We start from the raw sequence: 57,671 nt of genomic DNA, 5'->3' as shown, positions 1-57,671 counted from the left end.
AGTGGGGCGAGCAGCTCGAGCTGCTGGTCGCCGTCCGCGAGAGCCTGGACAAGTTCACTCCGGACATCTTCGACCGTCCCGTTACCGACCTGATTTCCGCTACGGCCTCCTCGTCGTGGCGGCGTGAGCACGGGGTGGACATGAGTTCCATGACCCGTTCGCGGCTGCGCCGGGTGGCCAAGGAGTACATCCGCCCCGGCGTGCACATCGCAGACCTGCACACCTCCCTGGTACAGGTGCAGCAGCAGCGCGGCATCTGGACCCGCTACGCCACTACCCAGCGGCACCCCTCCGTTCCCACCGGACTCGCCGACCTGAACCGGACCTACCTTGGGGTCAAGGAGCAGCTGGATGAGCTGACCCGCATCCTGGCCGGAACCCCGGACAAACCGAACCTCGCAGACCAGTCGCTGGATGACCTGGAAAAGAAGCTGCGTGCCCTCGCCGGGGACAAGGAAACCCTGGAGACCCTTCCCGAGCGCACCCTCCTCGTGAACGAGATGCGCGGACAGGGCCTCGGCGAACTGCTCGATGACCTTGAAGCGCGGGAAGTGACGCCGCGGCAGGTGGGCTATGAGCTGGAACTGGCCTGGTGGCAGTCTGCCCTGGAAGCCATGATCAGCGGCGACGATTACCTGGCAATGTCCGACGGCGACAGCCTGCGCCGGCTGGAAGCCGAATACCGCCTGGCCGACAACGCGCACATCGCCTCTGGTGCTTCGCGGTTGCGCTGGGACCTTGCACGGCGCTGGCGCGAGGGGATCAAGTCCCGGCCCAAGGATGCCGCGAAGCTCCGCGACGTCATCAAGACCGGCCCCCTCACGGTGGATTCCCTCTCCGGGCAGTCCGATGAGCTGGTCTCCTCCCTGCTCCCGGTGTGGGCCGCAAGCCCCCTGCTGCTGCCGATGATGCTTCCGGGATCCCGGCGGTTCGACGCCGTGATCATCCTCGATGCCGAGTCCATGAGCCTGCAGGCCGCCGTGCCGGCGATCGCCCGCGCAGGGCAGGTGCTTGCCTTCGGTGACGGAAACCTGGGCGGACCCCGCCCGTTCACCATCAACATTGAGCAGCCTCAGGCGGGCTCCGGCGCGGACGAACTGCCCAGTGCCTTTGACGCCCTTGCCCGCATCCTCCCTGTCCGCAGCCTCTCTACGGTCTACCGCGGAACCGACAAGCACCTGCTCAAGCAGCTCTCCGAAGAGTTCTACGACGGACAGCTCGCCTGGGTGCCGCGCGGAGATGAAGTGGCCACAGGGGAACGGCCGCTCACGGTGGAGTACCTCGCGGACGGCACCGGCATGCCCAGCGCAGACCAGGAGGGCGTTGAGAGCGTCTCGGCCGAGGTCAACCGGGTTGTGGACCTGGTCTTCGAGCACGTACGGCGCCGGCCCAGCCAGTCCCTGGCAGTCATAACGGCCAGCCCGCGTCATGCCGTCCGGGTGGCGGAAGCTATCCGCGTGCAGATGGCGAACTTCCCGTGGGCAGCGGATTTCTTCGCTCCCGGAGCCGAATCATTCCGGGTGGTCCCGGCCGACCGCGCCGCCGGCCTGGTCCGGGACGCAGTGATCTTCTCGCTCGGTTTCGGAAGGACCCCGCACGGGCGGGCACTGCACAACTTCGGCCTGCTCTCCGAGCCCGGTGGACGAGGACGGTTCGTCAATGCGATGACCCGTGCCCGTTACCGGCTTCACGTGCTGACCTGTTTCCAGCCCTCGGACCTCGACGAATCGCGGCTGGGCCACGGAGCGCGAGACTTCTACCAGCTCCTGGTGCGTGAACTCGACGGCGGGCCAGTGCAGCCTGCCGCTGACCGCCCGGCCGGCAACTCAATCATGGCGGACGACCCGCTGGTGGCGGACCTGGTGGGAAGGCTGCGGTCGCGGGGCGCCGAGGTCTGGGACCACTACGACGACGTCATCGACATTGTGGCTACTGTCCGGCGTTCCGCGGATGCGGATCCAGCTGTTCCCATGGCCATCGAGTCTGACGGAACTGCCCGGTACCGGGGAATGAGCGTACGGGAGCGCAGCCGGCTGCGTCCCCAGCTGCTCGAACGGCTCGGCTGGCGCTACATGCCGCTGTGGACCATCGAAGTTTTTACCGATCCCGCCACCTGCGCGGACCTGGTGGGCCGCTACCTGGGCCTGCCGTCTCCGGCCCCCGAGCCTGAGCCCATCCGCGAAGTACACCCGGCAGCTGCGCAGGCAACCGTGGTGCCGCACGGCAGCACACGGATCCGCCCGCGTTCAGAGGAACAAACCAATCCGGCCATCCGGGCCGCGGCGGCAGCTGCGGCTGCGGCCGGCGGAATCGACAGGCAGCATGAACCAGGAACAGAACAGCCCTCCTGACGCGGGATCCGGCACTGGAGCGCAGGCGCACGGTGAAAGCCAGGGACAGGAGAAGGTGAATCGGCCTGCGGCCGCCGGGAGCAGCAAACGCCGGTCCCGGCGAAGCACCTCGGCGCCCACCAGGCTGAAGCAGGCGGCGCAGCTGTTACACACGGCACCTGCCGTCCCCCAGCCCGCGGTCGCCAAGCCATCCGGTGACGGATCCGCCACCGGCGCATCCGCACCCGCTGACGAAGCGGGGGCCCTGCCGCAGACCGCCGCAGAAGACGACCCCCGCGCTTGGGGGGACTCTCCCGAGGACGGTTCCGCCTGGCTTCTTGAACAGCGTCCGCCGCACTGGGGGTAACTGTGCCGGAGGATCCGGACCGCCACCGGCCAGGAATCCAGCCGGCCCCAGGCTAGGGGCCCGGACCCGGCACGCCCTTCGGGACGAAGTAGAGTCCGCCGCGGGCTGAGGCGACGGCCAGCTCAGGGGCGGCGGCTGCCGGGGCTGCGACCACAACGAGTTGTTCATCAGCTGCTGCGGTTGTCCCCGGCCATGACGTAGTCCCGCCGTCCGTGCCGGTAATCCACAGCACGGGCACGCCGGAGGCGAGGACAACCGGTGGGCCGGCGCCGTCGAACCCCTCTTCCGGAGTTGCCACCACGTCTACCAGGCTTCCAGGCGAGAGCAGCCGTGCCGCGGCCGGATCCGCCGGTCGAAGGGGAAGGGCAGCGGTTCCCGCCGGGGACCCGGTCAGCAGTCCGTCGCCGACCAGGACAGTTTCGCTGACCAGGCCGCCGCCGCGCACCGGCACCGCAAGTTGCCTGCCCACCGCCGTTTGAGCTTCATGGAAAGCCCCGGGCGGTACGGCTCGGGGCGGCAGGCTGATCATCCGAAGATCCCGCTGCGCGATGACATGGCCGGCGGGCAGGTCCCCTGCGGCTGCGGCAACGATTGCTGTCGCGGGGTCCGGGGGCAGCAGCGCCTCGACTGCTATGCCTGCAGCTGCAGCAGCCAGCAAACCAGCGAGAAGCCGCCGGCGCCGAACCAGGAACCGGCGAAACCTTCCCCTCGGGTGTCCGGTGCCGGGACGCAGGGGAGGAGTTTTGGAACCGGGCGCTCGGGGGCTGTCCCGCCTGCCGGGAACGCGGCCGAGCCGCCGTTTGCTGAACATGCGGCAACGCTAGGCGCGGCAGGGAACTCCGGAAAGCCGGGCGACTGGGGCCGGGTACAACAAAGGCGCCCCGGGCTCCTGTGGAGGAGCGGGACGCCTTCCTGCCGGGCCGCCGCGAACGGGAACCGGAAACGTGACTAACTGGCGGCGGGTGCCGCTGCAGATGATGCCGCAGCCGAAGATGCGGCCGGAGCAGCCTTGGGCGATTCCTTGGCCGTTTCCTTGGCGGGCACATCCTTGGAAGGGGCAGCCGGAACAGTGGATGCCGCATCGCGTGAATCCGTGCGGTAGAAGCCGGAGCCCTTGAAAACCACACCCACGCTGTTGAACTTCTTGCGCAGGTTGCCGCCGCACTCGGGGCAGACGGTCAGGCTGTCATCGGTGAAGGACTGCTGGATATCGAACGCGTGACCGCAATCCTTGCAGGCATAGGCATACGTGGGCACTCTTACTCCTCCTGAAGGGCGAAAGGAAGGCCTCAGCAGTGTCGCTGTCCGCCGAAGCGGCGGAAGGATTGGCACTCTGCGGCCTAGAGTGCTAAGTATACACCTCTCAGCGGGCTACCCGCGTATAACCGCCGGGGCGCAGGACCCCATCCACCGGTACGTCCAGGGCATCAGCGGGAAGGGTTCCCGCAGGGACGAACTCATGATCGTGGACCACGGCAACCACCGGTGCCGCGCCGCCGGCCGCCCGGTACCTGGTCAGGAAGCGGTCATAATAGCCACCGCCCTTGCCCATCCTTGTTCCGTCTTCGGAGACGGCCAGTGCCGGAATGAGCAGCAGGTTCAGTTCCATGATTTCGGGAAGGTCCCACCGGGGCCCGGCAGGTTCCGGAATCCCCGGAAAGAGGCCGGGAACCAGTGCTGCACCGGGAGTCCACGGACACCAGGACAGCTGGTGCCCCGGTTCACAGACCGGAACCACAACGGTGTGGCCGGCGTCCGCCAGCGCCCCGAGCAGTGCGGAAGTGTCCGGCTCGGTTCCCGCGGAGAGATAGCAGCTGACCATGGAGCCCGGTTCGAGGCCCTGGAGCAGGGGTGCCGCCGCGTCGGCAAGCTGCTGCGCAGACTCCCCGCCGCGCAGCTCCCGGCGCTTTTGCTTGAAACGGCTGCGGACCTGTTCCTTCATGTCGTCGGTCATTGACCTATTGTGCCTGCCGCGAGGGTACATTTGGCGCGCTGAGCGTTCACTTAGGTACTCTTACCGTCATGACCTCACGCCCTAAGATCACCAAAGCCGTAATTCCCGCCGCCGGCCTGGGTACGCGCTTCCTTCCGGCCACCAAGGCCATGCCGAAGGAAATGCTTCCGGTGGTGGACAAGCCGGCCATCCAGTACGTCGTAGAAGAGGCCGTCAACGCCGGCATGCCGGACATCCTGATGATCACCGGCCGCAACAAGCGTTCCCTCGAGGACCACTTCGACCGGGTTCCCTTCATCGAGCAGACCCTGAAGGACAAGGGCGACGACGAGAAGCTTGCCCTGGTCCGGGAGTCTTCCGAACTGGGCGAGATCCACTACCTGCGCCAGGGCGACCCGAAGGGCCTTGGCCACGCGGTATTGCGCGCCAAGCTGCATATCGGTGATGACCCGTTTGCCGTCCTGCTCGGTGACGACCTGATTGACGCCCGCGATCCGCTGCTGGAAACCATGGTGGAAGTCCAGGCCAAGACGGGCGGCTCCGTTGTCGCCCTCATCGAGGTTGAACCGGACCAGATCAGCGCTTACGGCTGCGCCGACATCTCCGTCATCGAGGGTGAAGACTACGTCCGCGTCAACAAGCTCGTGGAGAAGCCCGACGCCGCCGATGCGCCGTCGAACCTTGCCGTTATTGGCCGCTACGTCCTGCACCCCTCCGTTTTCGGCGTCCTGGAAGAAACCGGCCCCGGCCGGGGCGGCGAAATCCAGCTCACCGACGCTCTCCAGACCCTCGCGGGAACCGAAGGTGAAGGCGGCGGCGTGTACGGCGTCGTCTTCCGCGGCCGCCGCTACGACACCGGTGACAAGCTCAGCTACCTCAAGGCTGTTGTCACCCTTGCCTCCGAGCGCGAAGACCTCGGCCCGGACCTGCGCGCCTGGCTGAAGGACTTCAACACCTCCGACGAAGGCTAACTCCGTGCTGGGGTCGGCGATCTGGCCGGTGACGCTGGAAAGCGGCGACCTCGTCCTCCGGCCGATCCGCTACCGCGACCGCACCGAATGGAATTCGGTGCGGTCGCGCAATGCCCGCTGGATTGGGCCGTGGGAAGCCACGAATCCGCTGCCCGGCGGTGTCCTGCCGTCCTACGCAGGGATGGTCCGCAGCCTCAACCAGCAGGCGCGCCAGGACACAGCCCTGCCGTTCGTGATCACTGAACGCCAGGCCGGAGTGCGCAGGCCCCCGGCGATCGTGGGACAGCTGACGGTTTCCTCCATTCTCTGGGGCTCCGCCCGTATGGCGACGCTTGGCTACTGGGTGGACGAGGCACGTGCCGGCCGGGGTATCGCACCGACAGCGGTTGCGCTGGCCACCGACCACTGCTTCCGGGTCCTGGGGCTGCATCGGATGGAAATCAACATCCGTCCGGAAAACATGCCCAGCCGGCGCGTCGTCGAGAAACTTGGCTTCCGCGAAGAAGGCCTGCGGCGCCGCTACCTCCACATTGCGGGTCAGTGGGCTGACCACCTCAGTTTCGCCCTCACCGCGGAGGAAGTTCCGGAAGGGCTGCTTTCCCGTTTGCCTTCAGCCCGCTGACCTCGGGTTTTGCGCTGGATTTCCTCCTGACGTGATTCGACACACCCCTTTCCAATCCCGCGTCCGGTGAGGGTTTTCTTCTACGGTCGTAGTTGTGGACTTCCCTCTTAACAGCTCTTTGGTCCTGGCGGCAGCCGTCGGGCTCTGGATGCTGTGGGTCGCCCCTCAGTACCTGCACGGAAAGCAGGTGCCTGCACAGTCTTCCGGACGTGCCGGCACCGCCGAACGCGCGCCCAGCAGTGCCGCCACCGAACCGGACCCGAGTTCTCAGGGGAACACCATGTACAACACCAGCACCGGCGCCCAGCACACGCCGCACCTGAGAGCGGGCTCCGGCACCCCTGCCGAAGATCATCCGGCTGCTGCTCCCGGCCCCCTGAAGATCCGCTACGGACGGCTGTTCCTCGCCGTCGTGGGGCTGGTCTGCGTCTTCGCGGTGGTTGGCGGCGGCGCAGCCGCACTGTTCGGCGCCGTCTCCGGCTGGATCCCTGCCGGCGCTGCCCTCGGTGCGGCCGCCTCCGTGGTTTCGCTGCGCAGCCTCGCCGTCCGTGACAAGCGTGAACGCCGGGTCCGGCGTGCCGCCGCTGCCGCTGCCGCCACACAGGATGCCGCTCCGCAGGTTCCGCTGCGCAGCAACCCGAAGGCTGACACGGTGTTCGACGCCGCCGGCACTGACGCGGATCGCCCGGCTGATCTTCCCGCAGCTGCAGACACTGTCGTTCCCGCGGCTCCGCAGCCGAAGCCCGTTCCGCGGCTGACCGCACAGGAACTGCGCGCCGCGGCACTGGCCGAAGCGGCAAAGAGCGCCGAAGCGTCTTCCTGGGAGCCCGTGGCGGTTCCTAAACCGACCTATGTGGACGCTCCGGCGGCGCCCCGACCGGCACCGGCGCCGCTTGCTGTTCCCGCTTCACCGAAGCCCGTCCTGAAGACCCCCATCCGTCCGGTTGCCGCTCCGGCACCGGGCAGCACCGCGATCGACCCCCGGCCCGCCACCGGCATCCTGAATCTGGACGACGTCCTCCAGCGCCGCCGGGCCTAGCACCCGCGCAGTGTGCCCAGGTGGAGGCAGGCAGGCAGGCCGTCCATCCTCCGGCCGGAACCTGAGGCAGGTGCCCCCGCGGATACTGCTCGAAGGGGCTGGGCTGGCTGTTCCGCTGGCCGAACTCCTGGCTTCGCGGCGGCTTGTCCTGGACTCGTGGGTTCACGAGCGCACCTTTGACCGCCCCGGTGCCGGTGCGACGGCGCTCTACCAGGTGCGCGCCATCGACCCCGCGGGACTTCCGCTCACCCTCCACGCAGGAGCGACCACCTCTCCGGCTGCTGCTGCCGGGCCGGTGCTGCGGACCTCCCTCGACGGTGTTCGCCTGTTCCTCTGGCTGCACCCCAATGACCCATTACTCCCGGACCTGGCGTGGGCCCTTTCGGCGGCCGGAATGGCACGGAAGCTCTTCGGCTCCGCAGACGCGGATCGCGTGGAGCTGACGGTTATTGGCTACCGCCCCCTGCGGCGTGCGGTTGTCCACGCGGTGCTCGGGCGCAGGGAGGCATACGTCAAGGTGGTGCTGCCCACCCACGCCGAAGGCCTGCGGCACCGGCACCAGCTGCTGGCAGGGTCCGCGGTGCCCGCCGCCGCGCTGCTGGCTGGAGCCGAAGGCCGCAGCGCCGTCGTGCTTTCCCCGCTCCGGGGAAGGCCGCTGCTTTCCGGGCTGGCAGACGGCACCAGCACCATCACGGCAGCGGACCTTCTCCGCATCCTTGACTCCCTTCCCGCGACGGCGCTGGAACTGCAGCGCCGTCCGGCGTGGGCAGAGCGTGCACGGGCCTACGGGCGGGCCGCCACATCGGTCCTGCCACAGGACACACAGCGAATTCGCAGTATCTCCCGCGGCGTCGAATCGATGGTGGAAGGCCTCGATCCGGGACCCGTTGTCCCTGTGCACGGTGACTTCTACGAAGGAAATCTGCTGGCGGCGGACGGCAGGATCACCGGAGTCCTGGACGTAGACGGCATGGGGCCCGGACACCGCGTCGATGACCTGGCCTGTTTCCTGGGGCATCTGGAGGTGCTCGCCCGGCTGTCGCCGGAGTCATCCCTGCCGGGCAGGGTGGCGGAATACCGCCCGGGTTTCGAAGCCGCTGCGGAAGCGGCAGGCAGCTCTGCCGCGGCGCTCAATGCCCGGGCGGCCGGAGTGGCGCTCAGCCTTGTCCCCGGCGCCAGGGAAGGCCGGAAGCATGACAGGCAGTCCAACGCGGCGCTGCGGCTGGCCGCCGCCGAAGGACTGCTGGACCTGGCCCGCCGGAGCCACGGCGCCTGATCAGCCCCGTCCACTGCGTCAAATGGCCGCCCAATATCCGGTGAAGCACCTCACCTGCGTAGGCTAAAGGAATGCAATCGAGCACCAGCGCATCCAGCCCCAGCCCCGGCACGTCCATCACGGCGATCGGCCTCGACATTGGCGGCACCAAGACCCACGGAATCCGGCTGGAGGGACAGGCCGCAGTGGCAGAAGCGGTCAGTGGAAGCGCAAACGTCCAGAATGTTTCACGCGAGCAGGCGCGGTGCAATCTGGCGGAGATTTTTGCTGCGCTGGGCACCCACGGCATCACCCGCGTCATTGCGGGGTCCGGGGGAGTGGACACGGAGCAGGATGCGGCCGCACTCAGGGAACTGATCCTGGAACACGTCCCCGGAGCAGACGTGACCGTTGTCCATGACACCCGCCTGATCCTCGCCGCCGGAGAAGCTCCGGACGGGATCGGCCTCATAGCAGGAACCGGATCCGTTGCCTGGGGCATGGCACCGGACGGCACGCAGGCACGGTCCGGTGGCTGGGGCTACCTCCTCGGAGACGAAGGCAGTGCCTACTGGATTGGCCGGGAAGCCGTCCGCCACACGCTGCGCCTGCATGACCTGGGACAGGAACCGGACCGGTTGGCAGCAGAGCTGCTGCTCGCCGTCGGCGTCGAAGCCCCGGACGCGCTGATTGCACGGTTCCATGCGGACACCGGCCGCCGCTACTGGGCCTCCATGGCCCGGGTGGTCTTCGACGCGGCCCAGGAGGGCCACGCACCCAGCCGCAGCATCATTGCCACAGCCGCCCGCGACCTCGCGTCCCTGGTGGCCGACGTCGCAGCGAGGCTGGGCATCAGCGGCCCGGTGGTGGTGGGCGGCGGAATCGGGGTGCACCAGCCGCTGCTCCAGGAACTGCTTCTGGCCGGCCTGTCCGCCCGCGGACTGGGCGACATCCGCTTCCTCAGCCAGGACCCCGTATTCGGCGTGCGGTACCTCCTGCAGGGCGAAACAGCATGAGCGAGCGCGGTTTCGATGTCCGGGTTGGCGCCTATGCCGTAGTGGTCCGGGACGGGCAGATCCTGCTTGCGCACTGGAACCAGCACGGCAACTCCGCCTGGACGCTGCCCGGCGGCGGACTCGAATACGGAGAGGACGCTCCCACCGCTGCGGTACGCGAGGTCCTCGAAGAAACCGGCTTCACCGTGGAACTGCAGGACCTGCTGGGTGTGGACAGCCACTTTGTTCCCGCCGAGCGCCGGATGCGCGGTGAGGGACGGATGCTCCACGCGCTGCGGGTGATCTACCGGGCCCGGGTTACCGGAGGCAGCCTGGTGAACGAAGCGGCGGGCAGTACCGACGAGGCAGCCTGGTTCCCGCTTGCGGAAGTGACGGGTCTGGAAAGGGTGGGTTTGGTGGATGTGGCGCTGAAACTACTCGAAGCCGCGCCCGACGGCGGTACGGCGCCCCTAAGCTAGGGGCGTAAACCAAGCATCCGCTGGACTCAGGTGCCGGAAACCACATAGCTTAATTCCACGGCTTGTCAGCATACTGCCGTTTCTTGCCCGTATGCGAGACCGTCGCACCCAACCACGGAGGCAGCCATGTCCATTCCGGACGCCACAGAGGCTCGGCAGGATTCCGCCGAGCCCATGATCCGCTTCCGCGGCGTGACCAAGTCATACGGGGACACGGAGTCCGCCGCCGTGGAGAATCTCTCCCTGGACATCGCCAGGGGAGCCATCACCGTATTCGTGGGTCCTTCCGGCTGCGGCAAGACGACGTCCCTGCGCATGATCAACCGGATGGTTGAACCGACATCCGGCACCATCCATGTTGACGGCAAGGACGCAGCGGGGATCGCGCCTTCCGCGCTGCGCCGCTCCATGGGATACGTCATGCAGTCCTCGGGACTGCTCCCGCACCGCTCGGTCCTGGACAACATTGCCACCGTCCCCCGCCTCAACGGAGTCCCGCGGAAGCAGGCCCGTGAGCGGGCGGCGGAACTGCTCGACGTCGTGGGCCTGGACCCAGCCATGGGCAAGCGCTACCCCGCGCAGCTTTCCGGCGGCCAGCAGCAGCGCGTAGGTGTGGCCCGCGCCCTGGCTGCGGACCCTCCGGTGCTGCTGATGGATGAACCGTTCAGCGCCGTCGACCCCGTGGTCCGCAGCGAACTGCAGCAGGAGCTGCTGCGGCTGCAGCGGGACCTCGCCAAGACCATCGTGTTTGTCACCCATGACATAGATGAAGCGACAATCCTGGGCGACAAGGTCGCCGTCTTCGCCGTCGGCGGCCGCCTGGCCCAGTACGACAGCCCGGAAGGAATCCTGCGCGCTCCGGTTGACGACTTCGTCGCCGGCTTCGTGGGACGGGACCGCGGTTTCCGGCACCTGGGCTTCCAGCCCGGCGCAGGGGTTCCTGTGCATCCCGTCCAAACCCTGGACCCGGCTGAGCTGGCGGATCCCGCCGTTCCGGTTCAGGGCGGCTGGGCGCTGGCAGTTGACGACGGCGGACGGCCGCTGGGCTGGGTGCCGGCCAGCAGCCGGGAAACGGTCACCTCTCCGGGCCAGCTGGTGCCCGGCGGATCACTGCACCGCCGTGGCGAGAGCCTGCGCAGCGCCCTCGACGCGGCGCTGTCCTCCCCGTCGGGACTCGGCGTCGTCGTGGATGACAACGGAGCCGCCGTGGGCATTGTCCGCGCCGGAGAAATTTTTGAACTGATCGAGGCTGCCCGGCTGCGCCGCGGCAAGGCACTGCACGGTTCGGCGGTCTGAGCATGGACTGGTTCTGGTCCAACACGGAGATGATCTCCCGGCTGACCGCACTGCACCTGTTCCAGGCCGTGGTGCCGCTGCTGCTGGGCCTACTGATCGCCGTGCCGCTGGCACAGTTCGCCCGGCTGCACCGGTTTGCCGGGGGAGCGATCCTGGGGTCCTCGGCGATCCTCTACACGATTCCGTCCCTGGCCCTCTTCGTCCTGCTGCCGGTGATCCTCGGAACCCGGGTCCTGGACATCACCAACGTGGTGGTGGCACTCACGATCTACGCCGTCGCCCTGCTGGTGCGCTCCACCGTGGATGCGCTGAACTCGGTGGACGACGACGTCCGGCAGGCCGCCACGGCCATGGGCTACCGTCCGCTGCGGCGATTTTTCGCCGTGGACCTGCCGCTGTCCCTGCCCGTCCTCTTCGCCGGCCTGCGGGTGATCTCGGTGTCCAACATGTCCCTGGTGAGCGTGGGAGCGCTGCTGGGCATCGACAGCCTCGGCCGGCTGTTCATGGACGGCCTGTACCGGAACTTCCCCACCGAAATCGTGATCGGCATAGCACTGATCCTGCTCCTGGCCCTCGTGCTGGACCTGGTCCTGGTGCTGGCCCAGCGTCTCCTGACCCCCTGGAGCCGGGCCGTGAAGCGCGGCGGACCGAAGCTGCCGCTCAACACGGTTGAGGCACGGACGGCGGCCGGCTGATGGATTACTCATCTGACAACGTCCTGGTCCAGATGTTCGAGTGGCTGACCGCCGAGAGTTCCTGGACCGGCACCGGCAGCATTCCGCAGCGGATCCTGGAGCACCTTGGCTATACCGCGCTCGCCGTCGGAATCGCCGCCCTGATTGCCGTGCCGCTGGGACTGTACATCGGGCACACGGGCCGCGGGCGCGTCGTCGTCGTTTCCGGAGCGGGGATCCTGCGCGCCCTGCCAACGCTGGGGCTGGTTTTCCTCTTTGTGCTGCTGGCCGGGATCGGGCTGATGCCGCCCATCTGGGCGCTGGTGCTGCTGGCCATTCCGCCCCTGCTGGCAGGAGTCTATGCCGGGATCTCTTCCGTGGACCGCACCGTCGTGGACGCAGCGAGGGCCATGGGCATGACCGAGCTCCAGATCCTTTTCCGGGTTGAACTGCCCAACGGATTCAAGGTCCTCTTCGGCGGATTCCGCGCCGCCGTGCTGCAGGTGCTGGCCACTGTCTCGGTGGTCGCGTTCATCTCCCTGGGCGGGCTGGGCGTGTACCTGATCGAGGGAACCCAGCTGCGGGACAACGGGCGCCTCTTCGGAGGCGCGCTGCTGATCGCGCTGCTGGCCCTCGCCGTTGATTTGGTGCTGGCGGCCGTCCAGCGCCTCGCTCTTTCGCCGGGGCTGCGCAGCAGAACCCGGAAACCGGCCAACCACCGCCGCCGTCAGCCATCCCCTGCCGGCCTCGCAGAAGGAACAACAGCATGAGAACTCTTACCCGTCCGGGCACCCGGAAAACCCTCACCGGTGCCGCAGGCCTCACCACGGTCCTGATGCTCGCCGCATGCGGTGCCAATTCGGATCCGCAGAGCGTTGAGTCATCCTCCGCGCCCACCGGCATCGAAGACTCGGCGACCCTGATTGTGGGTTCGGCCGACTTCCCCGAATCCCAGATCATCGCCGAGATCTACGCCGGCGCCCTGAACGCCGAGGGCATCCAGGCCAGCACGCAGCCCGGCATCGGTTCACGCGAGATCTACTACCGTGCGCTGGAAGACGGATCCGTCCAGGTCATTCCGGACTACACCGGAAACCTGCTGCTCTTCGCGGACACCGAAGCCACTGCACAGTCCGCCGAAGAGATCATGGACGCGCTTCCGGATGCTCTGAAGGAAGAGTCGCCGGACATGAACATTGCGGTGCTGGACCCCGCCAAGGCTGAAAGCAAGGATGCCCTGGTAGTCACGCAGGCGACCGCCGAGAAGTACAGCCTGACCTCCCTGGAGGATCTGGCCAAGGTCTGCGGAGAAATCACCATCGGCGCACCCACCACCTTCCAGGAACGCGCCTACGGCCTGCCCGGCCTGAAGGAAAAGTACGGCTGCGAGCCGGCCGGCTTCGAAGCCATCAACGACGGCGGCGGCGAGGCCACCCTGCAGGCACTGTTGACCGATAAGGTCCAGGCAGCTGACATCTACACCACCACGCCCTCCATCGAGGAGAACTCCCTGGTAGTGCTCGAGGACCCGAAGAACAACTTCATCGCCCAGCAGGTTGTCCCGCTGGTCAACCTGGATGCCGTCAGCTCCGAAGCCCAGGACGTGCTCAACAGCATCTCCGCTGTGCTGACCACCGAAGACCTGATCTCCCTGAACCAGGCAGTCTCCGGGGACCAGAAGCAGGATCCCAAGGACGCAGCCAAGGCCTGGCTGGAAGAAAAGGGCCTCGCCTAGGGTTCTTCCGTCCCGGATAGGTCCCTCACTTCCATCGAGAGGCCAGTTACGGCTCCAATCGTCCGCGAAAGGAGCCGTGACTGGCCTCTCGGCGTAGTGGTTGGGGAGGGACGGAGGCGGTTATGGCATTCTGTGTAGATGGCCGAATTCACCCAGTCCCAAAAGCTCCATAACGTCCTCTATGACATCCGCGGGCCGCTCCTTGAGCACGCGCAGCGCATGGAGGCGGCGGGACAGCGAATCCTGAAGCTCAACATCGGCAACCCCGCCCCGTTCGGGTTCGAGGCGCCGGAAGCGATCCTGGTGGACATGATCCGCCACCTGCCCACAGCCCAGGGGTACAGCGATTCCCGCGGCATCTTCTCCGCACGCACAGCCGTTGTCCAGTACTACCAGGGCCGCGGCATCCAGAACATCGATGTCGATGACGTGTACCTGGGCAACGGCGTCAGCGAACTGATCACGATGTCCCTGCAGGCGCTGCTGGACACCGGCGACGAAATCCTGGTGCCAACCCCGGACTACCCGCTGTGGACCGCCTCGGTGTCCCTGGCCGGCGGCACCGCCGTGCACTACCTCTGCGACGAGGAGAACCACTGGTGGCCGGACATCGCCGACATGGAAGAGCGGATCACGCCGCGCACCAAGGGCATTGTGCTCATCAACCCGAACAACCCCACCGGTGCGGTGTACCCCGAACACGTGCTGCGCCAGATCGTGGACCTGGCCCGGAAGCACGGCCTGATCATCTTTGCCGATGAGATCTACGAAAAGATCCTGTACGACGGCGCGGTGCACATCAACGCGGCCTCCCTCACCGGGGACGACGTCCTTTGCCTGACTTTCAGCGGCCTGTCCAAGGCCTACCGGATTGCCGGGTTCCGCAGCGGCTGGATGACCATTTCCGGCCCGAAGCGTGCGGCCGCGGACTACATCGAGGGCATCAACCTGCTGGCCAACATGCGCCTGTGCGCCAACGTTCCGGCCCAGCACGCCATCCAGACCGCGCTTGGCGGCTACCAGAGCATCAACGACCTGATCCTGCCCGGCGGCCGGCTTAAGGCGCAGCGCGATCTTGCCTACAAGATGCTCAATGACATTCCGGGCGTCAGCGTCGAAAACGCCGAGGGTGCGCTGTACCTCTTCCCGAAGCTGGATCCCGAGGCCTACCCAATCGAATCGGACGAGATGTTCGCGCTGGACCTGCTCAAGCAGCAGAAGATCCTGGTCTCGCACGGCACGGCGTTCAACTGGATCCGGCCTGACCATTTCCGGATGGTGACGCTTCCGGCACTCGAGGACATCGAGGATGCCATCTCCCGCCTGGCGGAGTTCCTCAGCACCTACAAGCCCGGTACCTCCAAGCCGTAACCTTCGGTCCTGCTGCCGCCCGCGGCAGCAGGACGTCAGGCTTCGCGGGCTGCGCGGGCAGCCTCGAGGCGCTCCCGGGCGCCCTCGAGCCAGGACTCGCAGCGGGTGGCCAGCGCCTCACCCCGCTCCCAGAGAGCGAGTGACTCCTCGAGGCTCGCTCCGCCGGCCTCCAGCCGGGTTACCACGGCCACGAGCTCGTCGCGTGCCTGCTCGTAGCTCATGGCCTCGATGTCGGCCGGGAGTGCTGCTGTTTCATTCATGGTGTTCTCCTCCAATGGAAAGTCGGTTAGCGGTGTCCGGTGGCAACGGCGCCGAGCTCCCCGGCGGCCACGCGGATGCGCAGCTGGGCGTCGGTCTCAACTTCCGCGGCGTCCCGGACAACGGAGCCGTCTGCGAGCTGCACCACGGCATAGCCCCGGTCCAGGGTCTTCTGCGGTGAGAGTGAGCGGACCTGCGCGCGGAGGTAGCTGATCTTGTCTGCATCGCGCCGGACCTCGGACCGCATCGCCGAGAACGCGCGGTCCCGGAGCCGTGCCACGTCCTCGGCCCGGGAAGCGAGCATGGTTTCCGGAGCGGAGAGGACCGGGCGGGTCCGGATGTGGGCCAGCCGGTCTGTTTCCCGGCTGAGCATGAGCTCCATGATCCGGCGCAGCTGCGAGCGTGCCGTACCGATCCGCGAAAGCTCCTCGCCGACGTCGGGCACAACGCGCTTCGCCGCGTCCGTGGGAGTTGACGCGCGGAGGTCCGCTACCTCGTCCAGCAGCGGACGGTCAGCCTCGTGGCCGATGGCGCTGACCACTGGAGTCTGCGCAGCGGCAACCGCCCGGATCAGATCTTCATGGCTGAAGGGCAGCAGGTCCTCCAGGGACCCGCCGCCGCGCGCAATGACAATCACGTCCACTTCCGGCATGGCATCGAGGGAAGCGAGGGCCCGGGTCACTTCGGCAACGGCGTTCACGCCCTGGACCGCAACCTCCCGGACCTCGAATTCAACGGCGGGCCAGCGCAGTGCAGCGTTGCGCATGACGTCCTTCATGGCATCCGAGTTACGGCCCGTGATGAGCCCAATCCGGCCGGGGAGCAGCGGCAGCCGCTGCTTGCGGGCTGCCGCGAACAGGCCCTCGGCGGCGAGTGCCTGGCGAAGGCGTTCGATCCGGGCCAGCAGGTCTCCCAGGCCCACGGGCCGGATGTCCCTGGTCTGCATGGACAGCCGGCCGGTCTTCACGTAGAAGTCCGGCTTGATCAGTGCCACCACCCGGGCGCCGCGCTCCAGTGGAAGCTCCAGGCGGTTCATGACCGTGCTCCACACCGTCAGGGACAGGGACACCTCGGCATCGACGTCGCGCAGGGTAATGAAGGAGGCGTTCGAACGGCGGTTCAATTCAATGACCTGGCCCTCAACCCACGCCGCCGGTGCGCGGTCAATGTAGGCCTTCAGGTTCTTGGACAGCAGCGCCAGGGGCCACGGATTCTCCGGGGAGGTCAGGGCTGCCGTGGGCGCGAGGGCGTTTCCGGTATCCGTCTGGTCCGGATCCTGTGCTCCTGCGGCATTCTGCATGTTTCGAACTCCTGTTGGTCCAGCGCCAGGCCGGTCCTTTGCGGCGCCGGTCCTAAGGTTATTGTCTATCAGGTGCCTGGGACACATCGTGTCCGCTGCTCCCGGACCGTGGACAACGGTCTTCGGGTCAGGCCCTTGTGTCCCTGCCGGGCTGCCCGGCTCCGCGGAAAAGATTTGGGAAACTATGCGCACTTTCGGTTCGGCAATCCTGGTCCTTCTAGCACTCGTGCTCTCCGGGGCCGCAGTGGGCAGCGTCTGGCTGGCGCAGAACGTCGTATCCGCGCAGGGATTCGCCCAGCTTGCCCAGCCGCTGGGTGAAGACGAACCGTTCCAGGCCCAGCTGTCCACAGCGGTAGCGTCCCAGGCGAGTGCCGCGGTGACCGACGGCCTGCCGGACGGGCTGGTTTCCCTGGTCGAACCAATCATTGAGCGGGTGGTTTCCGGGTTCCAGGATGCGCCGGGCTACCCCGAGGCCTGGACCCAGACGCTGGAGCGTTCCCACACCGCTACATTCGATGCCGGGACGCCCACCCTGGACCTCGGCCCGCTCCTGACCCTCGTCAACGCTCAGATCGCCGGTGAAATCGGTACCGAACCGGCTGACGCAGGGGAGCGGCTGCTGACGGTTTCCGGCCAGGACCGCAGTGCAGAACTTGAAACCATGGTGCGCTTTGCCGATTCCTGGCCGCTGCTGGCCGCCGCTGCCGTGCTCGCCGCCCTGCTCGGCCTGCTTGTTGCACGACGCCGCTCCACGACGCTCGCGCTGACCGGTGCGGGCCTCGCTGTGCTCGCCGGAGTCCTGTGGCTGGCCTCGGGAGCGGCCGGACGGGTTGTGGAGGGACAGACGCCTGCGAACCCGGTAGCTTCGACGTTCGTGGACGGTTTGGTTCCTCTTGCGCAGGCGAGCTTCCAGTCCTGGCTGCTGGTGCTGCTGATCGGCGGGGGAGTGGCCTTTGTCCTGGGACTGGTGCTTCGCCTGACAGCCGGATCCCGCCGGGATGTGCGCTGACAGCGGACGTGCCAGTTCCGGCTCGGGGGTCCGTCCCCCTACCGGCTAGCATGGAGTCATGACCAGCACAGCCGTTTCCGTGCCGATGCCCACCGTGCCACGCCGTCGCCGCAGCCCCGAAGAGGTTGCTGCCGCTGCGCCGGTGTCCGGAGCGCGCCGGGTCCTGCTCGCGGCGCCGCGAGGCTACTGCGCCGGTGTCGACCGTGCCGTGATCGCCGTCGAAAAGGCACTGGAACACTACGGCCCGCCCGTCTATGTGCGCAAGCAGATCGTGCACAACCTGCACGTCGTCAGCACGCTGGAAGAACGCGGCGCCATCTTCGTCGATGAGACGGACGAGGTGCCGGAAGGCTCCCTGCTGATCTTCTCCGCCCACGGTGTCTCTCCCGCCGTCGTGCAGTCCGCGGAGGACCGCGGCCTGCGCACCATCGACGCCACCTGCCCGCTGGTGACCAAGGTCCACCGGGAAGCCGTGCGCTTTGCCCGGGACGACTTCGACATCCTGCTCATCGGACACGAGGGACACGAGGAAGTCGAAGGCACCTACGGTGAGGCGCCGGACCATATGCAGATCGTCAACGGACCCGAGGATGTGGACAAGATCGAGGTCCGGGACCCGGATAAGCTCATCTGGCTTTCGCAGACCACCCTGTCCGTGGACGAAACCATGACCACGGTGAAGCTGCTGCGGGAGAAGTTCCCGAACCTGCAGGATCCGCCCAGCGACGACATTTGCTACGCCACCTCCAACCGCCAGGCCGCGATCAAGAAGATTGCGCCGGATGCGGACCTGGTGATTGTGGTTGGTTCCGCCAACTCCTCGAACTCCGTGCGGCTGGTTGAGGTGGCGCTGGAATACGGTGCCAAGGCCTCCTACCGCGTTGACTTCGCCAACCAGGTGGACGAGTCATGGTTCGAAGGCGTCTCGACCGTGGGCGTCACATCCGGTGCTTCCGTTCCGGAGAACCTGGTCCAGGACGTGCTGAACCTGCTGGCCGAATACGGCTACGGGGACGTGGAGGAAGTGGTGACGGCGGAAGAGGACATCATCTTCTCCCTGCCCAAGGAAATCCGCGCCACGCTCAAGGCCATGGGGGACTCTTCCCGGGGCCTCGGCGGCCGCCGCTCCTAGCTCCGCCCGTTCCCCTCGCCATCCATATGACAGAAACTGCACGTATCGAAGCTGAAACGTGCAGTTTCTGCCATTTCGATGCGGGGGAGCCGCGGAAATCGCCCCGGTTCGGCTCAGCCGGGCTGCCCCGGTAAGATTTCTACCGTGGCTCTTACTATTGGCATCGTCGGCCTGCCCAACGTCGGCAAATCAACCCTGTTCAATGCGCTGACCCGCAACAACGTTCTGGCGGCGAACTACCCGTTCGCTACGATCGAGCCGAATGTCGGCGTCGTATCCCTGCCGGACCCGCGGCTCGCCAAGCTTGCCGAGATCTTCGGTTCAGCCCGCATCCTGCCCGCAACCGTGTCCTTTGTGGACATTGCCGGCATCGTGAAGGGTGCCTCCGAAGGTGAAGGCCTGGGCAACCAGTTCCTCGCCAACATCCGCGAAGCCGAGGCCATCGCCCAGGTTATCCGCGTCTTCGACGATCCCGATGTTGTCCATGTGGACGGCAAGGTTGATCCCCGCTCGGACATGGAGACCATCAACACCGAACTGATCCTCGCGGACCTCCAGACCCTGGAGAAGGCCATCCCGCGCGTGGAGAAGGAAGTCAAGATCAAGAAGCGCGACGCCGCGCAGCTGGCTGCCATGCAGGCCGCACAGGCTGTGCTTGAGCGCGGAGACACGATTTTCTCTTCCATTGAGAAGGACAAGCTGGACATGGACCAGTTGCGCGAACTGAGCCTGCTGACCGCCAAGCCGTTCATCTACGTCTTCAACGTTGACGACGCCGTGCTGTCCAACCCGGACCGCCAGGCTGAGCTGCGCGAACTCGTTGCCCCCGCCGACGCCATCTTCCTCGACGCGAAGCTTGAAGCCGACCTGGTGGAGCTTGACGAAGAAGAAGCCCGCGAAATGCTGGAGATGAGCGGACAGGAAGAGTCCGGCCTGGACAAGCTGGCCCGCGTTGGTTTCCACACCCTCGGCCTGCAGACCTACCTCACCGCCGGTCCCAAGGAAACCCGTGCCTGGACCATCCACCGCGGCGACACCGCCCCCCAGGCTGCCGGCGTCATCCATACCGACTTCCAGCGCGGCTTTATCAAGGCCGAAGTTGTCTCCTTCGACGATCTGGTTGAGGCCGGCTCTATGGCCGAGGCCAAGGCCCACGGCAAGGTCCGGATTGAAGGCAAGGACTATGTGATGGCCGACGGCGACGTGGTGGAGTTCCGTCACGGAATAACCTCTGCAAGCCAGGGTAAAAAGTAGCTGATCGCAGCTGCAACGCCCACGCCTCATATACGCTAGTCTGTCCGGGGCGTGCGGCCGTCACACAAGACAGTCGTCATGGGGCGACTACGTACTTTGAGTTTGACCAGAAATGGTCAAGTGGGGGATCGATGACTTCTTACGGCTATCGTGTTGGACTTTTTCATGTAACGGAGACGCGCCGCAACGACCCGCTTGACATGTCCTTCCTAATCGGAGGCCGACCGATTGGTGAACTAATCGCCGAAGAACTTAGGTCGATAGTTGGACTGGGCGAGCGCGACGAGAAGCGCTCCACCTATTTCTCACTGGACTCCTTGCGGCAAGCTGGATGGCTTTTCCGGATGTATGGGTCATCGGGCACCTTCGGGAGCGCGGCGCGCGTGGTCGACACGAACACGCACCAGCAGGTCGATGGCAAGGACATCGGTGAGGACGAGGCTGTATTGAGGGCAGCGCGCATTTTGGCGGTGGTGCCCCCCAGCGAGAAAGTTTTTTTGGCGGCCTTCGAGGTCCAGGGCAACGGCAGTTTGATGACACACTTTTTCAATGCGCTAGATAAGGGTCTACGCAAGTACATGCTCACGCTCCGAGGCGAACATGACATCGCCGATGGTGTTGGGTGGGAGAATTATCTGAGCCGGGATGACGTCGGTATTCAGGGTGTGGATCTAATACAGCACGGTGACGCAGTCGACGGGGCCCTGGTTGACCCGGCCGGCGTCCGCGGACTCAGGCTGTACCTGAACATTGATCCAGGAGGGCAGAAGGCAGGGCGGATATTGCGGGAACTCAAGACGCTCCTGTCAGGTCACCCCAGCATTGACCTGGCGCCTGTGCTGGGCGTCCACGCCGACGGCTTTGACGAACAGAAGATCGTCACGGTTAAGGACGGCAAGCAGCGAACGATCAACGTCACATCTGGTTGGCCACGCTTTGTCTACCCCATCGACGAGCAGAGGCGTCCGAGCGACCAGGACTTCGAGGGTGCGTGTCACGATGTACTGGAGGAAGTCCTCGAGGTAAAGGGAGTTGTACGGGACCCGGGATGGTGGGCGGTCGGACCCTGGTCCTAGACTCATCGCTAAGCGAAGGAGGGAACCATGGGCCGCGAAGCTGACCTAGCGAGATTCAGCTTGAAGCAGCTGTTTAGTCAGGTGCTTGGAGGGCTTCGGCGTACTGAAGCAAGCCATATCGCTTGGCCGACTCGGATGGTCGTGTTTGTCGTCCCAGTCGCAGCGGGGATCTTTTTTGCTGTCTTCGGCGGGCCTCTAACCCAACCCACGCTCTCTGCAATGCTGAGCGGCAGTGGCCTTCTGGTCGGGTCGATGCTGACGTCCTTTGTGTTCCTTGCAAACTTGCGGATCAAGATGTCCGAAACGGTTAGCCTCAAGCGCAATGGCCGCCTCGCCAGAATGGTAAGTCAGACCGCGGCTGCCTCCCTTTACATTTCCTTTCTCGCGCTCTGCATCGTCGGAATCGTTGTCACTGCCCTCGTCCTAGGAGGCACCTTGCACACGGGGTGGCTCGGTCGTTTCGGAACCACCCTCATAATTGCTCTTGGTCTGCACATCGTCCTGCTTTTCGCTACAGTGGTACGCCGTCTATTCGGCGCATACTTCGAGGTATTCAGGACCGACTATACGCAGGCATCCCTGGCTGCGTTCCGTGAAGGCGATAAGGAAGCATCCTAGGTACGTGTTGAAGACCATGACTCCTGGCACGATCAGGAGGTCGTCCCACCTTCGGTACACGTTTCGAGCTGGAGGATGGAGGCAACAATCAAATGCCGGACGACGTTTCATTCTGTTGAATTGGCACAACGTCGGTCCGTCCTCGATGAGATTTAGACGATAGATGCCGGAAGTGGTGGTGTGACTGGCGCAGCTGGCGATGCCGATGTTTCCGTTGTCTTGGACTTTTAAGACTGCAGGTTGCGAGGTTGCGGAGCGCTTCGGCCACGAGACGGAATTGTCCGATACGTCAAGCATGTAAAGTCTTTGATACAGGAAACGGATTGAGGAACGAGCACGTATGGCCGACTCGGCACAAGCATCTAGGAAGACAACGGCGCGGATCGTCTGGGACACGGCAGACAAGTACCTGCGTAACATTATCGACGAGGAGGACTACGGCGACTACATCCTTCCCTTCACCGTCCTCCGGCGATTGGAGTGCATGCTCGCCGACACCAAGGACGACGTCATCAAGTACGTTGACGCGTTCTCCGGTATGCCCCAGCACCTCATCGACATCGCGGTCAAGGACCGATTCGGACTGAGCTTCTACAACGTCTCCTCGCTTGACCTAGCGACCATTGCATCGGTCGATGACAACGTGGACAAGTCTCTCAAGAGCTACATCGATGGCTTCTCAAATAACATCGCAGACATCTGGGCTGCCTTCGAATTTAACCGGCGTGCGCAGGTCCTTGCTGATGCCAACCGCCTCCACGCGGTCGTCAAGCACTTCTCCACGCTCGACTTCAGCCCGAGCAGCCTCAGCGACACGAGCATGGGCGATGTCTTCGAGGACGTCATGTACCGGGCCTTCAACAAGAAAGGTAAGGCAGCCGGTAACTTTTACACGCCGCGCGATGCGATCCGACTGATGGTTGATGTGCTGGTGAGCAACGACGATGCCATGATTGCTTCTGATCATGCAGCGCGTTCGGTCTACGATCCGACCGCGGGCTCCGGTGGTATGTTGCTGATGGCGCAGGAAGCCCTGAAGCGGACCAACGCGAAGGTGGACGTCACACTCTACGGTCAAGAACTCATGCCGTCGGCGTTCGCTCTCGGCAAGGCTGACCTCCTCATTCAAGGAGGCCGACCTGACGCAATCATTCGTGGTGACACGCTGCTCCGTGATGAGTACGCTGATCAATCCTTCGACTACGTACTGTCCAACCCGCCATTCGGCATGGACTGGGAAGTCCAAGCGCCGTCGGTGAAGGCGCAGGCGAAGACTCCAGGTTCACGGTTCAGCCACGGTCTCCCATCGAAGAGCGATGGTCAGATGCTTTTCCTCGCGCACTGCGCGTCCAAGCTAAGTCCTGCGGGCAAGAATGGGCAGGGCGGCCGCGCTGCCGTTGTCTCGAATGCTTCACCCCTTTTCAACAGTGACAAGGGCCCGAACGCGATCCGTCAGTGGCTGTTCGACGAGGACCTTATCGACGCGATCATCCAACTGCCTGCGGAGATGTTCTACGGCACCGCCATATCGACCTACGTGTGGATTCTCGACACGAACAAGGAGCCCGGTCGCCGAGGCAAGATACAACTTATTGACGGCTCCGGACAGTGGGAGCCGCTGCAAAAGAGTATGGGCTATAAACGCCGCCGAATGAGCCGTGTCAACCGTGACGTTGTACTGCAGGCGTACAAGGAATTCGAGTATGCCGATCGTTCGATCTCGCGTGTAATGACGAAGGAAGACTTCATGTTCCGCGACGTGCCTGTCTACAAACAGGCACGGCTTTCGACTCGCTACTCCGAGGACGCCGTTAATACCCTCCGCTCGCGCAAGGATTTCACGGACAAACACGCCGAGGTCCTGCGCTCGCTCGCACATGCCTGTACAGCATGGAACGACCTGCCGGAGGTGTTCCCGAAGGCCGCGACTGCCGCCGGTCTCAAGGTCGGCGTCGGGCTAGTCGACGCCGCTATGAAGGCGATGGCCGCACCCGATGACTCTGCTCCTGTGGCCATCGATCGGAAGGGAAAGCCTGTTCTCGAGGATGGATGGAAGCTCACCGAGCGAGTGCCTTTGAGTGACGACCTTGACGAACATATGAAGCGCGAAGTTCTGCCGTTCGCACCGGGCGCGCGATGGGACGGGTCGAATGCCAAAGTGGGCAACGAGATCCCCTTCACTCGGATTTTCTACGTGCCCGAAGAGCCCCGTCCCCTCGAAGAGATAGATGCCGACGTGCAGCAAATCATGCTCGAGCTCGGCGCAATGTTCCAGGCGGTGAAGGCCGTTGAGTAGGACCGTCCCCTTCTGGTCCGTCGCCAGCCTCGTCTCGGAATCCGCAGAACCTTTGGAATTCCAAGTCTCTCTGGAGGACATAGTCTCCGGCGTCGGACGGCTCGTCGAAGGAGAACTGTCACACTATTCAGCCAAGGGCACCCCGTTTTCCGATGGCGATATCCTGTTTGGCAAGCTTCGACCGTATCTCGCGAAGTACTGGTTGGCTGACCGTGTAGGCACCGCAGGTGGTGACATTCATGTCTACCGGCCTTCTGAGGGTGTCCTACCTCGTTTTCTCAGCTACGTCGTAGGCAGCCGGGATTTCGTCAAGTACGCTGAGGCGGCCTCGAAAGGCACCAAGATGCCCCGCGCTGAGTGGATTGGACTCCGTGAATTCCGCGTGCCTGACTTCGACCTAAACACCCAACGGGCCATCGCTGATTTCCTCGACCATGAGACCAGCGAGATCGATGCGATGATCGTGAAGTTGGACGACCTCGCTGAACAGCTCGACAGCCGTAAGTTATCTGTCATACAGCGTCAGACTCAGTTCCGGACAAGCGGCGAGCGGTGGGAGACGGTGCCTACTGCTCATTTGTTCGACTCGATTGGTAGCGGGACAACTCCGAAAGAGCGAGAGTTCTACAGCGACGGCGAGGACGGGATCGCGTGGGTTACGAGCTCCGAGCTCCGCGAGAAAGAGATCCTTGAAACCAACCAGCGCGTGACAAGAGCTGCTGTCGACTCGATTTCGTCCCTAAGAATTCACCCTAGCGGGTCAATCCTTATCGCGATGTATGGAGCCACTATCGGTCGTCTCGGCATCCTAAAGACTGACGCGACCTTGAATCAGGCCTGCTGCGCCTTCTCCAGCCCTCGCGGCATCAATCCGACATACTTTTATTACACGTTGTGGGGCCAACGAAACGACATCATTCGCCAGGCCGTCGGTGGAGGACAACCCAACATCAGTCAAACAATCTTGCGCCGCTGGCGAGTTCCGCACCCTCCGGTCGACGCGCAAATGAGCATCGTGGCAGTTTTAGAAGAAACCATTGGCAGGATCGACGCCATGCTGGGGAAGGTCGCCGACCTTAAGTCCCTGCTCGTAGAGCGCCGCGCGGCCTTGATTACCGATGTCGTCACCGGCAAGAAGGAAGTAGCATGAGTCACGCACAGCTGATGGAACACGAGTTCGAGGAGAACCTCTGCTCAGAATTGGCCGAGCGTGGGTGGCTGTACGAGGACGACGGGAAACCGGCCGGCTGGGAAGCCGACCTGGCGATGGTGCCGACTGATGTGCTGCATTGGATGTCCACTCAGTACCCGGACGAGTACGAGAAAGCGGTACCAGGCGACCTGGCCGGCGAGCAGAAGACTGATGCCGAACGGAAGCTTCTGACACACATCACAAAGGAGCTCGCCAAAGCGACGCGAATGGATCCGACGACCGGGCACCCGGTTGGTGGATTGCTCGGTGTCTTGCGCAAAGGCTTTTCCTACGCGCAGATTGGCCGTCCTGCTGCGAAGTTCGGCCCAATGATGGCGTTTCCCCCTGCGAACCCGAAACTCACCGAGGTCGTCGAAGCGTCCGACTCCGTCCGCCTCCGCGTCCTGCGCCAGGTCCGCTTCGACACGAAGACAAACGAGAGCATAGACGTCGTGCTTCTCGCCAATGGACTCCCTGTAGTGACCATGGAGCTCAAGACCGACAATACGCAGACTGTCAACAGTGCGATCCGTCAGTACAAGGAGGACCGAAAGCCGGGCAGGAGCCGTCCATTACTCACCCCCGGACGCGTTCTCGTGCACTTCGCGGTGTCCAACGACCTCGTTTATATGACGACCAAACTGCAGGGCGGGGACACGGTCTTTTTGCCATTCAACAAGGGCAACGACGGTCACGGGGGGAACCCTCCCTCGGGCACTGGGTCCTCGACGAACTACCTGTGGCGCGAGATTCTGGAGCGCACGACGTTCATGCGCATCCTCAAGGACTTCGCGCTGTTCGAACCGAGCAGGTCCGGCAAGAAGGACGATGGCAGACTGGTCTTCCCCCGCTTTCATCAGCTCCGCGCCGTTGAGCGGGTGGTCGCCGACATCGAAGCTAACGGCACCGGTAATCGTTACCTGATCTGGCACTCGGCCGGCTCGGGCAAGACAAAGACGATTGCCTGGCTTAGCCACCGTCTGATCCGGCACATGAGTGCCGACTCCAAGTCGACATTCGACTCAGTCATCGTTGTTACAGACCGCACCGTCCTCGACGAGAACATCCGAGACGACATGAAGCTCGTGCAGGCGAGTGAGGGCCTCGTGGTAACCGTGGGAGAGAAATCGGGGGCTAAGTCCCCTCAGTTGAAGAAGGCCCTAGTCGAGGGCGACCACATCATCACCTGTACGCTACAGACGTTCCCCGAGGTCATGAAGCTCATCGAGGACAGTCAGGAGCTGCGGGGTCGGCGCTGGGCCGTGGTCGCGGACGAGGCCCACTCCTCGCAGACGGGTTCTGCCGCGAAGAAGCTCAAGGAGCTGCTCGTCGACGTTGAGCTCGACCCTGACGAGGACATCAGTGCTGAAGACCTCCTGGCCGCCGAGGACTCGGCCATTGCAGCATCCGCAAACATTACCTTCGTCGCATTCACCGCTACGCCCAAGGCGAAGACGCTCCGCCTCTTCGGTACGCAGCGCGACGACCGATGGGAGGCTTTCGACACCTACACGATGGCTCAGGCAATCGAGGAGGACTTCATCCTCGATGTGTTGACCAACTACTCGACCTACGACATGTTCCTCCACGTCAAGAACTCCCTCGATTGCAGGGACTCTGAGCAAGAGGTTCAGGTAAACACCGGAGAAGCGGTCTCGAACATCGTTCGCTATGCGAGGCTCCACCCTACGGCAATCGCACAGAAGGTGCGGGTCGTGGTCGAGCACTTCCGGCGGAATGTGCAGCCGCTCCTCGACGGGGAGGCTCGCGCCATGGTGGTCACGAGCTCTCGCATGGAGGCGCTGAGCTGGTCGCGGAAGATGGACACCTACATCGCGGAGAAGGGCTACGAAATCCACACGCTCGCGGCGTTTTCCGGTTCCCTCACGGACGAGGCCGGCGAGGGCGTCACCGAGGTCGCAGTCAATGGCGTCAGCGACGTCGGCAAAGCTTTCCGTGAACAGGGCGTCTACCGAGTTCTAATTGTGGCCAACAAATTTCAGACGGGCTTCGACGAGCCGCGGCTCATGGCGATGTACGTTGACAAGAAGCTTTCGGGCGTCGCCACGGTTCAGACGCTCTCACGGCTCAACCGGATCTATCCTGGCAAGACAGCGCCGATGGTCGTCGACTTCCGGAACACTCCGGCCAGCATTCAGGCGGACTTCAAGCTCTATTACTCTGATGCGCACGTCGAAGGTGACGTCGACCCGAACGCCCTGATAACGCTGGGGGAGCGTCTGGACACCGCGGGGCTGTACACCCGTGATGAGATGGACGCCGTCGCCGATGCCTTCCTCCAGGACTCCGGTGGTGAGGCGATCGCCAAGGTCCTCGCACCCATTAAGAACCGCTGGGCCGGTCAGTGGAGGCAGGCCGTGCTCTCGAACGATAAGAAGGGGAAGGAGAAGCTCGAGTCCTTTCGCGCCGACGTGCTCGGGTATCGCAACGCTTGGCAGTTCCTCAGCCAGATCGTCGACTACCAGGACCCGGAGTTGCACCGCCGTGCCATTCTGGCGACCATTCTGGGCCGGAACCTCCATACCGATGGCGAGGACCGCGACGACAGCTACCTCGAGGGCGTGCAGCTTTCAGGCGTCAAGCTAGTCCCGTCCGCGATCGAGGAGGACTACTCGCTCAGCGACGGTAGTACCGAGGGCATCAAGTTCCCAGTCTTCGACGGCGAGCACGCCGGCAGCGTCGCGCTGAAACGCGGTCCGCTGAACGAGGCCATCGATAAGGTCAATGAAATGTTCAAGGCCAAGGGGATCGACGTGAGCCCGGACAGCGTCGCTGGCTTCATCACGACCTTCTGGGGGTTCCTCGACGCGAACGAGGAGGCTGTGGCGATGGCGAAGAACAACACAGTTGCCCAGCTCAAGGCCTCAGAAGGATTCAGCGGCGCCGTTGGCCTGGCTGTGTTGAATACCGTCAAGGAGTCCCGGGAAATCCAGTCCTACATGACTGACCCGGCGTTTCTTGGCCAGATGTCGGACATTGCCGCAGATGCACTCCACGCTCAGCATCGCTCCGATCCGGATGACGGCGACGAGACCGAGGAGCCGAAAGAATGACCCTGCAGCCGGAGGCGGGCATCGGCGATGTCATCCGCGAAGCCCGCAAGAGGCAGGGGTGGTCGCAGGGGGAGCTCGGCGAGAAGTCAGGGCTGTCGCGCCCGACCATCGCCCGTGTCGAGGCGAACAACGATGTCACGACCGCGACCATCGCCAAAGTCGCGCGGGCCCTCGGGCTGAAGCTCGAACTGAGGGACGACGACTGACCGTGCCCGCGTGCCAGTATCGGCCGCCTGCGGGGCACTGGGCCATCCACGCAGTTGGGACGTTCTCGCTGCTTGACGGACACCAAGTCTTCAGATCCTCTCCATCCGCAGATTCATGGTCTCGGCTTCGGGGACGTTTAGGGTGCCAGCCTTCCTGTCGACAGTGGCAAAGCTACAGACGGGGACCGACAATCGACGGCCTCGCAGACATCTCTTTGATGAGACGGGATTCGTTTGCCGGCGACGTACGGGCAAAGGTTCTGCGAACGTTGTCTCAGAAGCTGCAGCCAGCGACCGGAGTTTACATGACTTCATCTACAGAGCGGTGCCTCTAGTAGGTCGACTTGTACCACCCGACGATCCGGGAAGCGTCGATGGCTCCGTGTCCTCTGATCCGATGAGGCGCTTCACCGTAAAGGTTCAGCGAGACCTTCTTGACGTCGCTGTTCGACGCCCGAACTCTAGGCTGGAGGCTCGGCAGCCCTGAGGCCGGCCTTCATGCGTTGATGGTGCGATCGTGCGGACCTATGCGGCCGTATCGGTTGAAGAGGTGCCTCATAGCCTGAGCTGAGCTGCCTAAACCGCCTTCTCCACGTCAAACTCTGGCGTCGCCGTCCACCCAGACACGGCAAGACTTCGGTCAGGCTGCTCCGGGGGGGGGGTGCCTCTATGGTTTTGGTCAAGCGGCTGAGGGCAGGTTCTTAAGTGCCGGGTCTTCATAAAGGGTGCCGTCGCGGAGCATGGCGAACAGGGCATCAGAACGGCGCCGGGCCAGGGCAATAATGGCTTGGTTGTGGCGTTTACCTTCCGCACGTTTGCGGTCGTAGTACGCCCTGGACGGTGGATGATGCAGAGCGGCGAAGGCTGAGAGGAACAGGGCTCGTTTGAGTTTCTTGTTACCGCGCCGGCTCGGATGCTCACCGCGTATGGAGGTTCCGGAGCGGCGGGTGACCGGTGCGATTCCGGCGTAGGAGGCCAAATGGGCGGCGGAGGCGAAGTGTTTGCCGGTGACTTCGGTGAGGATTCGTGCGCAGGTCCTGACGCCGATGCCCGGCATCGAGGTCAGGACCTCGTAAAGAGGGTGGGCCTCCACGAGAGCCTCGACCTGGGAGGCGATCTCGTCGCGTTGCCGGCGCAGCGCCAGGAGCTGCTCGGCAAGCTTGGGCAGCACGATCCCGGCCGCACCGGTGCCCACGACCACGACCGTCTGTTCACCGAGTGCGTTGAAAATAGCTTCGGTGAGGCGATCGGCAGCCCTTGGTGCGTGTTTCTTCAACCGGGCTCTGACGTGTCCGCGGCCTGCGGTCTTCAACGCCTGTGGGGTTGGATACCGGGTGATCAGGTCTGCCACCGCCGGGTGGTCCAGGTGCGGGCCCAGTGCCCGCTCCAGGGCGGGATGGATCTGGGTGAGCAGTCCGCGGATCCGGTTTGAGGTGGCGGTGATCTGAGCGGCGAGGTCATCATCGAAACCGCAGAGCACGCCGAGCCCGGCCAGGGATTCATCGTCCAGTTCCACCGACCGCAGCGTATGCGGCATGGACCGGGCGGCTTCGGCGATGATGGCCGCGTCGCGGGCATCGGTTTTTGCCTGGCCCGGGTGCAGGTCGGCGATCCGGCGCATCGCCAACCCAGGCAGCTAACCAACGGTTGCTCCAGCGGCTTGGGCGACCGCGACGGGCAGCGCACCGATAGTCGCTGGCTGATCCACGACGACCAGGACCTTCCCGTGAGAAGAGAGGGCGCTGATGATGTCCCGGATTTTGGTTTCGTCCTGAGGAAGGGCTTTGTCGTACAGCTTTTTGCCAGCCCGGCTCAGGGCAACGGCGTGGTGGCCGGTCTTGCCGACGTCCAGGCCGAGGAAAACGTCGATGCTCTCGTGCTGCAGAATCATGATTACCCCCGTCTAATCGTGCTGAGACTGTTGGCTGGTCTGGGCGGCAGGAGTCGCATCCACGTTACGAATGGCTTCGTTGGCCGTGCCTCTATTAGCGATTCCCCGGCCGCCATGTCGGTTCCGGTGGCAACACCCCCCCCCGGATCATGGATGACTGGGGGCAAAAACCATGCCGGAACCGACCGGCCAACACACCCATATCCTGCATCAGAAACGGGCTACGAAAAAGGTAACGGGGGGAGTCACATGAGACCTAAAAAGATGCGTGTTCCGGCGCAAAGAAGCCTCATGGGCTAGGCTGTCCGGCGTGACCACTCAGACCATGCGTGCCGCAGTTTATCTGCGCATTTCTCTTGACCGCGAGATGGATGGCCTGGCCATAGATCGGCAGCGAGAGGCCTGCCAGAAGATCGCCCGCGACCGCGGCTGGACCGTCGACGAGGATCGTTACTACGTTGATCAATCAAAGTCGGCCACCGACAAGACGAAGAAGCGCCCTGCTTATGACCGCATGGTTACCGATTTTAAAGCTGGTTACTTTGACGCCATCATCTGCTGGGACCTAGACCGTCTGACCCGTCAGCCTAGGCAGCTCGAGGACTGGATCGACGCAGCCGAGGACCGCGGACTGCAGCTCGTGACGGCTAACGGGGAGGCGGACCTCTCGACCGACGGCGGCCGGATGTACGCCCGTATTAAGGCAGCCGTCGCCCGAGGAGAAGTCGACAGGAAATCTGCCAGGCAGTCGGCCGCGCAGAGCCAGCGCGCCAAGCAGGGGAGGGCACCCAAGGGTGTACGGCCTTTGGGATATGCGATCAACGGCGACGTGATCGAGCACGAAGCTGAAGCGGTCAAAAAGATCTACAAGCACTTCGCGACGCCAGATGGCGTATCCATCGCCGCTCTGGCTGCGGGGTTGTCCGGCAAGGCTGGGGATCACATTCCCAAGGACCTGCCGGTCCTGCCCAAGCACAACCGGACGCTCATGCTTGAACGAAACGCGCGACGGGAAACCGAGGGACTGGCATTGCGCGAGGTTCCTGACGACAGGCCATGGACCTCATCCACTGTGCTGGGCATCCTGCGCAATCCGCGGTACGCCGGCTACAGCAGCTACACTCCGAAGACACTTCCTCCGGCGGACCCGGACGATCCGAATGGCGGTAAGCGCCGCTCATGGCGCGCCTCGATCCTGCGCGATGAAAACAACGATCCAGTCAAGGGATTGTGGGAGCCGCTGGTCTCTGAGGAGACCTGGTGGGCCGTCCAGGAGCGACTGGACGCACCCGAACGTCTCACCAACAGGGTCGGCACCGCTCGGAAGCACCTTGGCTCAGGGCTCTTCCTCTGCGGCATCTGCGAGATGCCTGTGAAAGCGCACTCAGCTCGCTACCGGTGCGCGGGGCACATCGTCCGTTCCCGGGAACAGGTCGATGAGTGGGTGGTCCGCATCGTCCGTGATCGTCTATCCCGTCCGAATCTTCAGGACGCGATGCCTGTGAACGATATCCCACGTGTGGCTGAAATCGACGAGCAAGTCACGGTCCATCAGGGCAAGATCAAACGCGCGCAGAGCGACTACGATGCCGAGCTTATTGAGGCATTCGACCTCCAGCGCATCAGGAAGCGTGCCTTGGGCTTCATCGGCGATTTGGAGTCCGAGCGTCGGACGCTCACGGCGGGGGAGGGTCTCTCGTCATTCTTGGAGGCCAAGGATCCTGTTGCCGTATTCGATCAGGCCGATCTCATGGCCCAGCGCAGGTTGATCAACTACTTCGTCGAGGTCCGGCTCTACCCACATCCGCGGGGTCAGAAGAAGTTCGATCCCGCGACCGTCAAGGTGACGTCCAGGAAGGGCCGAGGGACCGTGACAGTATGATCCGTTGGCTCGGGTGATCGCCCGCGGGGCCACAACCGGCATGATGAGTTCACCCGAGCAGGGTATCGTCGCCGTGGCTGTGGCAGGTACAGCGTTGTGAGCCGAGTCCCTTACCCACAACATAACCGACATTATGATGTGGATTTTGTGCCGTACCCCCGTACGCGTCGCTGACAGGTAAGGTTCGAACAGTTAAATGAACTTTCAGGGGGATAATTTTGAGACGTGTCCTGATCTTGGCCTGTGCAGCTGCCATTCTTCTCTCCGGATGCAGCGCACCACAGAGCACGATTATCCCGTCGACCACCGCCAGCGCGCCGCCTCAAGCCGAGAGAGTGCCAGCATATGCAGCTCCGTCGACACCGACCCCATCAGCCTTTGGCGGCACAGCGCCGCAGGCCAAGTCGGAGACCAGCCTCAGCATCCTTGACGACCTGATGTTTGAGAACATCAGCGCTAAATACCGTGCTGTTGCTGTACCCCTGGACCGAAGTGACTTCGACCGACTCAGAAGTAGCGTATGCGAAGACATGCGGCAGCGAGGAAGCGGGTATTTCACCCTGGGCGACGTAAGCCACCTGTCCGAGTCCGACAAGGAAGCACTGGCCAGGTCCATGTGGCTGGTCATGGCACAGTCGTGCTATCCGGCTGACTACGTTCACAGCGACACGGACATGTACGCCATGATCGATTTTTTGGCCGAGCTCGCCCCCGAATACGATCGGCGACTAACGGCCGCGGGCCTCGCCTCTCCCCGCCCGGGCGGCAGCACGTTTTACAGCGGATCGAACCCTGAATCCAGTTCATCAGGCTCTGGCGGCTACACCTACGGCGGGTCGTTCGGTTCGGGCTATTCCGTAATGTGCAATGACGGGACCGTGTCCAAGTCAGGTGGGAAGAGTGGAGCTTGTTCCTGGCACGGCGGGGTTTCGAAGTAGGCCGTGCCCTGCGGGTGGACCCGTTCGATCGCATTCGTAACTTTGCATAGATGCTACGAGAATGTTCCCCGTGGCAGCGGGGGGGGGGGGCGGTAGAGATGGCGGCCTACGATGACTGGGTACGATGCACCTATCCAAGACGGTATGGCGAGCCGAGAGGAGTAGCTATGGCCATTAATGTATTCGAAGCACAACGAGACCTTGAGGACCTCATCGAACAGGTCAACCTAGAACGTTCTGAGGTCGAGATCGTTTCCGATCGAGGGTCCGCGGTCTTGATGTCGAAGAAGGAATACGACGCCCTGGTTGAGACGGGTTATTTGCTGAGTTCACCCGCCAATGCCCAGCGCCTGTTGTCCTCTCTGCAGTCAGTCCAACCGCGGGGTTCCGGAGCTGCCCCAGGAAACAAGACTGTCTAGGTCAGTCAGCTGGTCGGGATACCCTTCTTTCAGGTGCGGCGGTTCCTGCAGATTTGATTCCGCGCTTGCCCGATGTGTGCCGGAGCGACCCAGTTCTTCAAACAACGCGACCACGGCCTGATCGGTCCATTCTCGTGCCACGTGCAACCTTCCCTCACCGTACGGGAGGACCAGCTCTCCTTCGATTTCCGGGCTAGGGGCGTAGGCTTTGTCTGAAGCCCAGAGCATGTAAGCCACGTGGTTGTATGGGCCCTTTCCGAGGGCGGCCCTGGCTGCAGAAATCGTCATTAACTCCGCAGAATCCGGCCGCCATATCCGTGTCAGGTCCAGCAGTAGGCGTGCAGCTTGCGAGGGAGAACCCAATGGGAAATCCTCCGTCAGCCGCAGAGTCACCGTGTTTCTCTCGCCTGAGCCGACCGCAAGACTGAGGCTGGTGGACGTCCGGTCCAATTTCGGGGGATCCTCATCGACAAACAGACTTAGTGATGTACGGGAGGAATAGTCGCCCAACGTCCGGTCGAAAGAGTCCTCCAGTAGATCCGTCAGAGCCGGAATATCCCCGGGGAGGTGAACCGGATCTTGACCGAGGTCCGTTGGACTCTGGAACCAGACCGCGGGGGAACCTTTGTACTGAGCCAAGACTCGATCGGTTGTGGCTTCCACCCGTGGCGCAAGTTCCGCTGCCGATTCGTTCCTGCCTGCCCAACTCAGGGTGATGAACGGCTTTCTTGAATCGGGGTCCAGAACTTCGCGGGCGCGTTTCATGGTCCTCAATGTATCGCATTGATGAATTACGGCATGGGCGTCCATTGGATGACAACTCTCCCTTCGGACACTAGGCGGGCGCCCAGGGGATCGCTGAGTACCCGATCGAGAAAGTCGTCCGCGACTTTCTTTTCCAGAAAGTGCCACTCCAGCCGCGTGTTGCCACCCTTCTGGAGCATGGCGGTGAGTTGGTTGCTGAACTGTTTCCGGTACATCTCATCAAGTTTGGCGTTATACAGGCTCGAGTTCTTGAAGCGGGTTTCGAAGAAGGCATAGTGGCCTTTGGCGTCGGAGTAGACCTGAACGGGTGGCGGTCCTTTGTCCCAGTGGAAGTTATCCATCCTGATCTCGGTACGGCTGATAGCTCCGGTCACAGAGTCCACCACCTTGTCGTATTCAAGAATGTACTCAGGAACCTTGCCGTCGGCGGCATGGACACCGGTGATGAACTCCTGGTACTCCCGTCCCTGGGGTGAGGAGGATTGCAGCCGCCATTCGCCCGGGCCATGTTCGGAGGCACCGATTCGAGGCTGCATTTCAGGATTGCGGCCGGGTCCATTGGGATTCATATGGTCCGGGAGCTGGACTCCGTACTGGGTGCCGCCACCCGGGGGCGTTGAGCCACCGCCGGCGACACCATCCGGGGCTTCGCTGCGCACGACGTCGAATTGGTGGCCGCCTCCGGGCTTCCCGCCTGCGTAGGCCGGCTGTGGGTCGACCGTGTGGTCCTGGGCCCAGGTGCGTAGACGGTCCAGGAGTCCTGGGTGTGCCTCCCGTATGGTGTGCAGGCCTGGCGTCGGCGGGGTGGTGACTTCCAGCCGAGGAGCGGGCAGCTCCACATGGGCTGCACGGGCTGGTACTCGCCCGAAAGTCCCGGCCTTAGCGGCCGCGCCGGCGGGGATGAACAGTGTTCCGATATCGAACGCCAGTCTGCCGGCTGCGCGGCTGGGATCGGTTTTGAACAGGTCCACTTGGGCCATTTGCCGAAGCATCTCCGCCCGGTTTTGCTCAGCCGCGGCATTCCTGCCGGTCAGGGAACCGAGCATGAAGAGCAAACCCTGCGTGGCTTCGAGCTGAGCGGGGATGCCCCTTTTGCCGAGCAGCCCGGCGAAACTTTCGTAACCTCCGATGATTTGGTCACCGATGCCCCTGATGAAGGGATGCAGACCATTGTCGTGCTCGACCGCTCTGCCCCAGGCGAGTCCGTGCCCTGACTTCGCGGCGGCATCGAACTGGGATGCCGTGGTCGGCAGGGCGCCTGATGCCAGATACCCGGCTCCCTGAGCGAACGCCCCCGCGAATCCGAGCGGGTCGCCTCCGCTGCCGCTGTCCGTTTCCTTGCTGGTGCCGGAGCTGATCCGAGCCAGCACCTGGGCACAGGCACGCTGGGCCGCATCCAGATCAGCCGCCAAGACACTGAGCTGGGACATAATCGCGTTCTGACGCTCCACCAGGTCCCGGTCATCATCCCACTCGCTGACGGTTTGGCCTGCCGTTTCAACGGCGAACGCCTCAGCAGCCGGACGGACTTGGGTTTCGAACCTTCGGCGGATTTCCGCCGCTTCCTCGGCATAGTTCACGATTGCGCTGCGGACTTCGCCCATGGCCTCTGCGATATCGGCTGCCTTGGTCCGAATTGGGGCGAAGGCGGAGAAGACGATTTCCTGGCCCGGTCCCTCGTAGATTCCCTGCCCCTGAAGCCGCCCCCAGACCGTGGCCGCGGACGCAGCAACGGACTCAACCTCGGCACCGGTGTCCCGCAGCGCATCGGCGCGTGCCCTTAGTGCTTCACTGTCCGGGAGCATCCGTTCAAACGCTGCCAGATCGATCCCTGTACTCACCAGGGCGTCACCTGCCCGGGGATATGGTCTGGGCGCTCGAAGGCGTAGGGATCGTCATCAGCCTTGGCCTGGGCTGCCTCCGCTGCCGATACTCTGGCGGTATCACTCATAGCTGCATCTGCGGAATGCAGGATCGTCAGGACTTCCGCGACAGCATTCAATGCGTTGCCGGTGCGGCGCTGCACCACGTTCATTCCACGGTGAACGGTGTCCTGTGCGATTTCCGCAAGCTGTTCACCGATGACATCTGAGCGGCATGCCTCAACCAGCCCCGAAAGATCCTGGAACAGCGCATAGGCAAGGTCAGCGAATGCTGCCGCCTCGGCATCCGTCTCCAGCACCACTGCTGACACTGCAGCCGGGTCGACGTCGAACACTCCATCCGCTGCGCCCGCTGAGGCCCCGGGCGAGGACGGGAGCGAATCGAACTTCACAAAACCACCCCCCCATAGAGCTTCCAATGACCCGCCCCATCCAAACCGGAAAACGGCGGGAAATCAACAGCATGTGATGGGGGGAAGTACCCATACCTACGCACTATGACAAGGAGAAACCCAGGAAACCACACCGGGCGCTGGGGGGCCGCAGCGACTGGCGACCCCAAACGTGACTTTAGAAACCGCCCCCCTAACACTTGATAGGGCTGGCCTGAACCTGGCACCGAGGCAAGCTCCTGGAACCATCCTCTACGTTATTACCGCGCGATACTGTTTCCCTCCCCTCGCTTCTCGGTCAGGGCCCTAGCTGTTTACAGGGGACCCAGCTGGCATCCCATACCGGGCCAACGTGTCTATAGCTAGTTGGCGAGTCTCCCTCCTGAATATGAGTGGCCACACCAGCCGCTTAACTAGAGGCTCCTGGCTGTCACGCATAGACGTGTTTGCCCTGAAATAGACATCGAACTTGTCCAAATCATTAGCCATCGTGATTAGATCGTCGCTTCCACGGAAACGTTCATTCCCCATGACGAGGCCGGCACGCCCCCGGATCATGGCGATGAAGCGAGTCGTGAAGGTTATGTGCTCCCCGTGTCGTGCGGAGTAGTTTGGTGCAAGTCTGCTGGTTGCTGTCAGGAGCGCCTCGCTAGCATCGATGACCGACTGGATGCGCGTCTTCTGGTATGCGTCCGCATCGGCATCTCGTAAAGAGTCCTCCGGCAGGAGAGACCCTGCAGAGAGCGACAGTGCTTGGAAAGCGAAGATCACTTCGTCCAGTTGCTGACGGTCGCGAATCAGCCTCTGCTTGCGGGCCTCTAAACGAGGTTTAGCAAAGAACTCGAGCACAATCGTCGTTAGGATGGCGACCAGGATCGGGATGCCAAAGTTCTCAAGTGCGTATTGAATTGCCGAGGGCTCAGCAGTTGCTGCCTGATCGACAACTTGGAATGGAATCATGGCTTCACACTAAGTCAGCCCGGTGGGCTGAGGGGCCGAGGAAGCTTCATCTCCGAGAGCTGATACACCGTTTGGGACGTTTCACGCCCGAGCTGCTCGTCAAGGACAACCTTTAGACGCGCCGCCAGGATCTCCCTCTTCAAGACTCGAAGCATCTCCATGTCCTGGGTGCGAGCTAGAGGTACAGGAGTGGATACACCCTCGATAACCTCTCTCACGGAGACGTGCTCCATCAGGTGGAGGATATCCGGGTCCTCCATTCTCGTTTTGGAGTGTTTCCAGACCGCGTCCAACACGGCTTTCTCCCTGGGTCCTGCCGCTTTGCTCTTCGCCAGAACTATGAGCAACGATGCTCCGTACGAGTACTTTCTCTCGTTGCCGGAGGCTGTTGCGTCCAATGCCCACTGGACCCGTGTCCACCATTCGTTGTTGGCGGATGTGCTGCCGGGCATGAGCAGGACACCCGGACCACGCTTGACGCTCTGCGTCCGCCTGCGTCGCATAAACGCCAGAGTAACGACGGACAGGACCGCCGCTAAAACAGTGAACGCGGCCAATGTCTGGCCGTCTGCAAACCATGCCTGCCCTTGGCTCTGGTCGGCCAGCGCAGGGACAAACATACCTGCTATTTCCTGCACGTGCTGGTCAGCCATAGTGGCCTCCTCTGTCCTGGCCGGGCAGCCGTAGATCTGTCTTCTGACCCGCATCAAGAATCGCGGTGATCAAAAGAAGCGCCTCGGGATCGACGTCTGCCAGGTCCCGGACAACCATCGAACGCACCCTCTCTCGGCGCAGGCTGCGCAACTCGCTCATCCTGTGCTGTATCCGTTCTGGGAGCGGAGAGTCTGCGCGAAGCAAGTACCTGGCATCAACGCCAAAGACACCGGCAAGTACGCGAAGGACTTCGTCCGGGACCTTCTGCTCCTTGCCGCTCTTTAGGAGAGACCAACGGGTCCTGGAAATGGAGTAACCACGCTTCTTCGCCGCCTCGCCGATAGCCGCGAAGATCATCTCCTCCCCTCTCTCGACCGTGGCCGTGTCGTAGAGGATATTGATCTTGCGGGCTAACATCTCTGTGCGTGTCTTGGGCGGAACGGGGCCGCGGCGCCGGATGGTCAGGAACGCGAGGAGCCGATCGAAGAATATCCGCAGGGAATCGTCTAACGGATCTGGCGGACTGCCGGGGCCATGGCTGACGGCGGCCGCTGAAGCCATCCCGCTAAGGCGGCTTAGGCTGCCAGCCAAATCTGCCATCGAGCGAATCAGCTCCGGGAGGTTTGCGCCCCGTTTGAACCCGGTCCCATTCAGGAGTTCTGCATGCCCGGCACCAGACGTATGGATTCGTTCTCGTGTCAGATCTGAGGAGAGGATTGGTTCTTCTGTCGAGGGCTCAGTCTCGGCGACAGCGGTTAGTCTTCGGCGCAGAGACGAGTTTCTGCGGTATGCGTCCAAAGAACGTCTGGGGGATTCGGGTGTCGTTTTGCGTGCACTCACGTCTAAGGCTTACCCGCCCATAGGCAAGAGTCCGTAGGCGGGTTTGGACTATGAAGAGTGGCATTCTTGAATCCTTTTCTCCCTGTTCTATTCATGTGCGAGTAGAAAAATGAGATATGTCATCATGCGCTCCGCCTAAATATTACGAGGGGCAGGAAATGGGGGGTCCTGAGATGCGTTCCAGTGGGTGGTGCGGGCTTCAACCTCTTTGCGCAGAGCGGTTTGTGGTTACCACCCATTCGCCCGTGGTTACAGATGAAGGTAGGCCACATCTGGGTGATCGGTGGCCAAAACTGGCCCCATCTAACTTTGCCGTATTGGTCTTGGTGCGATTTTGGCCCATTTGCGGCCCGTTCTCGGGACACAACTGAGCCTGCCCGATATCGCGGATGGAGATTGGCCGAGCTTGGCCAATTAATAATCAAAACGGGTCCTTCAATCGGCCCGGGTTCTCAGTAGCCTCTGTAGAACCGGTACAGCTTGCCTCCGAGCAGCCAGGTCACCCATCCATACACGCCGAGGCAGGCGAAGGCGCCTCCTACGATTGCGAGTTTTCCCTGCCACTCGGCGCTGTCCGAGAACCCTTCCCACACAGTTTGCAGGATAGGTTGCAGGCCAAACGCCGCCCAAAGAGTCTGGGCAGCGCCGAAGCTGACGAAGGCGACCAAGGCGAATGGCAAGAGAGCGGCACCGATCTGTCCGACCGTATGCCAGGTGACAGTGCCTCTTAGTTTCCGCACCTGATCCCTGGCGTTCCTTATCTGGAGACTGACCTCGGCACCGACCTCGTGCAGTGATTCTTGGGTCGTTTTCATCTCACTCAGGACGGGCTTAGCCGCGGCAGCCCAGGCTGCCTGCATAGCTGCCGTCTGCGCGCTCAGCTGATCCGTGAGCTTGGGAAGCATGTACGCCGCGAGTTTCTCGTAGTCGATGCTCACCCCGCGTTTTTGGTGCAGCTCGTCAGCCAAGCGAGAATTCGCCTCGGTCAATCCCCTGATCTCCGCCGACACGTTCTGCATCAAAGCGTGCCCGGACAGGTCGGCCGCGGTTACGCTGGCCCCGTTGGGGAGCGTCACGGTCTTCGTGCGGCTGAGGAGTTCCAGGATCTCCTGCTGGGTGTTGCCCAGCGTCGTTAACATCTCCAACGAGGATGCCTTCGCGGACTCGTCGGAGCGCTGCTGCGGCTGCATCTGCCGCCGCAGCAGCTCCAATTCGGTCCATATCCTGATAATGCTCTGCGTGGACGCGTTGGTCGTGCTGACGACTTCCTTCTGATTCGCTTCGATCCCGTCGAGCCGGCCGTGCAAATCGCTCAACAGTTCCAAAGTCTGCAGCAGTTCGCTCTGCTCGCGATGCTGCTGTTCGAGTCTCTCCATGATCCCCATGTGTCTGTCCCTTCATGATCTTTTTTTGCTCGAACGCTTCCGTGAGTCCCTCGGCGGTGAATTCCGGCGAAAGGGCAGAGGCCTTCCGTCTCCGCATCCGGGGCTCTTTTTCCGGCGTGACTTCATCACGCATCTTGTAAGTAATTCCAACGGCGGAATCGCCGGCCTTTTTGTTCCGGTACCCGTCAGCCCGGACCCTGTGTTCCGCCAGAACGACTTCGACTCCCCGGGACTCGCAGGCCTCCACAAACGTCGGCATGTCCACTGCGGCGACGTCGAGAGCGGCCTCCGTGATGGCATCGCCAAGCTGTTGGTCAAAAGCAGCCTTGTCACCACGATTTTTGACCCAGTAAGAGTCCCTCGACCGTGTGTCCGAGGGCTCGATAACCCGCATGCCTTCCTCACGCATAAGGGCATCGTTGGCACGCTTGACCTGCCAGTGCACACGGAAATCACGCGAGGCTTTGCCGGTCACTGTGTCGTGGTTCAGGATGGTGATGTGTGCGTGCACGCAGCCCCCTTTGCCGTCGTTGTGCACAACGACCATGGCAGGGCTGTTGGGGTGCATCTTTTTCCCCAGCAGGAACCCGAGATCTCCGGCTCGCTTCAGGTCGGCGGGATCATTTACATACAGTTCGTCGGGGTGGAAAGACAGCACATACGAATGAGCCTTCACTCGTCGGCCGTGCTGCTCCGCCAACCGGTTACCGAGCTGGATGAACTTTCCGATGCTCGGAGCGTCGCAGTAGAACCCCGGAGCCAGCCGATCGGTGCCGGAGGCCTTGTGGTTCTTCTTTTTCGTCCCCGCCCCGAACTCCAGATAGTCCGAACGGGTGCCCAGGTCATAAACGGGCGAGACCGTCGTTATGCTCACTGGCTGCCCCTTCCACCGAGTGCATCGACCAGACGCTCACAGTGCTCCGCGAGCTGCTCTACTACAGGCGCCAACATGCCCAGGTCCACTACTCCCAGATGGGAGAGCCTGGTCAGCTGGTTGAGGTTCACCCCGACCCGCTTAACATCAACCCGTGCGGCATCAACCACCAGGACCTGGTCCGCCGTCAGCGAGGACGGACCAAAGGACGTGCCGCCCTCTTCGTCGGGGCCATGCCCCTCCAATCGCTTCGCCGCGGCAAGAGCCGCACCCCGCACGAAGGCCGACGGAGGGAGCCCCCGCCAGCCCGCCACCTTCTCGACCAACGCGAGTTCAGCGTTGCTGAACCGCGTGTCGATCCGGCGGCTCCTCGAATCAGGCGCAAGCTGCTGAGTAGATCCGCTCATCGGATGAACCTCCCTGACATCGTTGGAGCATGGTTGGAACGGTAGGAAACGAGCGCAAGCAGGCACTCTGTCCGACAGCGCTTCGCTCGTCGTCCAGTGCGCCGCTTGCGAGGGGCAGGGCTGCGCCCTTCCCCTTCGAACCCCAAACCCGAACGCCGGGACCGGGCCCAGATGCTTTTGCAACCGAGGATTCACGGCACACCGCTGCCTGGCCGCCCGTCACGGCACGGACTCCACGTCTTGGTTGCCGTAGCGGGCATCAGTATCGCTGCTGCCCTGCGAAACTTCCGGCCGGGAAGCCCTGGAAGCTCTAGCGATCGCGGACCGCTGCGCCGTCTCCGTACCGAGCTGCTCCCGTGCCGTAGCTTCGAGCTTTTCTGCAAAGTCGGCGTGCTGCCTCCGCAGCAAAGACAGCATGCGTGCATCGACGGCCCGCTGTTGTTTCCTCTCACGTTCACGAAGCAGACGGAGTTTCTTCTCTGCTGCTGCTTTTACGGCAGCAATCTCGTCCTCGATGCTCATCGTGTGTTTCCTTTCGGTTGTGTCATCAATTGGGACTTGGACGGATATGCCAGCAGGGGAGCTGACGATCTTCTGTATCCGTTTTTGTGGAGGTGAATAGTCAACTGCTTGATGCTGCTGCGACCATCGCTGCCGCGCGGTCGAGCAGGAACGGCCGGCCGTTACGGCGCTCGTTGTGCTTGGGGCGACTCGGCAGCACTTTCATGGCGGCCTGGTATAGCAGCCATGCGTGATCGCTATCGGAGTAAGTGGATCGATGCACGAAACTGAACAGGACCAGCTGAACGCGCATCTGGCGATAAAGTACGCCGAGTACGGAGAACTCGTAGCGGGACTGGTCCCCACCGAACTGTTCCAGGGTCTTGAACCGCTGCGCTGACAATGCAAGAGTCCGATCGATAACCTGTTGCCCGGCTTTGATCTCAGGCGGCTGGGTGGAGGTGGTGACCTCCGTCGCCGCGCTGCTGGAAGCCTGTGCAGTCTCGGCTAACGAGGCATACAGTTCGTCCACCGAGGCGAACTGTGCCGCTTTCAAATCGATCTTCCCTGCCAGGGAAATGACTTCTTCGCCGATTGGTTTGCGAGTGAAGGTCACCCAGTGATCGATCAATATCTCGTACCAGCCATGCGCCTCCCTCAGGACCCTCTTGTTGGCTGCGGCAGTGAGCTCGTAGAAGTTCTTCGGCAGTGCCACGACGAGGTGATAGCCATGTCCTGACATGGATATCTCGCAGTAGAGGATGTCTGGCAGGGCCAGGAGGTTTGCAGCGGTCTCACTAGGGCAGCCCGGTTCAACGTCGATGACCAATAGCCCGTCGGTGTGACCGTGCAGATAGAAGGTAGAGTTAGCCGCCTCCGGCAGCCTGTCGGTGAGTTCGTCAAGGGTGACCAGACAATTCTCATCGTTCTTCCATGCTCCGCGAATACGGCCGGTGTCCAACAATGCCCTGACATCAATGGGTGCTTTCCCCTTCGAATCGGGATCGTCCCCAAGCTGGCCGGAAACAGTCCATCGAGGGTGAGTCGCCAGAAGACGGATTGCCGGGTTGCTATAGAACATCGGGAACCGTGCATGGGGGTCGATGGTCGCGCTCATCGCTGTTCCCCCTTGCCAGTTGCATGGTCGGCTGCGATCAGCTGAGCGAACTCGGGTAGGGACATCCCAAGGCGGCTGAGCTCGTCTCTGAGTCTGGCGTCGATGGCTTTCGAGCGCTCAGAGAACCCCAGGTAGCCGGGCTTCCACTCCACGGCGCTGCATTGGGGGTGCCCGCAAAGGCAATTGCTCCCCATGCGGAGGAGCGAGACGTGCTCCGATACGCAGTCCGCTGTGGCGCCGTCTGCGAGGACGCGGGTCGTCCAGCCTTCAACGTCGATGGCGTGCATCTCTTGGAAAAGTTGCACACTGAGGATCTCCGCGTCGGTGATCTGCGCCTCCGGCGGCACAAGGACCCATGTCTTGGAACGCTTGCTCGCAGGATCAGGCTTGTGCTCTTCGATAACCCATCCCGCTTTGCGTAAGTCCGGCGCTGATCTACGCAGTTTTCCGCTGATGCCCCGAGCCCCGGGCCAGTACTTCTCGTCGGCAGGACGGGGGAGCAGCCCGTGCAAATCCTTGTTGGTGCCTGACCAGCGTTGGGTAATCGTCGAGGTGATTGCCCCGAGGAATTTGTCTGTGTCGACGATCTCTTCGGCAATAGACTCGTGTGCACGCGTATAGTGTTCCAACGCCTGTGAGCCGGTGGCGATGTCGAGTGCGGCGAGAACCTCGGCGAAGTCCGCCATGCGCGGCTTCTCGACCAGACTGACTTGGGGAAGCGCTTTCAACGCCAAGACGACAAGGTCGAGAAGGCCCCCGAGCATGGAGGGATACGCCTCGTCCCATGCGGCGTTGAGCTCGCGCTCAGAACGCCGGTCCTTCGCCGGAATGACCGCCAGGTCACCCCAGACACAGCGTTCCGCCAGGTCGCCAGCCAGAGTACCCACGTCGATGCCTGTGAATCCAAGGACGGCCTGAACCTGGATGACTCGAGCGTCTGCATCGGTGTAGAGGGAGCGATCCACATCAGACTCCCCGGTTACGCAGCGACACATGGAGTCGGACAGCCAGCGCGGGAAGGAGGACATGTTGTCGAAGACCGAACCGCGGGAGTGGTGCACGGCGTGCAAAAACCGGTCGGCGTCATTCGGCGGGCGTCGAATGGTTGCCGAGGACGGATCGAACAAAGAGAAGATACGCCGTGCGCTAGTGGTTTTCGCGGTTCCTTGTTCACCCAGGATCCCGAGAATGGGGCAGGGCAGCCCCACCAGCGCGTAGGCGGCGACCAACCAGCCAATGATGAGCTGCCGGTCAGCGACCTCGCGCATGTTCACGAACTCCCACAGCCGATTCACGTCGCCGCCCCGCTCAGGGAGCGGCAGGGCAGCCGTCAGGTTTGTCCGGCGGAAGAGTGCAGGAATGCTGGCGTCTCCATCGAGGACCTCCCAGCCGTCGGGCGTGATGCGCAAGACATGCTCGTTCTTGTCTCCCAGATCGATGTAGATCACGTCGTCACTGGGGCGTGCGGCCCGGAGCGCCATCTTAACTGGCTCGCCCTGCTCTTGCGCCTCGAATTCCAGTACGGCCATGGCCTCGGTTAGCGCGTTCTGCGATGCTGTCCGGCCGGTCGCGCGCCAAAAGATGCCGCTAAGATCCTGACGGATCGAGCGTTTCCCGCCGCTGAGCGGTTCGGCGACGTGACCGCCCTTACGGACGCCGAACGGCTTGCCGTCAGAGTCGACTCCAAGGTCGTAGCAGTCCCGGGCTAGTTCAATGAGCTGTTGAGCAGCCGACTTCTTGTCGGGCTTCTGGCCGGCCAGCGCAGGAGCTGGCAAATCGGCGGAGTTTTCTGGCATGATTAAATGAGTCCTATCGAGGTATAAACGAGCTGCAACTCGTTCGATGGGTGTTAAGAGTTTTCGAAGGGCCCCGGTTCGCCGGGGCCCTTCTTATTTGAGGGCGGCCGCCAGCAGCTGGCCGAGCTCCGCCTTCTCATCGGCTGTCAGGGGAGGGAATCCATCGACTATCTGCTTAACGAGGGCATCAAGATCGTCCTCGTCATTTGTGTGAGCGGGGCCAAAGGGCTGGGAGAGAAGATGGAGATCCTCGCGGCGGATCTTGAACCGGTTGCCCACAAGGACGGCGGGCACTTCGCCCCGATGGATACGGCCGCGGATTGTCTGGGGGTGGCCGTAGCCGAGTCCGGAAACAAAACGGACATCAAGCAGGTCCGGTCCGAAGGCGGCGGTAGATGCGGTTGATGCGTTAGACATAAGGGGTGACACCTCGAGAGGTCGTACGGTGCGCTTTACACGTGTACCAGGACGGCGCTCTTCACGCCCTGGCCACGGCTGCAGGCGTCTCAGCTCCGCAGCGGCACTTATGTCACCCACGCCGGTCAGCCATCGACCGTACGCTTGGACCTCGGCATCGCAGCCGAGGCCAGCACAGGTTTGTGTCACCCTGACTGCCGCCGAGCTATCGGTCGTGCAGAGGGACGATTCTTTGTGATCGTGTTACGAGACTAACGATTTCATGCGATAAACGCAACACGCAGACAAAATGTGTAAAAATCACATTGAACGAAGTCGCATCGGAGAGGAAATCCGCATGAGCGCATTGCCAGGTCAAACGTTCGCCCGTCGTCTGCGTGAAGAGAGAGGTCGCGTCGGTCTCAGCCAGGCTGCTCTGGCCGACCGCCTCGCCGAAGTCCTCAACCAGAAGATCGATGCCAGCGCGATCACCCGGATCGAAAAGTATGAGCGTGCAGTCAGGCTCGACGAGGCCGTGGTGATCGCAGAACTGCTCGATGTGCCGCTCGAGGCAATGCTTCACGACCGTGAGAGTGTTGACGACCAGATCGCTGAACTTCGACGGGATCTCAGCCTGGCTCAATGGCGCGCGAGCCAGGCGGAGGAAGAGCTTCAACAGGCACAGGATCAGATGAGCTGGATCCGGCGTTCAATTGCCGAGCTCGAGGCGTCGCGCCTGCAGTGAATGAACAGGAGGACGGTGCCGTCGCCGCACCCGGCTGCCCAAGTCAGGGAAGGGAAGGGGGCATCTCTGGATGGGTTAATATTCGGAGTTGCGGAACTGCGGAACCTATCCCACTAGTTTCCTTCTATGATTGACACCTCCTAATGTCTCTGGGGAGACAAAAGAGAAGTAGTGGGGTTCCGTCCGCAATTCCGCACTTGTCAGAGCACATCCGTGTGGTGTCAGGGCGACACAGCTGCGGAAATCCTTTGCGGAACATCCCGGATATGGACGCGGAAAACTTTCCGCGGGAAGCTCCGCAGCATTTCCGCGTGGGTCCATGGCCAGTCAGACCCGTCCGGATCTAGCCGTGGATCAGATTGGCAGAACTATGGCTTCGCCGAAGGATTTGCCAACGACATGACCAGTTGCCAGCGAACACCCCATCAATGGGCGAGGATTGGCCCATGACACCACAATTTCCCTCTGTTCTCGAGGAAGCCCTCGACGGCCATGCCCGGCCTCAGGAACCATTCCCTTGGAGAAAGCAGCCGTGGATCGACCAGCTGCACGACCTTCCGGATGTACTGGCGCTCCTGGAACGGCTTCCTGACAGCGTTAGCCGGCAGTCAACCCTCGATGCTGTATCGGCCGAGATGAAAGCGGGCAGGGTCCTGCCCGCATTTATAGCGGCAATGGTTTGGGGGTGGGGGACGGCTGCCGGCAGGGGTGCGCTGCGAACGCGGTGGATACTCACGCAGACGAAGGCCCGGAGCGCTGATGCGATTTCCGAAGCGGTCGACCCCCTCGTCGCAGAGAGACTGGAGGCAGGAGCTAAGTCTGTCTGCACAGACGGGGCTCTGGAGGCTTTCCGGTTAATGAACAATGAGGGCCGGATCCTTCATCTGGGGCCCTCCTACTTCACCAAGTGGTTGTACTTCACGTCAGCCGACGACGGCCCCGACGACTTTAAGGCCGCCCCGATCTTGGACGACCGGATCGTCGAGTGGCTCAAGGATTCGGCCGGGGTACGGCTGGAGAGAAACCGCACGAGTTCCTACGGCGAATACTTGGACCTGCTCGCAAACTGGGGAGAGTCGTACGGTCGAACAAGAGTGCAAGTTGAGACCGAGATCTTCCGTCTGGCGACAGGCCGTGGATGAATTTGCGGTCGGCCCGATCAGCTCGCAAGGAATCCACCGGCTGCTCTGCTCGACGCCCGGCCTTCGCGCAGTGCTGCCAAGCCATCTCGCGGAGCGAATGGCGGCACATTGTGAGCGTGCTGCTGCACACCCTAATTCCCGCATACTTGGTGGGTGACCACACCACATCAAACTCTCCCCGACATTGAGGCACTTCTGAGATTTATTGAGGAGCGCGAGCGGCGGCTACTTGAGGAGGATCCGTTCGAGGTCGCTGAAGCACACCAAGTGGAGTTTCAGACTGTCTACGGCATCTGTGCCCAAGCGATACGTTATGGGGGTGCCTACGTCGTCCTGCATCGTGCTGGACGTTCCCGTGAGGCTGTCGCCGTAGCCCGGCAGGCGCTTGAGCATGCCTTGACGGCACAATGGGCGCACTTTGATGAAAGCGGCCCTGACCAGCTAATCGCGGGTTATCAGGATTCTCGCGATCGAGCGTTCCGGTCGATCATGAATTACCTCAATACGCCTCAGGACGAAATAGACGCAGCGCTCGGGACAAATGAAGGGAAAAGGCTACTCCGCGTCACGAATATGATCGACAAAATCGACTTCGACGGAACATTCAAGACCGCGTATGTGCAACAGTCTCAGATTGTTCATGTCACGAGTGAGACGGTGACCGCCTTCTTGGGTCTAGACGACCAGAAACAGTTCATAGTCGCGGGTGAGGCCACTGACCCTCATGAGCAGCTGACAGTACATTTCACCGCGATGGCAACAATGTTTGCCTCGTGGCTGCTCGAGTCGCTCCGAGTCGGCACGCCCGGTCTCGCCGAGCTTGAGCAGCTTTCTGATGAACTGGCCCTACCACTCAACATCCGCGCTTGACGAGCAGGCCATAAGGTCTAGGCGGTGCCTTGAGATGGGGAGGGATACCGCCGTTGAGTGAAGGATGTGCCTCTTTCCGGCAGCGCGGCATATGTTTCCTGGACTAGGTCCGGATGAGCAGTGGAGTCCGGTGGTTCTCCCGAAGAGCGAGGGGCACGAGCGCCAACAATGGGTCTAGTACGTTTTCGCGCTCTCCTTTGATTGGCTGGGGCTTCCCTCCCGTTGCTGTGCAATGGTGACGTGAGCTGCGAAGTGTGGTGCCGTCGTGGAGTTGTGGGCCGAACAGGGGAGTCCCTGCAGGAGGGCAACGGCCTGCACGGTGTGTGGCGTAGCTGCCGGACGAACGGTAATGATGTTCCCACGGTCATTTACAGCGATATAGCCCCATTCGAACAGGGCGTCGCAACCAAGGTTGCAGACCAGCATCGCTACTGCCTGGAAGTCTCGCCGCTCAGCTTCGTTGCAGTGGGAGCGTGGCTTGATGTGCGCCGCAATGAGTAGATTTACCGGTAGGAACTTGCCGCATAGCGCGCAGCACGCCGCGGTCCTGCCCGCGATGAGGTGCTGGCGAAGGTCGCGTTGCTCTGCCCGCATTTTGCGGAATGCATCGACGTCGGAGTCATCGCCATCCCAGAAACTAGGTGGACGACCGAGCCAGCTGCCATCGGTCCCAGGGATGTCCAATCCAAGCACCTTCATCAAACGGTGCCCGTCCTCAGGGGACATCGACGACAGGTACTTCTGAGCTGCCCCACTACCGTCCTTTTTCAGCGGTCCTCCATCGCCGAGGGTGATAGTCCTGCCTAGGTCTTTGTAGCTAATGTTGACACCTTCTTTCAGTGGTTCAACGCGCACCAGCCAGCCGTCGTCCTCCTCGCCCGGACGAGCTGGATACTCAGGTGGCCGAAGAAAATCCGTCCATTCCTCGACCACTGTGCTGACTGCGCGAAGAGCCCCATCCTTATAATGGAACACCACATCGCCGCGACGTAGATCTTTGATCAGCCGACGAGACTCCTTGAGTGGAGCGTTGTTTGGGCGAGGACACGTCCAAAGCGTCTTGGTCTTAATGACCTGTTCGAAATTGGTTCTCTGATTCGCAAAGTAGAAGGACACACCCACAGGACAGCACAGGCTCACGGCGATTGCCGTGAGCCGCTCCGAAGATCACTCGGTAATCGCGCACCGGCGCGGGGATGCGTTGAATTAGTCGCCCGGCTGGCATTTAGACAAGGAACGGAATCTGGAGGCAGCCGCGGAAGGCGTTAAAAAGGGTGAGTGCCTGGCCTTGGACCAAGACGAGCCAAGACCCACGTCAGGAACCGAGTGACGACAAACGCCGTCCTACGAAAACGAACGGGAGGGGCAAATAGCGATCCCGTGGTACAGGCCGCGGTCATCCAGGTCATGAATGCCACGACCAAGGGCTCCGAACCCGGCTACACTGGCCGAATGCCCGATCATGATCGCGAGGACCCGTTGGATCGGGCGAGGCTGCCAGCACGTCTAGAGCAGCCCAACGACAAGCTAGTCCGGTACCACTCCGCCGAGGCGCAGAGGTCTGACATGAATACCTGCGAACAGGATGCAAACGAGGTTCCGACCCGCTGGCAGCGGATCCAGGAACATCCAGCACTTAAACCAGTCCTCGTCGTCAGCGGAATTGTGGTTGCCTGCGGGATTACGCTCCTGACATGGAGAACGCCAGAAGGGATTAAGCATGTCGCCGCCGCGGCCCTGGTGAAAGTCCCTGAGTATACGGAGTCGGCCTTTGACAGCATCGCCGAGGTGGCCAGCAGAAGGTCTCCTGTCCAGCATGTGGTCAACGGGTACGAGCGCGTGCAGCGTTACGGTCCCGGCGGCACCGAGGCCAAGATCATCAAAATCTCGTCCCACATCCGAGGAGGCAGTGCCTAATAGGAGCGGGGGACGCTGGCCGTGTCTAGAACGGCGCGTTTGCTTGTCGTCAGCAGTTGGTCTCACATATTAGAGGATCGCTTCGGCGGGCCGTAGGGGGTAGGTTTCTTGGGTTTTTTTGATTTCCTTTCGAAGAAGGAAAAGAGCTGGGACGAGATCGATGTCTACGTGGGTGAAACGCCCCCTTGTCCCAATTGTGGAACTCCCTTGACGAAGAGATTTGTCTACTCCGAGATGTATTGCCTCGACTGCCGCTACGGCCTAGATGACGATGACGATGACGACGGCGAGACGCTGAATGTTTACGACGCTGCTCAGATCTGGGCCTCAAACGGTAAGGATGAGGACTATATGTTTGGGTACTCCTGGACGGAACTAGAAGCGGCCCTTTAACGTCGCTGGATGGCTGCGGGGTCGCCGCCTTGGCGCAGGAGGATAACGGTAGTCCGCAAGGCTAGCTTTCGGCGTCGTCGGTCGAATCCGCCCCCGCAACGACTGCCCATCACGAATGGACAGAGATGACAACCCAAACAATCGCTCCGCGCGACAAATTCTTGCGAAGTCGGGGCAGCGCGGCTCGCCGAAAAGGGCCCTCCAGATCGCGCCGGCATCTACAGGCCGGGACGAACCGGCGTCGTCCTGAGTGCCGCCCGAGATGTGTCAACCCATCAAGCAGTCCCGATCAGAACGAAGAGGATATCGGAGCGCACACATGGACAATGTTCAGCTGAAGGACCGCATATCGTGAAGGCTTGGCCCGGATCATCGTCTTCCAAAGCTCGTCCGGGTGCCGCCGGCCAACTGAATACCTATTCCTGGCGAGTGCCCCCGACCTAGCCGGTGTCTCAGGTGAATCTGGCGTATCGAGGTCCGTAAAGCGGGCCTTCAGAGCGATTAGGCCATCGCGAGGCAAACGTTCTTCCCTGATGGAACGCGGGTGGAATTTAGATTCGCGTTCTAACGTCTGACAAAACCTCGGCTCCGCCTTCAGCGGTCAGGGGACTGATAGTCCGAGTCGTTCGAGAGCAATCTGCGGGGAACTCCAGCAGCGTTGCCGCAACTGCCCTGACCGATGTCATGGCCGCAACACCGGGACCTTCCGTGGCCCCTTACCAAAGGCCATGCACGGCAGATAGTTCTCAGCGACGCTTAATCTCGTCATCGAAACAGAACCGAATACGCAAACTTGATTTTATGGCTCGGGATCGTCAGTAGCCGCCTTGGAGTCTCACCTCTTCCGCTTCCGGGACCCCAGGCCGTCAACAGGAGAATCAATGAAAATTCGCAGCATCGCAGCGCCGCTACTCTTGCCCTTTGTCACTTTCAGCAATACGCCCTGCGACGCGGGTATGAAGACAGACTGCGGCTATTCTTGTTCCGGCACTCTCCGGGCCGCAGTGCACCATCGTCGCCTGGACAACGCTCCATGTTCGATCTGATGACTTACATCGCCGACACAGCTGATGGGGCAGTGAGAAATCGGTGACGCCGATGGCTCAGGTCCTCAACAAACCAGATACTCGCTCCACCTCGACTCGCGTAGCAGCACATTTTGCAGGAATCTTGGCCATCCTCATTTCCCTGTTCGTTCTCAGTGGCCCTCGACTTTCGCACACCGGTGATGCCTTCCTTGGGATAGCTCTTGTCGTCCCGTGGCTTTTCGTCTTGGTATTTAGGATCAAATACGAGGCAACCGGCAGACCACAGTGGCGGCGCTATCTTTGGCCCCTAGCGCTACCACTGACAGGCCTAGCCATCGAACTCCGCCCTGGTGGTGGCGGTTTCAACCCGACGGCGTGGATTGTCATAGGCATCTACTCGTTGGCTGTCCTCATCATTACCTTCCACGTATGGAAGCTCATGCGGGTCGCGAAGGAAAACAACTACTCATTCTCCCGCCGGGAGTACCGCCGGGCACTTCAGACTGCCCGGGCTTTCTCGTGGATCGTACCTGTATTCGGTGTACTGGTGTTTGCGTCCGACTGGTCGTTTGGATCAGACGGAGACTTGGCCAATAAGAGCCTGGATGCTTTGCGGAACCAGCTCTACGGGGTAATCGGTGCTAGCGCGCTGATTGCCGCTCTTACAGCCGTCCCTACTGAAACGAGAAGTATCGCCGAAGCCACTCTGTACGAATCTCGGCTGGCCAGCCTGCTGACAGAGTTGCAATCCCTTTCATCCCGAATCGACGCGCTTGGGGTGAATGATATTGATCATTTGGAGCCAACACACCAGGGACGTCGCTTACGCCAGCGCATAATGGCGGCTTGCGCCAAGCTGCGCCGGGGGGTGTTCACATGAGCTCTGGAGTTTAGGGAATGAACCAATGTTGCCGGACGGCTGAATCGGTGAGCAGGCGAACTCACTCGTCGGATGGTCTCGCGTCGCTGGGCACCCGCGGAAGATCTACGACGGGTCCGTTGGGTCCGTACGAACGGACCTCGCCGGAAGTGAAGGCCGCCTTGCCGATCAGGAGAGCGCCGAAGTGCCGTTCGGTGAGGTCGGGTTCGTTCATCTCTCATCAGATTTGAATCACCAGGGACGGCGCGATTCGCGGCGCACATCCGGCGCGACCGAAGGCGCTTGTCGACCGATTGGAGGCAGCGCTTGAGCTCCGCCACTTCGTCGTTCATGGCGTGTGGGTCAACGGCTCGCTTCCTCAAGCACCCGGACACTGGCGAGCCGTTCGACTTTGTCTCCATGAAGCACAGGTACCGGACATTGGCCCCGGAGAAGGACACCAAGGCCTTCATGAAATCAGCTCTCAAGTGGCTCGCCCGCGAGTTCTGGGAGATCGAGAACGAGCTCGAGAAGCTCCACTCCGAGGTGCTCTTCCGGCGAGGGCAAAGCGGAGTAGGCGGCCCCCGGAGTGCCGAAGCCGGCAGCGGATGATCCTGTTCATGCCGGTCGGAGGCTGTGAGCACCATAGTCTGTTGGCATGAAGACTCTTAACGTTGAACTGACCAACTGCCACGGCATCCGATCGTTTGACGCGACACTGGACTTCGGCGACCGCAACGCAGTGGCCATCTACGCGCCCAACGGCACGATGAAGACCTCTTTCGCGCGGACCTTCAAAGACCTGGCCACGGGCAGGGAAACCACCGACCGAGTTTTCCCTGACCGCGAGTCCTCTCGCTCGATCACCGACGAGAACGGCCAGTCGCCAGACCCGAGCCACGTCGCCGTTGTCCTGTCCTACGACGAGGAACTTGGCCCGACGGAGTCGACCTCGACCCTGCTCGTCAACCCTGAGCTTCGGAAAGAGTACGAAGGGCTCCAGGTGGAGCTCCTCGATGCTCGCGACGCCCTGATCAAGGAATTGACGGCTCAGGCGGGCACTAAGCAGGACGTGATCTCGACGATCTCGAAGGTCTTTACCCAGAGCGATGACAAGTTCTACGAGGCCCTCGTCCGCATTGCCTACGAGGTCGAGCAACTCGAGGACGCTCGGTTTGCCGACCTGCCACACGACCTGCTCTTCAACGATAAGGTGGCCACCGCGCTCAAGGGCGCTGACGTCCAAGCACAATTGGCTGCGTACGTGAGCCGGCTTAACCAGCTTCTCGACGAGTCCACGTTCTTCAACCGGAGTTCGTTCACTTATTACAACGCCACGAACGTTACGAAGAGCCTCGGTGCCAACGGCTTCTTCACCGCTCAGCATTCGCTCTTACTGCACAGCGAGGATGAGCCCCGTCAGATCACGAGCGACGCTGACCTGCAGGCACTGATCACCGAAGAGAAGAAGCGCATCAGCGACGATGATGTGCTGCGCAAGAAGATGGACGGTGTCGAGCGTGCGTTCCAGCGCAATGAGGATACGCGCAAGTTCTTCGAGTTCATAGCAAACCGGGAAGACCTCCTCCCGGAGTTCGCCAGCGTCCAGACCTTCCAGCAGGACGTCTGGAAGTCCTACCTTAAGGTGCACGAGGAGGCGTTCCTGCGCGTCGTGACGTGCTACAAAGATACGGAGAAACGCCGCAAGGCTATCGAGCAGCAGGCGGCTACCGAAAGCACCCAGTGGGATAAGGTCATCAAGATCTTCAACGAGCGCTTCTTCGTGCCGTTCACTCTGCGCGCGGAGAACAAGCACCAAGTGGCCCTCGGTCAGGACTCCATGCTCAAGCTCGTCTTCGAATTTAATGACGGCCAAGAGACCGCCAGCGTCGAACGGGATGACCTGTTGGCAGTGCTAAGTAACGGCGAGAAGAAGGCGCTCTACATCCTTAATGTCCTCTTCGAGATGGAGGCGCGCAAGGCGACGGGCCGGGAGACGATCTTCGTCATCGATGACCTCGCCGATTCGTTCGATTACAAAAACAAGTACGCCATCATCCAGTACCTCAAGGAGATGGCTGATCACGCGAACTTCAAGCTCATCCTCCTCACGCACAACTTCGATTTCTTCCGGACGCTTCTTAGTCGGAGTGTGGTTGGCTACAACAAGTGCTTCATGGCCCAGAAGGGCGAGGAGAAGGTCTCGCTAAGCCAGGCCAGCCATGTGAAGAACCCGTTCATTTATGCCTTCAAGAAGAACTTCTTTGGAAACGGGATGCAGCGCATTGCCTCGGTGCCTTTCGTGCGTAACATCCTTGAGTACACCAAAGGCGAGGACGACTCCGACTACCTGAAGCTGACCTCGCTGCTGCATTGGAAGGCCGACTCGGCGAGCATCGATAACGCCGAGCTCGATCGGATCTTCAACCAAACCTTCCACTCAAGTAACAAGAAGAAGTCTTGGAGTGCCGGCACGAAGCCGGTCATCGACTTGCTGCTTGAGCAGGCAGAGGTGGCGCTCATCGCAGACGAGGGAATCAACTTCGAGAATAAGATCGTGCTGTCCATCGCCACCCGCATCGTCGCCGAGCAGCACATGGTGGCCGTCCTTGCCGACCCGACGTTCACGGATGGGATCACTGGCAACCAGACCCAGGCGCTCTTCCAGGCGTACAAGAACCGGGGCCACGGGACCGACGAGTCACGCCGCATACTCGACGACGTCGTGCTAATGACTCCGGAGAACATCCACGTGAATTCGTTCATGTATGAGCCGATCATCGACCTCTCCGACGCGGCTCTGCGCGAGCTCTACACTCGTGTGAAGAGCCTCTAGGTGAGCCAGCGCCGGCATGCGCCATGATCACGGCATACGTTCCTAACCGTGGCGACGCGGTGGAGTTCCGCTTCAACGTGTAGAGCTGGAGGTCATCCGGGCTTACCGGAGTTTCCCACGTGAAGTCGCAGCGCGTTCGCAGCGAACCTTGCGGCTTCCGCGGTTCCAAAGACGACATGGAAGTCAGGGTTTGACTCGTACTGAGTTGCGAGGCCCCGGACCATGTCAACAGATTTCGCAGTATCTCCCGCGTGGGTGGGAGTTCCTGGGATCTCCCTGAACCACTTCATGTGGGCTGCGGCGTGATCTTGCGCTGCGGCGGAGTCCGGTTCGTCGCCTTCCTCCTGGATCACACGCCACCGGGCCAGTAGGGCCTCGGCTCTGGCCTTCCACTCCTTCTGCTGCTGGATCGATTTACCGTGCCACCACTGATTCGATGCATCGAATGCGCCGCGTCCCCAGCGCTCGACAACCTCAGTCTCATATCGGTCATTGAACCCCTCGAGCATGACATCCATGCGAGGTTTGCGGCCTTCACGACGCATTGACAACGTGTGTTCCACCGCGTTGATGCGTCGATTCAGGGAGGCGCGTTCCCTCGCGAGATGCTCCATATGCCCGGTGAGTGCTGCCATTTCGGCCTCAGGAGTTGCGGCTGCATCCAGTACGTCCGCGATATCCGACAGGGGCATGCCCGTCTCTCGCAGCAAGAGGATCCGCTGTAGGCGGGAGACCGCGTCGAGCCCGTAGTAGCGATAACCGTTGGACCCGACGCGGTCGGGGTCGAGTAGTCCGATCTGATGGTAGTGACGCAGCGTGCGCCCACTGATGCCTGCGCGCTCAGCCAGCTCCCGCACGGTCCACTCCACGGACTGCCTCCCGTTCGTTGTCGTAGTTCTCAGTCTTCCCGGTTGAGGCCCAAGCCCAGCTGAGGCGCGGCGACGCGCAAAACCTCATCCGCTGGCGCGGCAATGCTCTGCGCCGCGGTAGCTCCCACAGTATCGAGGTAGGCGCGCACCAGTCTTATGCCGGCTGCGTAGCCGGCGCCGGTAGGAAGCCCAACTGGCGCTGCGCCGTGGAGACGTGCGCTCGCGTCGCCATGCACCCAGGCTGTGAAGTTCTCCATGCCTGTGATGTGTAGCCCGCTTGCGACCCTTGCAAGGACATCGTCGTCATTGTGAGTTCTCTCGCTGACGAAGTGCGTGTACCCCCGGTCGCCGAATAGTTCCGCAGCGAATACGTCTGCAAGTCCTTCTGAGATGACCTGTTCGCCAACGGTGACAGTTATCGGATCCCATACGACACCGCCCGGCGAGTACCGCACATTGTGGTGCAGTTCATGGACGACAATCGCTTCGAGACGTTCCAGAACCTGGGGCGTAGGCCAGACGGTGATCGCGATGTAACCGCTGATTCCTCCGAATGCGGACAGTCCCTGGACTTCGTCGAAGAAGTGCGCGTTGGTGGGATCGCCCAAGACGAGAAGCACCTGGAGGTCTGGTACCTCGATGTCCGGGGCGGCTGCCCGGAGTGCTGCGGCCCCGGATTCGAGTGCCATGGCGATGCGGTTCCAGGCGTCTGCCTCGATGAGGCGTTCGAGACCTTCCTGGATGGGTTCGATTGTGCCCTTCCAATCGAAGCCGAAGTTCTGGCGGTGCACCGTGGCCATGTCCACCCCTCCCGGGATGAAGTGGTACATCCCAGCCAGGGGAGACCACATGTCGCGCACCAAGTCGGCACGGTCGTCGGGGGCCGCCGCGAGCACTCGGCGCATGCTCGTTGCGCTGTCGATCACTGAAACAGTCATAAGACGAGACGATAAACCTTGCCGTTACGGCAAGGTCCAGCCCCGGAAGCACGAACATCTCCAGGGGCCGTATCGAATTGGGAACGTCGTCGAGTTCCGCTTCGACGTCTAGCGTCCATAGCGTGAGGAAGGCCCGGGATGCTGTGCATCCCGGGCCTTCGCCGCTCAGGAGGATGGTACCCCATGCTGGGCGGCGTCAGTGCCCCACAGTAAACCGCTGCCGCGGGTGCGCGTGGTTTTCGATTTCGTCTACGAAGGCAAGCGCGAAGTCGGTGCCGGAGATCTCCGAAGAACCATCGTCTTTGGTCACCAGGACGTCACCGCCGGTCCGGTAAGAGCCGGTGGTTTCGCCCGGTGCAAAAGCGCCGAAGAGGGCCGCCGGGCTCACATAGAACCAGTCGAGGTCCTCCGGTGCCTGACGCATTGCTTCAAGGACCTCAGCATGGGACAGGGCCTCGGGCTTCCAGTCGT

General features: G+C 62.3%; 54 protein-coding genes and 2 pseudogenes (2 of these 56 cut by a window edge). 32 read left to right on the top strand and 24 right to left on the bottom strand.

The annotated features are described in order from the left end of the window. A protein-coding gene (locus GD628_RS01800; protein ID WP_152273670.1) for an AAA family ATPase crosses the window boundary here: on the top strand, positions 1-2,351 show its 3' portion. 1,531 nt of this gene lie to the left of the window's left edge; 2,351 of the gene's 3,882 nt are visible here — the last part of the coding sequence; the start codon falls outside the window, past its left edge; it ends in the stop codon at positions 2,349-2,351. A 398-nt stretch (positions 2,352-2,749) separates the two neighbouring features. On the opposite strand, the gene GD628_RS01790 is transcribed toward GD628_RS01800, so the two are convergent. From GD628_RS01790 to GD628_RS01780, 3 genes are all read right to left on the bottom strand, one after another. Continuing rightward, positions 2,750-3,508, bottom strand: coding sequence for an RcpC/CpaB family pilus assembly protein (locus GD628_RS01790; RefSeq protein ID WP_091602842.1), 759 nt, complete (start codon positions 3,506-3,508; stop codon positions 2,750-2,752). A 137-nt stretch (positions 3,509-3,645) separates the two neighbouring features. Then, positions 3,646-3,954, bottom strand: coding sequence for an FmdB family zinc ribbon protein (locus GD628_RS01785; RefSeq protein ID WP_091602845.1), 309 nt, complete (start codon positions 3,952-3,954; stop codon positions 3,646-3,648). 106 nt (positions 3,955-4,060) lie between these two features. Then, positions 4,061-4,651, bottom strand: a complete 591-nt coding sequence (locus GD628_RS01780; protein WP_176697542.1) for a 5-formyltetrahydrofolate cyclo-ligase — start codon at positions 4,649-4,651, stop codon at positions 4,061-4,063. Positions 4,652-4,719: 68 nt separating this feature from the next. On the opposite strand from GD628_RS01780, the gene galU reads away from it, so the two are divergent. The 11 genes from galU to GD628_RS01725 all read left to right on the top strand — a co-directional run bounded on the left by galU (position 4,720) and on the right by GD628_RS01725 (position 15,088). Further along, on the top strand, positions 4,720-5,622 hold the full coding sequence (gene galU / locus GD628_RS01775; RefSeq protein WP_091602851.1) for a UTP--glucose-1-phosphate uridylyltransferase GalU: 903 nt from the start codon (positions 4,720-4,722) through the stop codon (positions 5,620-5,622). 4 nt (positions 5,623-5,626) lie between these two features. After that, complete coding sequence (locus tag GD628_RS01770; RefSeq protein ID WP_091602854.1) at positions 5,627-6,244, top strand: GNAT family N-acetyltransferase; 618 nt, start codon at positions 5,627-5,629, stop codon at positions 6,242-6,244. A gap of 94 nt (positions 6,245-6,338) precedes the next feature. After that, the gene (locus tag GD628_RS01765; RefSeq protein ID WP_141653640.1) at positions 6,339-7,283 is read left to right on the top strand and encodes a hypothetical protein; all 945 of its coding nucleotides are present in this window, start codon (positions 6,339-6,341) and stop codon (positions 7,281-7,283) included. Between the two features lie 70 nt (positions 7,284-7,353). Then, positions 7,354-8,559: a phosphotransferase gene (locus GD628_RS01760; protein WP_091602860.1), complete on the top strand. Its 1,206-nt coding sequence runs from the start codon at positions 7,354-7,356 to the stop codon at positions 8,557-8,559. 71 nt (positions 8,560-8,630) lie between these two features. Further along, positions 8,631-9,554 (top strand): N-acetylglucosamine kinase, encoded by a 924-nt coding sequence (locus tag GD628_RS01755; RefSeq protein WP_152273669.1) that lies wholly within the window; start codon positions 8,631-8,633, stop codon positions 9,552-9,554. Then, complete coding sequence (locus GD628_RS01750; RefSeq protein ID WP_152273668.1) at positions 9,551-10,012, top strand: NUDIX hydrolase; 462 nt, start codon at positions 9,551-9,553, stop codon at positions 10,010-10,012. The genes GD628_RS01755 and GD628_RS01750 overlap by 4 nt, the downstream gene beginning before the upstream one ends. 126 nt (positions 10,013-10,138) lie before the next feature. After that, positions 10,139-11,308, top strand: a complete 1,170-nt coding sequence (locus GD628_RS01745) for an ABC transporter ATP-binding protein (RefSeq protein ID WP_400504846.1) — start codon at positions 10,139-10,141, stop codon at positions 11,306-11,308. Between the two features lie 2 nt (positions 11,309-11,310). Then, positions 11,311-12,003, top strand: coding sequence for an ABC transporter permease (locus tag GD628_RS01740; protein WP_152273667.1), 693 nt, complete (start codon positions 11,311-11,313; stop codon positions 12,001-12,003). After that, positions 12,003-12,752 (top strand): ABC transporter permease, encoded by a 750-nt coding sequence (locus GD628_RS01735; protein WP_386917618.1) that lies wholly within the window; start codon positions 12,003-12,005, stop codon positions 12,750-12,752. The genes GD628_RS01740 and GD628_RS01735 overlap by 1 nt, the downstream gene beginning before the upstream one ends. Continuing rightward, positions 12,749-13,717: an ABC transporter substrate-binding protein gene (locus tag GD628_RS01730; RefSeq protein WP_152273666.1), complete on the top strand. Its 969-nt coding sequence runs from the start codon at positions 12,749-12,751 to the stop codon at positions 13,715-13,717. Before GD628_RS01735 ends, GD628_RS01730 begins: the two co-directional genes overlap by 4 nt. 138 nt (positions 13,718-13,855) lie before the next feature. Beyond that, positions 13,856-15,088 (top strand): pyridoxal phosphate-dependent aminotransferase, encoded by a 1,233-nt coding sequence (locus GD628_RS01725; protein ID WP_091602874.1) that lies wholly within the window; start codon positions 13,856-13,858, stop codon positions 15,086-15,088. A gap of 35 nt (positions 15,089-15,123) precedes the next feature. On the opposite strand, the gene GD628_RS01720 is transcribed toward GD628_RS01725, so the two are convergent. Then, entirely contained in the window at positions 15,124-15,348 is a 225-nt protein-coding gene (locus GD628_RS01720) for an exodeoxyribonuclease VII small subunit (RefSeq protein ID WP_193313174.1), read from the bottom strand. Positions 15,349-15,374: 26 nt separating this feature from the next. Then, positions 15,375-16,646 carry an exodeoxyribonuclease VII large subunit gene (gene xseA, locus GD628_RS01715; protein WP_152273664.1) on the bottom strand — a complete coding sequence of 424 codons (1,272 nt, stop codon included), beginning with the start codon at positions 16,644-16,646 and terminating at the stop codon, positions 15,375-15,377. Positions 16,647-16,830: 184 nt separating this feature from the next. On the opposite strand from xseA, the gene GD628_RS01710 reads away from it, so the two are divergent. The 9 genes from GD628_RS01710 (at position 16,831) to GD628_RS01670 (ending at position 28,503) form a co-directional block, all read left to right on the top strand. Further along, positions 16,831-17,655, top strand: coding sequence for a hypothetical protein (locus tag GD628_RS01710; protein WP_152273663.1), 825 nt, complete (start codon positions 16,831-16,833; stop codon positions 17,653-17,655). A gap of 58 nt (positions 17,656-17,713) precedes the next feature. Continuing rightward, positions 17,714-18,787: a 4-hydroxy-3-methylbut-2-enyl diphosphate reductase gene (locus tag GD628_RS01705; RefSeq protein WP_091602886.1), complete on the top strand. Its 1,074-nt coding sequence runs from the start codon at positions 17,714-17,716 to the stop codon at positions 18,785-18,787. Between the two features lie 144 nt (positions 18,788-18,931). Then, positions 18,932-20,041: a redox-regulated ATPase YchF gene (gene ychF, locus GD628_RS01700; RefSeq protein WP_193313173.1), complete on the top strand. Its 1,110-nt coding sequence runs from the start codon at positions 18,932-18,934 to the stop codon at positions 20,039-20,041. A gap of 131 nt (positions 20,042-20,172) precedes the next feature. Next, a complete protein-coding gene (locus GD628_RS01695; RefSeq protein ID WP_152273661.1) occupies positions 20,173-21,117 on the top strand; it encodes a hypothetical protein in 945 nt (314 codons plus the stop codon). A 27-nt stretch (positions 21,118-21,144) separates the two neighbouring features. Next, positions 21,145-21,735, top strand: a complete 591-nt coding sequence (locus tag GD628_RS01690; RefSeq protein WP_152273660.1) for a hypothetical protein — start codon at positions 21,145-21,147, stop codon at positions 21,733-21,735. 340 nt (positions 21,736-22,075) lie between these two features. Beyond that, positions 22,076-24,031 (top strand): type I restriction-modification system subunit M, encoded by a 1,956-nt coding sequence (locus GD628_RS01685; RefSeq protein ID WP_152273659.1) that lies wholly within the window; start codon positions 22,076-22,078, stop codon positions 24,029-24,031. A gap of 52 nt (positions 24,032-24,083) precedes the next feature. Next, the gene (locus tag GD628_RS01680) at positions 24,084-25,181 is read left to right on the top strand and encodes a restriction endonuclease subunit S (protein WP_152273658.1); all 1,098 of its coding nucleotides are present in this window, start codon (positions 24,084-24,086) and stop codon (positions 25,179-25,181) included. After that, positions 25,178-28,297 (top strand): type I restriction endonuclease subunit R, encoded by a 3,120-nt coding sequence (locus GD628_RS01675; RefSeq protein WP_152273657.1) that lies wholly within the window; start codon positions 25,178-25,180, stop codon positions 28,295-28,297. The genes GD628_RS01680 and GD628_RS01675 overlap by 4 nt, the downstream gene beginning before the upstream one ends. Further along, positions 28,294-28,503, top strand: a complete 210-nt coding sequence (locus GD628_RS01670; protein ID WP_152273656.1) for a helix-turn-helix domain-containing protein — start codon at positions 28,294-28,296, stop codon at positions 28,501-28,503. Before GD628_RS01675 ends, GD628_RS01670 begins: the two co-directional genes overlap by 4 nt. Before the next feature lie 679 nt (positions 28,504-29,182). Here GD628_RS01670 and GD628_RS01665 read toward each other — a convergent pair. Continuing rightward, a pseudogene (locus GD628_RS01665) lies at positions 29,183-30,394 on the bottom strand (IS110 family RNA-guided transposase). A 310-nt stretch (positions 30,395-30,704) separates the two neighbouring features. Here GD628_RS01665 and GD628_RS01660 point away from each other — a divergent pair. The 3 genes from GD628_RS01660 (at position 30,705) to GD628_RS01650 (ending at position 33,633) form a co-directional block, all read left to right on the top strand. Next, positions 30,705-32,276 carry a recombinase family protein gene (locus GD628_RS01660; protein WP_226802294.1) on the top strand — a complete coding sequence of 524 codons (1,572 nt, stop codon included), beginning with the start codon at positions 30,705-30,707 and terminating at the stop codon, positions 32,274-32,276. Between the two features lie 437 nt (positions 32,277-32,713). Next, positions 32,714-33,214, top strand: a complete 501-nt coding sequence (locus GD628_RS01655; protein ID WP_152273655.1) for a hypothetical protein — start codon at positions 32,714-32,716, stop codon at positions 33,212-33,214. A gap of 50 nt (positions 33,215-33,264) precedes the next feature. Then, on the top strand, positions 33,265-33,633 hold the full coding sequence (locus GD628_RS01650) for a type II toxin-antitoxin system Phd/YefM family antitoxin (protein ID WP_338083402.1): 369 nt from the start codon (positions 33,265-33,267) through the stop codon (positions 33,631-33,633). Here the strand turns inward: GD628_RS01650 and GD628_RS01645 are convergent. From GD628_RS01645 to GD628_RS01590, 13 genes and pseudogenes are all read right to left on the bottom strand, one after another. Beyond that, positions 33,583-34,398: a hypothetical protein gene (locus GD628_RS01645; RefSeq protein WP_152273653.1), complete on the bottom strand. Its 816-nt coding sequence runs from the start codon at positions 34,396-34,398 to the stop codon at positions 33,583-33,585. The genes GD628_RS01650 and GD628_RS01645 overlap by 51 nt on opposite strands. A gap of 26 nt (positions 34,399-34,424) precedes the next feature. Further along, complete coding sequence (locus tag GD628_RS01640) at positions 34,425-36,239, bottom strand: hypothetical protein (RefSeq protein ID WP_152273652.1); 1,815 nt, start codon at positions 36,237-36,239, stop codon at positions 34,425-34,427. Then, positions 36,236-36,673, bottom strand: coding sequence for a DUF6507 family protein (locus GD628_RS01635; RefSeq protein WP_152273651.1), 438 nt, complete (start codon positions 36,671-36,673; stop codon positions 36,236-36,238). Before GD628_RS01635 ends, GD628_RS01640 begins: the two co-directional genes overlap by 4 nt. Before the next feature lie 306 nt (positions 36,674-36,979). Then, complete coding sequence (locus tag GD628_RS01630) at positions 36,980-37,633, bottom strand: hypothetical protein (protein ID WP_152273650.1); 654 nt, start codon at positions 37,631-37,633, stop codon at positions 36,980-36,982. A gap of 14 nt (positions 37,634-37,647) precedes the next feature. Continuing rightward, positions 37,648-38,286 carry a hypothetical protein gene (locus GD628_RS01625; protein WP_152273649.1) on the bottom strand — a complete coding sequence of 213 codons (639 nt, stop codon included), beginning with the start codon at positions 38,284-38,286 and terminating at the stop codon, positions 37,648-37,650. Further along, complete coding sequence (locus GD628_RS01620) at positions 38,279-38,704, bottom strand: hypothetical protein (protein WP_193313172.1); 426 nt, start codon at positions 38,702-38,704, stop codon at positions 38,279-38,281. Before GD628_RS01620 ends, GD628_RS01625 begins: the two co-directional genes overlap by 8 nt. Before the next feature lie 875 nt (positions 38,705-39,579). Then, a complete protein-coding gene (locus GD628_RS01615; RefSeq protein ID WP_152273647.1) occupies positions 39,580-40,512 on the bottom strand; it encodes a hypothetical protein in 933 nt (310 codons plus the stop codon). A 406-nt stretch (positions 40,513-40,918) separates the two neighbouring features. Continuing rightward, positions 40,919-41,386 (bottom strand): annotated as a pseudogene (locus GD628_RS16955) (relaxase/mobilization nuclease domain-containing protein); the annotation flags it as partial. Continuing rightward, positions 41,383-41,793, bottom strand: coding sequence for a hypothetical protein (locus GD628_RS16425; RefSeq protein ID WP_193313171.1), 411 nt, complete (start codon positions 41,791-41,793; stop codon positions 41,383-41,385). The gene GD628_RS16425 and the pseudogene GD628_RS16955, both read right to left, overlap by 4 nt. A 219-nt stretch (positions 41,794-42,012) precedes the next feature. After that, complete coding sequence (locus GD628_RS01605) at positions 42,013-42,315, bottom strand: hypothetical protein (RefSeq protein ID WP_152273645.1); 303 nt, start codon at positions 42,313-42,315, stop codon at positions 42,013-42,015. A 100-nt stretch (positions 42,316-42,415) separates the two neighbouring features. Next, positions 42,416-43,411: a hypothetical protein gene (locus tag GD628_RS01600; RefSeq protein WP_152273644.1), complete on the bottom strand. Its 996-nt coding sequence runs from the start codon at positions 43,409-43,411 to the stop codon at positions 42,416-42,418. Next, positions 43,408-45,207 carry an ATP-binding protein gene (locus tag GD628_RS01595; protein ID WP_152273643.1) on the bottom strand — a complete coding sequence of 600 codons (1,800 nt, stop codon included), beginning with the start codon at positions 45,205-45,207 and terminating at the stop codon, positions 43,408-43,410. Before GD628_RS01595 ends, GD628_RS01600 begins: the two co-directional genes overlap by 4 nt. Before the next feature lie 93 nt (positions 45,208-45,300). Beyond that, positions 45,301-45,624 carry a MerR family transcriptional regulator gene (locus GD628_RS01590; RefSeq protein WP_152273642.1) on the bottom strand — a complete coding sequence of 108 codons (324 nt, stop codon included), beginning with the start codon at positions 45,622-45,624 and terminating at the stop codon, positions 45,301-45,303. Between the two features lie 337 nt (positions 45,625-45,961). Between GD628_RS01590 and GD628_RS01585 the strand changes: the two genes are divergently transcribed. The 3 genes from GD628_RS01585 to GD628_RS01575 all read left to right on the top strand — a co-directional run bounded on the left by GD628_RS01585 (position 45,962) and on the right by GD628_RS01575 (position 48,360). Continuing rightward, a complete protein-coding gene (locus GD628_RS01585) occupies positions 45,962-46,348 on the top strand; it encodes a helix-turn-helix transcriptional regulator (RefSeq protein ID WP_193313170.1) in 387 nt (128 codons plus the stop codon). Between the two features lie 446 nt (positions 46,349-46,794). Then, the gene (locus GD628_RS01580; RefSeq protein ID WP_152273640.1) at positions 46,795-47,490 is read left to right on the top strand and encodes an 8-oxoguanine DNA glycosylase OGG fold protein; all 696 of its coding nucleotides are present in this window, start codon (positions 46,795-46,797) and stop codon (positions 47,488-47,490) included. A gap of 153 nt (positions 47,491-47,643) precedes the next feature. Continuing rightward, positions 47,644-48,360 (top strand): hypothetical protein, encoded by a 717-nt coding sequence (locus GD628_RS01575; RefSeq protein WP_152273639.1) that lies wholly within the window; start codon positions 47,644-47,646, stop codon positions 48,358-48,360. Between the two features lie 174 nt (positions 48,361-48,534). Here GD628_RS01575 and GD628_RS01570 read toward each other — a convergent pair whose 3' ends face one another. Then, positions 48,535-49,476 carry an HNH endonuclease signature motif containing protein gene (locus GD628_RS01570; RefSeq protein ID WP_152273638.1) on the bottom strand — a complete coding sequence of 314 codons (942 nt, stop codon included), beginning with the start codon at positions 49,474-49,476 and terminating at the stop codon, positions 48,535-48,537. 210 nt (positions 49,477-49,686) lie between these two features. Between GD628_RS01570 and GD628_RS01565 the strand changes: the two genes are divergently transcribed. The 3 genes from GD628_RS01565 (at position 49,687) to GD628_RS01555 (ending at position 52,578) form a co-directional block, all read left to right on the top strand. Beyond that, the gene (locus GD628_RS01565) at positions 49,687-50,277 is read left to right on the top strand and encodes a hypothetical protein (protein WP_152273637.1); all 591 of its coding nucleotides are present in this window, start codon (positions 49,687-49,689) and stop codon (positions 50,275-50,277) included. A gap of 108 nt (positions 50,278-50,385) precedes the next feature. After that, positions 50,386-50,670, top strand: a complete 285-nt coding sequence (locus GD628_RS01560) for a hypothetical protein (protein ID WP_152273636.1) — start codon at positions 50,386-50,388, stop codon at positions 50,668-50,670. A 1,170-nt stretch (positions 50,671-51,840) separates the two neighbouring features. After that, positions 51,841-52,578, top strand: coding sequence for a hypothetical protein (locus GD628_RS01555; protein WP_152273635.1), 738 nt, complete (start codon positions 51,841-51,843; stop codon positions 52,576-52,578). A 61-nt stretch (positions 52,579-52,639) separates the two neighbouring features. On the opposite strand, the gene GD628_RS16420 is transcribed toward GD628_RS01555, so the two are convergent. Further along, the gene (locus tag GD628_RS16420; protein WP_193313168.1) at positions 52,640-52,792 is read right to left on the bottom strand and encodes a hypothetical protein; all 153 of its coding nucleotides are present in this window, start codon (positions 52,790-52,792) and stop codon (positions 52,640-52,642) included. Between the two features lie 92 nt (positions 52,793-52,884). Between GD628_RS16420 and GD628_RS01550 the strand changes: the two genes are divergently transcribed. Beyond that, complete coding sequence (locus tag GD628_RS01550; RefSeq protein WP_152273634.1) at positions 52,885-53,169, top strand: hypothetical protein; 285 nt, start codon at positions 52,885-52,887, stop codon at positions 53,167-53,169. Positions 53,170-53,215: 46 nt separating this feature from the next. Continuing rightward, on the top strand, positions 53,216-55,393 hold the full coding sequence (locus GD628_RS01545; RefSeq protein WP_152273633.1) for an ATP-binding protein: 2,178 nt from the start codon (positions 53,216-53,218) through the stop codon (positions 55,391-55,393). A 92-nt stretch (positions 55,394-55,485) separates the two neighbouring features. Here the strand turns inward: GD628_RS01545 and GD628_RS01540 are convergent, their stop codons facing one another. The 3 genes from GD628_RS01540 to GD628_RS01530 form a co-directional block, all read right to left on the bottom strand. Beyond that, on the bottom strand, positions 55,486-56,262 hold the full coding sequence (locus tag GD628_RS01540; RefSeq protein WP_152273632.1) for a MerR family transcriptional regulator: 777 nt from the start codon (positions 56,260-56,262) through the stop codon (positions 55,486-55,488). 29 nt (positions 56,263-56,291) lie between these two features. Beyond that, positions 56,292-57,200 (bottom strand): DUF2268 domain-containing putative Zn-dependent protease, encoded by a 909-nt coding sequence (locus GD628_RS01535; protein ID WP_152273631.1) that lies wholly within the window; start codon positions 57,198-57,200, stop codon positions 56,292-56,294. A gap of 196 nt (positions 57,201-57,396) precedes the next feature. Then, positions 57,397-57,671 carry the final stretch of an NAD(P)-dependent oxidoreductase gene (locus tag GD628_RS01530; RefSeq protein ID WP_091602898.1) on the bottom strand. 370 nt of this gene lie beyond the right edge of the window, so only the last 275 of its 645 coding nucleotides appear in the window; its start codon lies beyond the right edge, outside the window — the gene reads right to left on this strand; its stop codon occupies positions 57,397-57,399.

Source organism: Arthrobacter koreensis (assembly GCF_009193255.1).
Classification (GTDB): domain Bacteria; phylum Actinomycetota; class Actinomycetes; order Actinomycetales; family Micrococcaceae; genus Arthrobacter_B; species Arthrobacter_B koreensis.
Note: the sequence above shows the minus strand (reverse complement) of the source record. Positions and strands in the feature narration are given on the sequence as shown.

Coding starts and splice junctions, on each gene's coding strand:
- GD628_RS01710 (WP_152273663.1), top strand. CDS start 16,831: ATGCGCACTTTCGGTTCGGCAATCCTGGTCCTTCTAGCACTCGTGCTC.
- GD628_RS01730 (WP_152273666.1), top strand. CDS start 12,749: ATGAGAACTCTTACCCGTCCGGGCACCCGGAAAACCCTCACCGGTGCC.
- GD628_RS01585 (WP_193313170.1), top strand. CDS start 45,962: ATGAGCGCATTGCCAGGTCAAACGTTCGCCCGTCGTCTGCGTGAAGAG.
- GD628_RS01605 (WP_152273645.1), bottom strand. CDS start 42,315: ATGAGCATCGAGGACGAGATTGCTGCCGTAAAAGCAGCAGCAGAGAAG.
- GD628_RS01625 (WP_152273649.1), bottom strand. CDS start 38,286: ATGGCTGACCAGCACGTGCAGGAAATAGCAGGTATGTTTGTCCCTGCG.
- xseA (WP_152273664.1), bottom strand. CDS start 16,646: ATGCAGAATGCCGCAGGAGCACAGGATCCGGACCAGACGGATACCGGA.
- GD628_RS01630 (WP_152273650.1), bottom strand. CDS start 37,633: ATGATTCCATTCCAAGTTGTCGATCAGGCAGCAACTGCTGAGCCCTCG.
- GD628_RS01590 (WP_152273642.1), bottom strand. CDS start 45,624: ATGTCTAACGCATCAACCGCATCTACCGCCGCCTTCGGACCGGACCTG.
- GD628_RS01595 (WP_152273643.1), bottom strand. CDS start 45,207: ATGCCAGAAAACTCCGCCGATTTGCCAGCTCCTGCGCTGGCCGGCCAG.
- GD628_RS01750 (WP_152273668.1), top strand. CDS start 9,551: ATGAGCGAGCGCGGTTTCGATGTCCGGGTTGGCGCCTATGCCGTAGTG.
- GD628_RS01745 (WP_400504846.1), top strand. CDS start 10,139: ATGTCCATTCCGGACGCCACAGAGGCTCGGCAGGATTCCGCCGAGCCC.
- GD628_RS01535 (WP_152273631.1), bottom strand. CDS start 57,200: ATGACTGTTTCAGTGATCGACAGCGCAACGAGCATGCGCCGAGTGCTC.
- GD628_RS01600 (WP_152273644.1), bottom strand. CDS start 43,411: ATGAGCGCGACCATCGACCCCCATGCACGGTTCCCGATGTTCTATAGC.
- GD628_RS01670 (WP_152273656.1), top strand. CDS start 28,294: ATGACCCTGCAGCCGGAGGCGGGCATCGGCGATGTCATCCGCGAAGCC.
- GD628_RS01645 (WP_152273653.1), bottom strand. CDS start 34,398: ATGAAACGCGCCCGCGAAGTTCTGGACCCCGATTCAAGAAAGCCGTTC.
- GD628_RS01725 (WP_091602874.1), top strand. CDS start 13,856: ATGGCCGAATTCACCCAGTCCCAAAAGCTCCATAACGTCCTCTATGAC.
- GD628_RS01780 (WP_176697542.1), bottom strand. CDS start 4,651: ATGACCGACGACATGAAGGAACAGGTCCGCAGCCGTTTCAAGCAAAAG.
- GD628_RS01615 (WP_152273647.1), bottom strand. CDS start 40,512: ATGGGGATCATGGAGAGACTCGAACAGCAGCATCGCGAGCAGAGCGAA.
- GD628_RS01545 (WP_152273633.1), top strand. CDS start 53,216: ATGAAGACTCTTAACGTTGAACTGACCAACTGCCACGGCATCCGATCG.
- GD628_RS01650 (WP_338083402.1), top strand. CDS start 33,265: ATGCTACGAGAATGTTCCCCGTGGCAGCGGGGGGGGGGGGCGGTAGAG.
- GD628_RS01705 (WP_091602886.1), top strand. CDS start 17,714: ATGACCAGCACAGCCGTTTCCGTGCCGATGCCCACCGTGCCACGCCGT.
- GD628_RS01655 (WP_152273655.1), top strand. CDS start 32,714: ATGTTTGAGAACATCAGCGCTAAATACCGTGCTGTTGCTGTACCCCTG.
- GD628_RS01755 (WP_152273669.1), top strand. CDS start 8,631: ATGCAATCGAGCACCAGCGCATCCAGCCCCAGCCCCGGCACGTCCATC.
- GD628_RS01740 (WP_152273667.1), top strand. CDS start 11,311: ATGGACTGGTTCTGGTCCAACACGGAGATGATCTCCCGGCTGACCGCA.
- GD628_RS01685 (WP_152273659.1), top strand. CDS start 22,076: ATGGCCGACTCGGCACAAGCATCTAGGAAGACAACGGCGCGGATCGTC.
- GD628_RS01580 (WP_152273640.1), top strand. CDS start 46,795: ATGACACCACAATTTCCCTCTGTTCTCGAGGAAGCCCTCGACGGCCAT.
- GD628_RS16425 (WP_193313171.1), bottom strand. CDS start 41,793: ATGAGCGGATCTACTCAGCAGCTTGCGCCTGATTCGAGGAGCCGCCGG.
- GD628_RS01720 (WP_193313174.1), bottom strand. CDS start 15,348: ATGAATGAAACAGCAGCACTCCCGGCCGACATCGAGGCCATGAGCTAC.
- GD628_RS01620 (WP_193313172.1), bottom strand. CDS start 38,704: ATGTTAGCCCGCAAGATCAATATCCTCTACGACACGGCCACGGTCGAG.
- GD628_RS01690 (WP_152273660.1), top strand. CDS start 21,145: ATGGGCCGCGAAGCTGACCTAGCGAGATTCAGCTTGAAGCAGCTGTTT.
- GD628_RS01735 (WP_386917618.1), top strand. CDS start 12,003: ATGGATTACTCATCTGACAACGTCCTGGTCCAGATGTTCGAGTGGCTG.
- galU (WP_091602851.1), top strand. CDS start 4,720: ATGACCTCACGCCCTAAGATCACCAAAGCCGTAATTCCCGCCGCCGGC.
- GD628_RS01695 (WP_152273661.1), top strand. CDS start 20,173: ATGACTTCTTACGGCTATCGTGTTGGACTTTTTCATGTAACGGAGACG.
- GD628_RS01675 (WP_152273657.1), top strand. CDS start 25,178: ATGAGTCACGCACAGCTGATGGAACACGAGTTCGAGGAGAACCTCTGC.
- GD628_RS16420 (WP_193313168.1), bottom strand. CDS start 52,792: ATGAACGAACCCGACCTCACCGAACGGCACTTCGGCGCTCTCCTGATC.
- GD628_RS01790 (WP_091602842.1), bottom strand. CDS start 3,508: ATGTTCAGCAAACGGCGGCTCGGCCGCGTTCCCGGCAGGCGGGACAGC.